Genomic DNA, 55,305 nt, shown 5'->3' with positions numbered 1-55,305 from the left:
CTGAATCCTGCCTGTGCACCGACGTGGGGCGGCAAGGCGGGCGACAAGGCGGCTGCTGTTGAGGGGCGGCGATATAAGGGGGCTGCAAGCCAGTGCGGCCTTCAATCAGTTGAAGGCCGCACCGTTCGTTGGGTTAGAAGAAGCCCAATGGGTTGATGTCGTAGCTCACCAGCAGGTTTTTGGTCTGTTGGTAGTGATCAAGCATCATTTTGTGGGTTTCACGGCCCACGCCCGACTTCTTGTAGCCACCGAAGGCTGCGTGCGCCGGGTAGAGGTGGTAGCAGTTGGTCCACACACGGCCCGCCTTGATTCCACGGCCCATGCGGTATGCACGGTTGATGTCGCGGGTCCATACACCTGCGCCCAGCCCGAACTCGGTGTCGTTGGCGATGGCCAGGGCTTCCGCCTCGTCCTTGAAGGTGGTGACGCTTACCACTGGGCCGAAGATCTCTTCCTGGAAGACCCGCATCTGATTGGTGCCTTTGAGCAGGGTCGGTTGGATGTAGTAACCGGTGGCCAGGCTGCCTTCGAGTTTTTCCACCTTGCCGCCGGTCAGCAGTTCGGCACCTTCCTTCTCGGCGATGTCCAGGTAGGACAGGATTTTCTCGAATTGCTGTTCAGAGGCCTGGGCACCGACCATGGTGTCGGTGTCCAGTGGGTCGCCACGTTTGATCTGCTTGATCTTCTTCATCACCTCTTGCATGAACGCCGGGTAGATCGATTCCTGTACCAGCGCACGCGATGGGCAGGTGCAGACTTCGCCCTGGTTGAAGAACGCCAGCACCAGGCCCTCGGCGGCCTTCTCGATGAAGGCAGGCTCAGCTTGCATGATGTCTTCGAAGAAGATGTTCGGCGATTTGCCGCCCAGCTCAACGGTAGAGGGAATGATGTTTTCGGCTGCACATTTCATGATGTGCGAGCCGACCGGGGTCGAGCCGGTGAAGGCAATCTTGGCAATGCGCTTGCTGGTGGCGAGTGCTTCGCCGGCTTCACGGCCGAAACCTTGCACCACGTTGAGGACGCCAGGTGGCAGCAGGTCACCGATGACTTCCATCAGCACCGTAATGCCCAGTGGGGTTTGCTCGGCTGGTTTGAGCACGATGCAGTTACCGGCAGCCAGTGCCGGGGCCAGTTTCCAGGCGGCCATCAGGATCGGGAAGTTCCACGGGATGATTTGTCCGACCACGCCCAGCGGCTCGTGGATGTGGTACGCCACCGTGTTGCCGTCGATCTCGGCGGCGCTGCCTTCCTGGGCGCGCAGGCAGCCAGCGAAGTAGCGGAAATGGTCGGCGGCCAGCGGAATATCAGCGTTCAGTGTTTCACGGACAGCTTTACCGTTGTCCCAGGTTTCAGTGATGGCCAGCAGTTCAAGGTTCTGTTCGATACGGTCGGCGATCTTCAACAGGATCAGCGAGCGGGCTTGTACCGAAGTGCTGCCCCACGCATCAGCGGCGGCATGGGCGGCATCCAGGGCCTTCTCGATGTCTTCGGCAGTGGAGCGCGGGAATTCTGCGATCGGCTGGCCATTCACTGGCGAGGTGTTGGTGAAGTACTGGCTTTTGACCGGAGTGACGAACTCGCCATTGATGTAGTTCCCGTAACGGCTCTTGAAGGAAACGATTGCGCCTTCGGTACCGGGGTGTGCGTAACGCATGGTGTGTCTCCTGGCTTTTGTGCTTGTTGGGGAGGATATAGAGCGTAGAGCAAAGCTCGGGCCACTGCTGGCAGGTCTATGTAAATCAAGGGGTTGATAGTGTTCTGTGGCGGCGCGCTAGCGTGTTTGTGGCATTTTCGGGACAGCGGGGGTGACACTTTGTGCCAGATACGAGACAGCCTGTGACGCAGTGATCGCCGTGACATTGCAAAGCGTCAGCGGCTGGAGGATGCTGGGTTGAACCGCTTCCGGGGAGAACAATAAAAAGTGCAGAGCAATCATTTGAGCCGGCACGCTCGGCAAGTGCTTACAGTGACTCAGGGCAAGGCCCACTTGCAGGGGCCGGGTAGCGATCCATCAATTGCTCGTTCCTGGCTGCGTTGCCTGGAGGACTATCACCTCGATCCGGCCATGGCGATGGCGCCGACCGTGCTGGAGCATGAGCGTCTGCTGGAAAGCCGTGAGCGTCTGCAGCAGGTGCTGCACATTGCCGGCAACGAGATGAACAGTCTGCATCAGCAGCTTTCCGGCGCGGGCCACGCGGTGCTGCTGACCGATGCGCGTGGGGTGATCCTTAACTGTGTAACGGCGCCAACCGAGCGCAAGATCTTCGAGCGTGCCGGGCTCTGGCTCGGCGCTGACTGGAGTGAAGCCAGCGAAGGCACCAACGGGATTGGTACCTGTCTGGTCGAACGCCAAGCCGTCACGATTCATCAGGATGAGCATTTCCGTGGCCGTCATACCGGCCTGACCTGCTCGGCCAGCCCGGTGTTCGATCCCCATGGCGAGCTGCTTGCAGTGCTAGACGTATCGTCGGCACGCCCCGAGGTCTCGCGGCAGAGTCAGTTTCACACCATGGCCTTGGTAAACCTCTCGGCGAAGATGATCGAGAGCTGCTACTTCCTGCGCCATTTCGAAAAGCAGTGGCTGTTGCGCTTTCATCTGCAGGCTGAGTCGGTGGGCCTGTTCAGCGAAGGGCTGCTGGCGTTTGAGGGGGATGGGCGTATCTGCGCGGCCAACCAGAGCGCTTTGAACCTGCTTGGGCATGTGCGTGGCGGCCTGCTGGAAAAGCCTGTGGAGATGTTCTTCGAGTGCTCACTGGATGAGCTGCTGGGGCGTGCTACTGCTCAGGCCAATGCCAGTTGGCCATTGCGTACACGTGATGGTCGCCAGTTGTTTGCCAGTGTGCGCGGTCAGGTTCGGGCGCCACAACCGTCATCATTGGCCGCGGTGGCGTTGCCGCCACCGGCACCGATTACAGGTTCGATCTGTCTGGTCGACCCTGCATTGCAGAACGATTTTCGCCGTGCCGTGCGGGTGTTCGAACGCGATGTGCCCTTGCTGCTCAATGGCGAGACAGGGTGTGGCAAGGAGGCCTTTGCCAAGGCGGTGCACCAGGCCAGTCAGCGGGCGGCGAAGCCGTTTGTCGCCCTGAACTGTGCCTCGATTCCCGAGAGCTTGATCGAGAGTGAGTTGTTTGGTTATCGCGGCGGCACGTTCACCGGCGCTCGCAAGGAAGGGATGCGTGGGAAGCTGCAACAGGCCGATGGCGGCACCCTGTTGCTGGACGAAATCGGCGACATGCCGCTGGCGCTGCAAACCCGGCTGCTGCGTGTGCTTGAAGAGCGCATGGTGGTACCTATTGGTGGCGAACCTCAGGCGGTCGATGTCCGTATCATCAGTGCCACCCACCGCAATCTGTTGGAGCGGGTCGAGGACGGCAGCTTTCGCGAAGACCTCTATTATCGGTTGAATGGTTTGGAAGTGGCCTTGCCGGCCCTGCGCGAGCGCAGTGACAAAGCCCAGTTGCTTGATTTTCTACTGGCCGAGGAAGCGGCGGGGCAGGTTATCCGTCTGGAGGCCAAGGCACGAGGTGCCTTGCTCGATTTTGCCTGGCCCGGCAACGTCCGCCAGTTGCGCAATGTCCTGCGCACATTGGTTGCACTGGCCGAAGGCGAGGACATTACGTTCAATGACCTGCCGCCGTTGATCCGTCGCCCAGCCGCTTCCGCGAAGGCCACGGTTTCCTGCGAGGCGCCTGAACATCCACTTGACGATGCGGAGCGTAGCGCCTTGCTGGCGGTGCTTGAGCAGCAGCGCTGGCATATGAGCCATGTGGCTGCGCATCTGGGCGTTAGCCGCAATACCTTGTACCGAAAGCTTCGCAAGCATGGTATTGCCCGGGACGCCTGAACGAAAGGATGCGATTTTCCCCGCCCTGGGCTACCCTGCCTCGATGTTTTGCGAGGTTGACCATGCACATTCACATTCTCGGTATTTGCGGCACTTTCATGGGTTCGCTGGCGGTGTTGGCCAAGGAACTTGGCCACCGCGTCACGGGCTCCGACGCCAACGTCTATCCACCGATGAGCACTCAGCTTCAGGCCCAGGGGATTGAACTGACCCAAGGCTATGATGCCAGCCAGCTGGACCCGGCACCGGATCTGGTGGTTATCGGCAATGCCCTGTCGCGCGGTAATCCCGCGGTAGAGTATGTGCTGAACAAGGGCCTGCCTTATGTGTCCGGCCCGCAGTGGCTGGCCGATCATGTGCTGCAAGGACGTTGGGTTCTGGCCGTGGCCGGAACCCATGGCAAAACCACCACCAGCAGCATGCTGGCCTGGGTGTTGGAGCATGCCGGGATGAGCCCTGGCTTCCTGATCGGCGGTGTGCCACAGAACTTCTCGGTGTCGGCACGCTTGGGCGGGACGCCGTTCTTCGTGGTTGAGGCCGATGAATATGACAGCGCCTTTTTCGACAAGCGTTCGAAATTCGTCCACTACCGTCCACGTACGGCCATCCTGAACAATCTTGAATTCGATCATGCGGATATTTTCCCTGATCTGGCGGCCATCGAGCGGCAGTTCCACCATCTGGTGCGCACGATTCCGAGTGAAGGCCTGATCATCCACCCCACTACCGAGCCCGCCTTGCAGCGCGTGATCGAGATGGGCTGCTGGACCCCGGTCCAGACGACTGGGGTTGGTGGTCAGTGGCAGGTCAAGCTGCTCAGTGCCGATGGTTCGCGTTTTGAAGTCAGCTTTGAAGGCGAGTCGCACGGGGTTGTCGAGTGGGAGCTGACGGGTCAGCACAACGTCGCCAACGCCTTGGCTACGTTGGCGGCTGCGCGTCATGTTGGTGTGGTGCCGTCGATGGGTATCGCCGCGCTGAGCGCCTTCAAAAGCGTGAAGCGGCGCATGGAGAAAGTCGCTGAAGTACAGGGCGTGACGATTTATGACGACTTTGCCCACCATCCGACCGCCATTGCCACCACGCTGGATGGTCTGCGCAAACGGATCGGTGATGCACCCCTGATCGCCGTGATCGAGCCGCGCTCGAACTCAATGAAGCTGGGCGCGCACCGCGATGGTCTGCCGGAAAGCGTGCGCCAGGCCGATCAGGTGATCTGGTATGCGCCGCCTAACCTGGGCTGGGATCTGGCAGCCACGGCGGCCCAGTGCCCGGTGCCAGCGGTGGTGGCTGATAGCCTGGAGGCGATCATTGCCCGGGTGAAAAGCCAGGCCAAACCCGGTACCCAGGTTGTGATCATGAGTAACGGTGGTTTTGGTGGCTTGCACGGGAAGTTGGCCGAGGCCCTGCGATGAGCGGGCCGGAGCGCATCACGCTGGCCATGACCGGCGCCTCGGGGGCGCAGTACGGTCTGCGCCTGCTTGATTGCCTGGTGCGCGAAGACCGGGAGGTGCATTTCCTGATCTCCAAGGCTGCGCAGTTGGTGATGGCGACGGAAACCGATGTGCTGCTACCGGCCAAGCCACAGGCAATGCAGGCCTTTCTGACCGAGTACACCGGCGCAGCCGCAGGGCAGATTCGTGTGTACGGCAAGGAAGACTGGATGTCGCCAGTCGCTTCAGGCTCCGGTGCACCGGCAGCGATGGTGGTCGTGCCGTGTTCCACGGGCACGCTTTCGGCCATTGCGACCGGTGCCTGTAACAACCTGATCGAGCGGGCGGCAGATGTCACCCTGAAGGAGCGTCGGCAGTTGATCCTGGTGCCACGTGAGGCGCCGTTCTCCACCATTCACCTGGAGAACATGCTCAAGCTGTCGAGCATGGGTGCGGTGATTCTGCCGGCGGCGCCAGGTTTCTATCATCAGCCCCAGACGATCGACGACCTGATCGATTTTGTCGTTGCGCGCATTCTCAATGTGCTGAACATTCCTCAGGACATGTTGCCGCGTTGGGGCGAGCACCATGTCGGCGGTGAGGATTGAAACGGCCGGTTGTACTGGTGATGGTGCTGGCGCTGCTCAGTGGTTGCGCCAGTGTGCGCACCCTGGACGCGGCCAAGCCGGGCGCGCCGATTGTCTACTCGGGGACGCGCCTGGACCTGTATGCCATGCAGGGCGGGTGCTGTCCCATGGACCGTTTTGGTGCTGAGGCGCCGGCTTACCCTGGGCTCGATCTACCCGCGAGTGCGCTGCTCGACACGCTGCTGTTGCCGTTGTCACTGCTGACCGTGCTGGGTGTCAGCTTCCAGGCCACAGGCGGCTTGTAAGCGCCGACTGCCAGCCGGATCGAAGGCAGTGACTCTGGGCTTACTTCTTGCCGAGTCTGCGCAGTTCGTCGGACTCCACCACGCGTATTCCATCTTGCTCCTCCAGCGCCAGGCGCCATAGCGCCCGGGCCAGTTCGCAGGCTTCAATCCCGTGGTACTTGCCTGGCAGTAGCCGTGCCAGTGGTGCCGCCAAGCGTTCTGCGGGACGGGGTTCGACGCGTTCGCCAAGTAGCAGGGAGGGGCGGGCGATGGTCAGTTGTGGCCAGTTCTGCGCCTTGAGTGCTTCCTCCATTTCCCCCTTCACCCGGTTGTAGAACACCGAGGATTTCGGGTCTGCGCCGAGTGCGCTGACGACCAGCAGGTGCCGTGCGCCCATCTCGCGGGCGCGCTTGCCGAAGGCAACGACCATGTCCAGGTCTACCGCGCGGAAGGCGGGCTCCGAGCCGGCTTGCTTGATGGTCGTGCCCAGGCAGCAGAAGGCGATATCGACGCGCCCATTGAGTTGGGGCAGAAAAACCGCAGGATCACCCACCGGGTTTTCCAGGTGCGGGTGTTTGGCCAGTGGTCGACGGGTTGGGGCAAGGACACGGCTGACGGTCGGTTCGTTGAGCAGCCGATCCAGTAAGTGTTCACCGGTCAGTCCGGTGGCTCCGGCAAGCAGGATGTGCTGAGGCGTCAAGTACATGATGTCTCTCCCTTGTTACAGTCAGCTTAGTGGCTGCTGGCACTCTTTGCTTGTTCCGTCGTTTTTTCGTCACTCTGCAGGGCTTTACGGGCCTGCTGTTGACGCAGGCGCTGCCAGTGCGCAAGCACGCCTTTGGGCGCCCAGATCTGTGGCTCCGAGGGCTCGAAGCCTTCGTTGTTCTCGCGCAAGGCGACTTGGGTGCGGGCCAGCGCGAAGGCGTTTTGCAGGTCATCGGTCTGGTTCAGTGCCTGGGCAAACAGGGCGTCACCGAAATAGGTGAAGTCGGCTTCCTCGGAGCAGCCAAACGAGACTCTGTCCGCCCGTGCGGCGGTCATGATCAGGGTCTTATCGTCCTTGAGCGAATCGATATAGCCTCCGGAGTAGCAGGCGGAGATGACAATGATTTTGTCTCGTCCTTTCAGCGGGGCAAGCGCTGTGGCCAGTTCGTTGGCCGGCAGGTCGGCCAGTTGCAGGCGCGGTTGATCGAGCACCAGTTCATGGGTCTCGCTGCCATGGCTGGTCAGGTAGATGAATATCAGGTCTTCCGGGCCGGTGCGTTCGGCCAGGGTGCTGGCGGCCCGAGTCAGGTTTTCCCGGGTGGCCATCGTACGGTCGGCGATGTGATCCCGGTGATTGGCCAGGGTGATTTGGCCAACGGCGCCAAACCGGCTTTTAAGCATGCTGCTGACGTAGTCGGCCTCACGCAGGAATACACTCTGTTTACCGTCGCCAGCCAGGACCAGGCTGTAGAGCTCGACTGCTGCGGTGGAGTGAGGGACCTGCTTCAGGGCCTGTTCGAGCAGGCTCCCCTGGTTGAGCAGGGCCAGCTCGAGCGGGTCGGAAAGCGGCCGTCCCTGATCGTCTCGAACCCGTTGGCCATTGATCCAGTGCCCACTTTCGACCTGGCCGTCGGGCAGGGTCAAGCGACCTTTGCCCTGGTAGGTGTCGTTCTCGAAGCCGCCAACATAAACGCTGCCGTCTGCCAGTTGCAGGCGACCGTATCCTGAAAAGCGCCAGTCGCGGAAATCGCCCTTGTAATGGCTGCCATCGCTGGCAAACAGTTCGCCTTTGCCGCTGAGCGAGCCGTCTTCAAAGTGACCGATCCAGACATCGCCATCGGCGTTTTCGTAGCGTCCCCGTCCTTCCAGGCGATTGTCATGGAACTCACCGATGTACTGATCGCCTTCGGCACTGTTGAATGTGCCGCTGCCCTCCAGTTGGCCGTTTACGAAACGCCCGCTGAACTGGTTGCCACTGGCATCGCTGCGCACGCCTTCGCCGTTTGGCTTGCCGTGGGCGAACAGGCCCTGATATTGGCTGCCGTCTTCCAGTTCCAGGTGGCCGGCGCCGCTGTACTGGTCGGCTTTGAACTGGCCGCGGTAGGACTGCCCGGCTTCTTTGAGCGTGCCTTCACCTTCGCGACGTCCGAGTTTGAAACCACCCTGGTAGGTACTGTCTGCTGTTTTGAGGCGACCTTGGCCTTCGAACAGGCCTTGCTCAAATTGGCCGACATAGACTTCGCCGTTGCTGCCGTGCCATTCGCCCTGGCCGTGCCATTGGCCGTTCAGAAAACCTCCGGCATACCAACTGCCATTGGGGTAGTCGATGCGTCCAGCACCCTGTAGCAGGCCATTCACCACCTCTCCGCGATAGCGACCGCCATCGGGCAGGCGGGCATCGGGCGGTGAAAGCGGTTCGCCGTCACCGCAGGCGGTGAGCAGCAGGGTCAGGGCGAGTGGGGCAAGTGGGCGCATAACGGGGTCCGGGCGGGTGAGCCGCCGAGTATGCCGCAGAATGCGCCGGTGGAAACAGCCGCGCTGACTGTTTCACCGGCAATGTTCGTCAGACGAAGCAGAGCGAAAGCGGTTCGGCGACGTACGCAGGTTTTTCTTCACCTTCGATTTCCAGGGTGACGGTAGCCTTCAGCAACCATTGACCCGGTTTCTTTTCGGTGGCGTCGGTGAGGTCAACCTTGAGCCTTACCTGGCTGTTGACCTTTACCGGCTGGATGAAGCGGACGCTGTCCAGGCCGTAATTGACCACCATTTTCACGCCTTCCGGCAGCACCAGAATGTCCAGCATCAACTTGGGGATCAGTGACAGGGTCAGAAAACCATGAGCAATGGTCGTACCGAACGGCGTTTTTGCCGCCTTGTCTGGATCAACATGAATGAACTGGAAGTCGCCAGTGGCTTCGGCGAACAGGTTGATGCGTTCTTGATCGATCTTTAGCCATGCGGAACGTCCCAGTTCCTTGCCGACATAGTCCTTGAGCGCTGTAACGGGTACATAGGGCATCGAGACTCTCCTGATTGTCTTTGGTTTTCTTATGACTACGGCAGATTCAAGCGTTTAAGATCAGCACGCCAGGCGGCACCGGTCAAGTCAGCATGACTTGAACGAATATCTCGGTATAGGCATACCGATAGGGTGCTTATAATGGCCGGCGGGCCTGAGGGAGATTCCTATGCTGTTGCGTGGTTTGACGTGGCTGGTGTTGTTTCAGTTATTGGGGACGGCGATCAATCATTTGTTCCTGTCCATATTGCCAGGGCCGATTATCGGGCTCTTGCTCCTGCTGACGTACCTGATAGTCCGGGGTGAGGTCGGTGCGCCGCTGAGCGAAGCTGCCAGCACCCTGTTGCGCTACCTACCATTGTTGCTGGTTCCGCCGGCAGTAGGGGTGATGGTTTATGCCGCCGATATTGCGGCGGACTTCTGGGCGATTGCCGGTGCTCTGGTGCTGTCGTTACTTATTTCCATGGTCTTCGCCGGTGTCTTGATGCAGAAACTCATCGCCCGTCAGGCGCGGCATGAGGAGCGGCCATGAACCTGGATTGGCACGGCGCCGTCGATGCGGTCATTCATCACCCTTTGTTCGGTATCGGCATCACGTTGGGGGCCTATCAACTGGTGCTTGCGGCCTACGAGAAGACTCGCTGGATCTTCCTGCAGCCAGTGCTGATGTCGATGCTGGTGGTCATCAGCGTACTGTTGTTGTGCGGCTTGACCTACAGCGAATACCGAAAAAGTACCGAAATTCTCAATATCCTTCTGGGGCCGGCAACCGTCGCGCTGGCAGTGCCGCTGTACCTGAATCTGCGGCGTATTCGCCAGCTGTTTTGGCCGACCTTTACTACGCTGGTATTCGGAGGCGTGGTGGCAACGGGGGTCTGCCTGCTGTTGGGGTGGTGGTTTGGCGCCGAGCATATGATTCTGATGACCCTGGCGCCGAAGTCGGTAACTTCGCCGATTGCCATGCTGGTGGCTGAGCAAATTGGCGGTGTTGCGGCGTTGGCGGCCGTATTTGTATTGATCACCGGGGTAATCGGGGCCATCTTTGGTCCGGCACTGTTGTCCCGTTGCGGTGTCCATAGCCCGGAGGCTCGTGGCATGGCGCTGGGTTTGACGGCACACGCGGTCGGCACTTCAGTGGCATTGCAGGAAAGTGAGGAGTGCGGGGCCTTTGCGGCCCTGGCCATGAGCCTGATGGGCGTTGCCACGGCGGTGTTCCTGCCGTTGGCAGTCAGCCTGGTTGCATGAGGAGTCGCAATGACGTTACCGCTGTTTCCGCTTAATACGGTGTTGTTTCCCGGCTGCTACCTGGACCTGCAGATCTTTGAGGCACGTTACCTGGACATGATTGGCCGTTGCATGAAACAGGGCGGTGGCTTTGGTGTGGTCTGCATTCTTGACGGGGCTGAAGTCGGTAGCGCTGCCCAAGGGTATGCCTCGATCGGCTGTGAGGCCCTGATTCGCGATTTTCAGCAACAGGACAACGGCTTGCTCGGGATTCGTGTCGAGGGCATGCGACGTTTTCGCGTGACCCAGACCGAGGTGCAGAAAGACCAGTTGTTGCTGGCGCAGGTGCAGTGGCTGGCCGAACAGCCGGATCGCCCGTTGCGGGATCAGGACGAAGACCTGCGAGCACTGCTCGTTGCATTGGCTGAGCATCCGATGGTCGAAGCGCTGAACATGCCGAGGGCCATTATCGGGCAGCAGAGCCTGGCGAACCAATTGGCCTATCTGTTGCCATTTGTCGAAGAGGACAAGCTCGACCTGTTGGCGATCGATGCGCCACAGCAGCGTCTGGATGCTATCCAGGCGCTGCTTGATCGCTTACAGGGTGAGTTGTTCGCCTGACTGCTCAGTACTGGTAGCGCGCCAGTGCCTGCGGCAATGCATGCAGGGCAAAAAAGGCAAGCAGTGCGGTGCAGCTTGGCAGCACCAGCCACCAGACCCGTCGTGGCAAGGCGTTCAGCGGCGCACGATCCTGAATCAGTGTCAGGCTGCTCGCACACACAAAGCAGGCCAACATGGCTCCGGCGAGGATGTCGGTAGGCCAGTGTGCGCCGAGGTAGACACGTGAGCAGGCGATGGCCAGGGCCGGTAGGCAGCCCAGCATGACCCAGGTCAGGCGCATCCGCGGTGGTTGTTCGCGACCCGCCAGCACGGCCAGCACCAGAAAGAGCGCGAACGACGCAGAGCTATGTCCGCTGGGCATGCTGTAGGTGCCCAAGGGGTCTGTCAGTACATCCGGACGGGCGCGGGCGAAGAACCATTTCAGGGTGCCATTGAGCAGTGCGGTACCGATCAGGGTGGTTGCGGCGAAGAGGGCGTGGCGCCATTGCCGGGCCAGCAGCAATAGGCCAGTCAGCAGGCCGCCAGCCACGAGCTGCGTTCGGAAGTCGCCCAGTCGGGTGATCATCACGGCGATATCATCGACCCCTTGGCTACGGCTTTCCTGAACCACGGCCATCAACCCTTGGTCCAGTTGGGTCAGGTACGGCCAGCCGAAAAACAGGGCAATCAGCACTGTCAGGCTCAGTGCGGCCATCAGCCGAGTGCCCCGACGCTGGCTGCGCAGGCTGCAATTGATGCTCAGCGCGATCAGTACCGCCAGGCCGCCAGCTACGATGCCCGCCTGTGGCCAGAAGCCGTCCGGCAGCGGCAGGCGCATGGCTGCGCCGGTCGCCCAGCCTGGCAGCAGGTAGGCGATTGACCAGCCAGCGCCCGCAATCAGGCTGACCATGATAAAACGCGGTAGCGGCATGTCGAACATGCCTGCAACCATCGGCAGCATCGGGCGTAGCGGGCCGATAAAGCGTCCGACCAGCAGGCTGGCGATACCGTAGCGCTGGAAGTAGGTTTCCGCGCTGCCGATCCATTGCGGGTGCGTGCGCAGTAGTGGCAAGCGTCGGATGTTCTGATGGAAGTGTCGGCCAAGTGTGTAGGAGATCGCATCGCCGAGCAGGCCGCCCGCGTAGCCCAGCAACAGCGTTTCGCCCAGCGACAGAGCGCCGCTGCCGGCCAGTACGGCAATGGCGAACAGCAGCACGGTACCCGGGACGATGATCCCGGCTATCGCCAGGCACTCGATGCATGCCACCACAAAAATCGCCAGGCCAAGCCATTGCGGGTGGGTGGTCAGCCAGCCGGTAAGGCTGTCGAGCCATGCGCCCATAGGTTCAAATTCCTTGTGTCAGTAGAAAGTAGTCTTGCCCCTCGACCTGCCCTCGGCGCAACGGGTTGCGGGTGCAGTAACGGGCGAATTCGGCATCAACGAAACGATACAGCAGATGTTCATCGCGGCCGCGGGGAATGCCTAGACGGGTGGTCTGGATAATGTGTTTCACGATGATGCTGCAATCGTCGACAAACAGCCGTTCGGGGTCGAAGCGCTGGGCGTCCCAGTCGGGCACTTTCAGCCCAAGCGCCTTGCACAGCAAGGTTTGCCCGGCGCAAAGGCGCTCAGGTTGGCGTGGCTGGCCACGGGTGTCGGGATTGTTCGCTTGCATGTGCGCCAGGCTGTCGGCATTCGAGCAGGCGTCCAGCCACGGGTACCCGGATTTGATCAGCACCGCATTGCCGGGGTCTTGGGCGCTGAAGTTCAGTGAGTCGCCACCACGGGCGTAGTACATATAGATATGCCCGCCCTCAAGAAACAGGGCTTTGCGCTTTTCCGTGTAGCCCAGTGAGGCGTGGCTGCCTTTCTCGGCGCAGTAATAGGCTTCGGTTTCGATGATGCGTGCCGACAGCCAGTAGGGGCCTTGTCGGTGGCGGATGACTTTACCGAGCAAGGCTTTGGCCAGGGTTTGCGCATCACGGTCGAAAAAGGTATCGGGCAGTGGCCGGCAAGTGTTCGGCGTAGGCATCTTCGGGCATCGTTGAAGGCTGGCGGCGATAATAGCAATTTATCGTCGGCAAAGCCGGCGTGTACAAGGGGCGCGAGTCTCGGCAGGGGTGTTTTAGGTGGCTGATTTCGACCATCCGCCAGCCACCGCTGGGCGTTCACCTGCATGACAGTTATAATCAGCCGATTTCCCCTCCGCCAAGACACTGAGCCCCATGACTGAGTCCGTTCTTGACTACATGACCCGCCTGGGTCGCGCCGCCCGTGAAGCGGCCCGCGTCATTGGTCGTGCCAGCACTGCGCAGAAGAACCGCGCGCTGCAGGCTGCTGCCAATGCGCTGGACGCCGCCCGCGCCGAACTGTCCGCTGCCAATGAGCTGGATCTGGCTGCTGGCCGGGCCAACGGCCTTGAGCCGGCCATGCTCGAGCGCCTGGCACTGACGCCGGCACGTATCGACAGCATGATCGTCGGCTTGCGCCAGGTCGCCAGCCTGCCAGACCCGGTCGGAGCGATTCGCGACATGAGCTACCGCCCTTCGGGCATTCAGGTTGGCAAGATGCGTGTACCGCTGGGTGTGGTCGGGATCATTTATGAGTCGCGGCCTAACGTGACCATCGATGCGGCCAGTCTGTGCCTGAAGTCCGGCAACGCCACCATCTTGCGTGGAGGCTCGGAGGCCATTCATTCCAATCGCGCGATTGCCGCCTGCATCCAGCGTGGCCTGGCTGAAGCCGGCTTGCCTGCGGCGGTGGTGCAAGTGGTTGAGGTCACTGACCGTGCGGCGGTCGGCGCGCTGATCAGCATGCCTGAGTATGTCGATGTGATCGTGCCGCGTGGCGGCAAGGGTCTGATCGAGCGGGTCAGTCGCGAAGCCCGCGTGCCGGTGATCAAGCACCTCGACGGTATCTGCCATGTGTATGTGGCCGAGCATGCCGACCTGGAGAAGGCCCGGCGCATTGCCTTCAATGCCAAGACCTATCGCTATGGCATCTGCGGCGCGATGGAAACCTTGCTGGTCGATCAGTGTGTTGCGGCGGAGTTCCTGCCGGCAATGGCGACCCTGTTCAAGGAAAAAGGCGTTGAGTTGCGTGGTTGCGAACGCACCCGCCAGTACATTGAGGCGCTGCCAGCGACGGAAGAAGACTGGCACACTGAGTACCTGGACGCGATTCTGTCGATCCGTGTGGTCGATGGCCTGGATCAGGCGATCGAACACATCAACCACTACGGCTCGCACCATACGGACGCCATTGTGACCGAACATCAGGGCCTGGCCCGGCGTTTCATCGCCGAGGTCGACTCGGCGTCGGTCATGCTCAATACCCCGACCTGCTTTGCCGACGGGTTCGAGTACGGCCTGGGTGCCGAGATCGGTATTTCTACCGACAAGCTGCATGCCCGTGGTCCGGTTGGCCTGGAAGGGTTGACCTGCGAGAAATATGTTGTGATCGGCGACGGCCAGTTACGCGGCCAGGAGTCGCTCTGACTTGGTTGAGCATGCCCCTCTCGCCGCTGCTGTCAGCGTGCCGCCTCGGCGGCGCATTGGCGTGCTCGGCGGAACCTTCGATCCCGTGCATATCGGTCACCTGCGCAGTGCGCTGGAGGTTGCCGAAGTGTTGGCGCTGGATGAGTTGCGGCTGATGCCCAATGCTCGACCGCCACACCGCGATACCCCGCAGGTGTCGGCGCTCGACCGTCTGGCAATGGTCGAACAGGCGGTGCGGGGCGTGCCGCTGCTGACGGTCGATGCCCGGGAGTTGTCCCGTGATAAACCGTCGTACACCATTGAAACGCTGGAACTGATGCGGGCCGAGCTGGCTGCTGAAGACCAGTTGTTCCTGTTGGTGGGCTGGGATGCCTTTTGTGGCTTGCCCAGTTGGCACCGTTGGGATGAGTTGCTGAAACACTGTCATATCCTGGTGCTGCAACGCCCGGATGCCGACGTTGAACCGCCGGATGCGTTGCGCAACCTGCTGGCCGCACGCTCGGTCAGCGACCCTCAGGCCCTGGTTGGGCCTGCCGGGCAAATTGCATTCGTCTGGCAAACGCCGCTGGCGGTCTCCGCCACGCAAATCCGACAGCTGCTGGCCAATGGCAAGTCGGTGCGTTTTCTGGTTCCAGACGCAGTACTGGCCTATATCGAGGCGCACGGCTTGTACCGTACGCCGAACTGAAGGGCACGCCGCGAGGCGGCCCCTACTTACGAGCTGAATGAGTTTTATATGAAGAACCAAGCAATCAACGCCGAAACACTGGTCGAACTGGCCCAAGCGGCACTGGCTGACGTCAAGGCCCAGGACATCCTGGTTATCGACGTACGCGACAAGCACAGCATCACCGACTACATGATCATCGCTACCGGTACCTCCAATCGCCAGATCAACGCGATGCTGGAGAAGGTTCGCGAGAACGTGAAGAAGCAGGGCGCTCAGCCGCTGGGCGAAGAAGGCAAGGGCGACAGTGACTGGGTGCTTCTGGACCTGGGTGATGTCATCGTTCACATGATGACGGCCGCCGCACGTCAGTTCTACGACCTGGAGCGTCTGTGGCAGGGCGCTGAGCAGAGCCGTGCTGCCGATGGCAAGCACCACTCGCCTGAGCATTCGCACGAGCACTTCGACAAGCTCCGCGACAAGGAATAAGGAAGCGTCGTGCGTCTGCGTCTGATCGCGGTTGGCTCGCGCATGCCCAAGTGGGTCGAAGACGGCTGGCATGAATATGCCAAGCGTCTGCCTTCTGAGCTGTCGCTGGAGCTGGTGGAGATTCCACTCAATACCCGAGGCAAGAATGCCGATGTCGCCCGCCTGATCCGTCAGGAGGGCGAAGCCATGCTGGCCAAAGTCCAGCCGGGGGAACGTATCGTCACGCTGGAGGTCCATGGCAAGCCCTGGAGCACTGAACAGCTGGCGGTCGAGTTGGACCGCTGGCGGCTGGATTCGCGTACGGTCAACTTCATGGTCGGCGGCCCCGAGGGGTTGGCACCGGAAGTCTGTGCGCGCAGTGAACAGCGCTGGTCGCTGTCACCCTTGACCCTGCCGCACCCGCTTGTACGGATACTCATCGGCGAACAGCTGTATCGCGCCTGGACGGTTCTGTCCGGGCACCCTTACCACAAATAAGCCGTAAGCCTCCGTAATGTCGCAGCCGATTCGCCTCAAGGATCACGAGAAAGACGCCCGTCTAGTGCGTAGCCGCGTTGTGGTCGGTGCAGTGGCGGTCGTCTTGCTGGTGTGCGTGCTGATTGTTCGTCTCTATTACCTGCAGGTCATACAGTACGACTATCACTCCACGCTATCGGAAAACAATCGGGTGCATGTACAGCCGATTCCGCCGACCCGCGGGCTGATTTTCGACCGAAATGGCGTCATCGTCGCCGATAACCGGCCCAGTTTCAGTCTGAGCATGACGCGTGAGCGGGCCGGGGACTGGCATCAGGTGCTTGATGCCATTGTCGAAGTGCTGCAACTGACTCCCGACGACCGAGCGTTGTTTGAGAAACGCATGAAGCAAGGGCGCCGTCCCTTCGAACCGGTGCCGATCCTGTTCGAGCTGACGGAGGAGCAGATTGCCCGCATTGCGGTGAATCAGTTCCGTCTGCCGGGTGTCGAAGTGGTTGCGCAACTGGTCCGGCACTACCCGCAAGGGCCGCATTTCGCCCATTCGGTGGGTTACGTCGGGCGGATCAACGAGAAAGAGCTCAAGACCCTAGACCCGGTCAACTACAGCGGTACCCATCACATTGGCAAAACCGGTATCGAGCGATTCTACGAGCCGGAATTGCACGGTCAGGTGGGTTACGAGGAAGTCGAGACCAATGCCCGTGGCCGCGTACTGCGTGTACTCAAACGCACCGACCCGGTGCCGGGCAAAGATATCGTCCTGAGCCTCGACATCAAACTGCAGGAGGCCGCAGAAGCCGCGCTGGGCGGGCGCCGAGGAGCCATTGTGGCCCTGGATCCGCGTACCGGTGAGGTGTTGGCGATGGTTAGCCAGCCGAGCTTCGACCCGAACCTGTTCGTGACCGGCATCAGTTTCAAGGCCTATGCCGAGTTGCGCGACTCGATTGACCGGCCTCTGTTCAACCGTGTACTGCGTGGCCTTTATCCGCCGGGGTCGACGATCAAGCCCGCCGTGGCGATTGCCGGTCTTGACACGGGTGTGGTGACTGCCGGCACGCGGGTGTTTGACCCCGGCTATTACCAGTTGCCCAACTATGACCACAAGTACCGTAACTGGAACCGTACCGGTGACGGCTGGGTCGATCTGGACACGGCCATCATGCGCTCCAACGACACTTATTTTTACGATCTGGCGCACAAGATGGGCATCGATCGGTTGGCCAACTACATGAACCGCTTTGGTATTGGCCAGAAAGTGGCGCTGGACATGTTTGAAGAGTCACCGGGGTTGATGCCGTCCCGTGAATGGAAACGGGCGACCCGTCGTCAGGCCTGGTTCCCGGGTGAGACGCTGATCCTCGGTATTGGCCAAGGCTATATGCAGGCGACGCCGTTGCAGTTGGCGCAGGCCACCGCGTTGATTGCCAACAAGGGCAAGTGGAACCGTCCGCACCTGGCCAAGACCATCGAAGGTCTGCCGCCGGTGGATGAAAACCCGATGGAAGACATCGTGTTGCGGGACAAATCCGATTGGAACAAGGTTACCCACGGCATGGAGCAGGTGATGCAAGGTGCTCGAGGGACCGCGCGCAAGGCCTCGATTGGTGCCCAGTACCGGATTGCCGGCAAGAGTGGTACCGCCCAGGTAGTCGCGATCAAGCAGGGCGAGAAGTACGACCGTAACAAGCTGCAGGAACGCCACCGTGACCATGCGCTGTTTGTCGGCTTTGCGCCGGCCGATGATCCGAAGATTGTCGTGTCGGTGATGGTCGAGAACGGCGAGTCCGGTTCGGGCGTTGCCGCGCCAGTCGTGCGGCAGGTGATGGATGCCTGGTTGCTTGACGAACATGGGCGCCTCAAACCGGAGTACGCCACACCTTCTGTCGCTCAGGAACCTGCCCAGTGAAAAGCAATTTCGATCGCATGCTCTCCAGTGAGGACGTCATGCGCCGTCGGGCGACGTTCCTTCAGCGTATCCACGTTGATGGTCCGTTGCTCGTTCTCCTGTTGACGCTGGCGGCGGGCAGCCTGTTCGTGCTGTATTCGGCCAGCGGGAAGGACTGGGATCTGCTGCTGAAGCAAGCCAGTTCATTTGGTATTGGCCTGGTCTCGATGTTCATCATTGCGCAGTTCGAGCCCCGGTTCATGGCGCGTTGGGTGCCACTGGCCTACGTCTTCGGCGTGATCTTGCTGGTCGTGGTGGATGTCATGGGGCACAACGCCATGGGGGCCACGCGCTGGATCAACATTCCGGGGGTGATTCGCTTCCAGCCTTCGGAATTCATGAAGATCATCATGCCCGCCACCATTGCCTGGTACCTGGCCAAGCGCACGCTACCGCCGCATTTGAAGCATGTGGTGATCAGCCTGGTGATGATCGGTGTGCCATTCATTTTGATCGTCCGTCAACCGGACCTGGGCACCGCGCTGCTGATTCTGGCTTCGGGGGCCTTCGTGCTGTTCATGGGCGGGCTGAAGTGGCGCTGGATCATCAGTGTGGTCGCTGCTGCAGTACCTGTGGCGGTAGCGATGTGGTTTTTCGTCATGCACGACTACCAGAAACAGCGGGTGCTGACGTTCCTTGATCCGGAAAGCGATCCGTTGGGCACGGGCTGGAACATTATCCAGTCCAAGGCCGCCATTGGGTCGGGCGGTGTGTTCGGCAAGGGCTGGCTGCTGGGAACGCAGTCGCACCTGGACTTCCTTCCGGAAAGCCATACGGACTTCATTATCGCCGTCATGGGCGAGGAGTTCGGGTTGGTGGGTATCTGTGCACTGCTGTTGATTTACATGTTGTTGATCGGGCGCGGCCTGGTGATTACTGCCCAGGCGCAAACGCTGTTCGGCAAATTGTTGGCGGGCAGCCTGACCATGACCTTCTTTGTGTATGTCTTCGTCAACATCGGCATGGTCAGTGGGCTGCTCCCGGTGGTGGGGGTGCCGCTGCCCTTCATCAGTTATGGTGGCACTTCGTTGGTGACGCTGCTTTCAGCGTTTGGGGTTTTAATGTCGGTCCATACGCACCGTAAATGGATTGCACAAGCTTGAATAAGGTGAAGAATTTAATGCAAGCAATGCGTAGCTGGGCGGCTCGTTGCGCGCCTTGGGTTGGCCTGCTCGGCCTGCTCGGCTCGGCGCAACAGGTTGTGGCTGGCGACTATGACGGCTCGCCTCAGGTGGCCGAGTTTGTCGGCGAAATGACCCGCGACTACGGTTTTGCTGGTGAGCAGTTGATCGGCGTGTTTCGTGAGGTCGAGCGCAAACAATCGATTCTCGATGCCATTTCCCGACCTGCTGAGCGGGTAAAACCCTGGAAGGAATATCGCCCGATGTTCCTGACCGATGCGCGTGTCGCCCGTGGCGTGGATTTCTGGCGTCAACACGAGGTCGCTCTGGCCCGTGCCGAGCAGGAGTACGGTGTACCTGCCCAGGTGATCGTGGCGATTATTGGTGTCGAGACCTTCTTTGGCCGCAATACAGGCAACTATCGGGTCATTGATGCCTTGTCGACGCTAGCCTTCGATTACCCGCCGCGTGCCGAGTTTTTCCGTAAGGAGCTGCGCGAGTTCCTGTTGCTGGCCCGTGAGGAGCAGGTCGATCCGCTGACCCTCAAGGGTTCCTACGCCGGCGCCATGGGGCTGCCGCAGTTCATGCCGAGCAGCTTTAGGGCGTATGCCGTGGATTTCGACGGCGACGGTCATATCAATATCTGGAACGATCCGGACGATGCCATCGGCAGTGTCGCCAGTTACTTCAAGCGCCACGGTTGGGTGGCCGGCGAGGGCGTGGTCAGCCGCGCCATGGTTCGCGGCGAGCGCGTGGACGAAGGGCTGACGCCCGGAATCGAGCCTGTGCGAACGGTTGGAGAGTTGCGGGCACTGGGCTGGTCAAGCCATGATGTACTGCGCGATGATCTGCCAGTCACCGCTTTTCGGCTTGAAGGCGACAACGGTCCTGAGTACTGGATGGGCCTCAAGAACTTCTATGCGATCACGCGCTACAACCGCAGCGTGATGTACGCCATGGCGGTACATCAACTTTCGGACCTGCTGGTTCAAGCACGAGGCGCCAAATAATGCGCGTATCGCTCACAACTTCCTTGCAACTGCTTGGCGTGGCCACTCTGGGGCTGGTGCTGGTCAGTTGTTCCACGGGTCGTTCACCCCAGCAACAGGGTGGTGTTCGTTCACAGCCCGGCCTGGACATCAACCGTGCCCACAAGGACGGTGCGCCTTGGTGGGACGTCGATGTCTCGAAGATCCCCGATGCGACCCCTACGGTGCACAATGGCCCGTACAAGGCCAACCCCTATACGGTGCTGGGCAAGACGTACTACCCGATGGGTGAGTCGCGCAACTACGTGGCCCAGGGCACTGCGTCCTGGTACGGCACCAAGTTTCACGGCCAGAACACGGCCAACGGGGAAGTCTACGACCTGTATGGCATGAGCGCGGCGCACAAGACCTTGCCGCTGCCGAGCTACGTACGGGTTACCAATCTGGACAACAACCGCAGTGTGATTTTGCGGGTCAACGACCGTGGTCCGTTCTACTCCGACCGGATCATCGACCTGTCGTACGCGGCAGCGAAAAAGCTCGGCTACGCTGAGACCGGCACGGCGCGTGTGCGTGTTGAAGGTATCGATCCCCAGCAATGGTGGGCCCAGCGCGGTCGCCCTGCACCGCTGGTGCTGGAGCAGCCGCAGGTCGCCCAGGCCAAGCCGTTGTCGAGCAATACCGGGGCGGTCGAGCAGTGGACGCCGCCGCCGCAGCAGCATGCCGCAGCGGTGGTGCCGGTCCAGGTGGCCAGTAATGCAAGCTCGGCCAGTTCCGGCATGTACTTGCAGGTCGGCGCATTTGCCAACCCGGATGCTGCGGAATTGCTGCGCTCCAAGCTCAGCACCATGGTCAATGCCCCGGTGTTCATCAGTTCGATCGTGCGTAACCAGCAGACCCTGCACCGGGTTCGCATGGGCCCGATCAGCAGCCAGGGCGAAGCCCAACAAATGCAGGACAGTGTACGTCTGGCCAATCTGGGCCAGCCGAAAGTTGTCACGGCAGACTGACTCAGGGGGCCTGATCAGTCTGTTGTGAAATACGCCGGTCGGTGTGCTCCAGTGTGAACGACCGGCGTGGCAAAACAGTCTGTACAATGCCTGTTTTGCTCATCAGGCCACGCGCCTGGAAACGTTTTGCCCTTGCGGGCATGAGCCCATTAGCCATTTCGAGAGACGGATGAACATCACCACCTTTGCCAAACGCCTTTGCCTGCTTGTCCCGCTGATGATCACCCCTGCCGCGTTCGCGGCAGAGCAGATGATGCCGTCGCCGCCGCAACTGGCAGCCAAGTCCTACGTGCTCATGGAAGCCTCCAGCGGCAACATCCTGGTTGAGAACAATGGCGACGAGCGTCTGCCACCGGCCAGCCTGACCAAGCTGATGACCGCCTACATCGCGACCCTGGATATCCGTCGCGGGCAGATCGGCGAGAACGATCCTGTGACTGTCAGCGAAAACGCCTGGCGTACCGGCGGTTCGCGGATGTTCATCAAGGTGGGTACGCAGGTTAGCGTCAGCGACCTGCTGCACGGCATCATCATCCAGTCGGGTAACGACGCCAGCGTTGCGCTGGCCGAGCACATCGCGGGTAGCGAAGATGCGTTCGCCGACATGATGAACAAGACGGCTGGCGATCTGGGCATGAGCAACAGCCACTTCATGAACCCGACCGGCTTGCCGAACCCTGAGCATTACTCGTCGGCGCACGACATGGCCCTGCTGGCTCGTGCGATCATCCATGAAGACCCTGCTCACTATGCGATTTACTCGCAGAAAGAGTTCTTCTGGAACAACATCAAGCAGCCTAACCGCAACCTGCTGCTGTGGCGTGACAAGACCGTCGATGGCCTGAAAACCGGCCATACCGACGAAGCCGGCTACTGCATGGTGTCTTCGGCTGTGCGTGACGGCATGCGCCTGATCGCCGTGGTCTTCGGTACGAACAGCGAGCAGGCGCGTGCCGCCGAAACGCAAAAGCTGCTGACCTATGGCTTCCGTTTCTTCGAAACCCAGACCTTCTACCAGAAGGGAACCGAGTTGGCCCAGGCGCCGGTTTGGAAGGGTGCCACCAGTCAGGTCAAGGCCGGTTTGGCCGAAGACCTGAGCATGACTTTGCCTAAAGGCCAATTGAAGAAGCTGGCTGCCAGCATGACCATGAACCCACAACTGACCGCGCCTATCGCCAAAGGTGACGTGATTGGTAAAGTGGAAGTCAAACTGGATGATAATGTGGTGCACAGCGCCGACCTGATCGCCTTGGACGGCGTGGAGGAGGGTGGTTTCTTCCGTCGTGTGTGGGATAGCATTCGGCTATTCTTCTACGGGTTGTTCAACTGATATCGTGACCTGCACGCCCTCGCCACAGGTTGGTGAGGGCGTTGTTGTTGCCACGGCTTACGAGGCCGTTACTGCCATGAGCGTACCTGACGTCAAGTCGCACACTATTGAGTTTCCCTGCCTTGATTACCCGATCAAGGTCATCGGCGATACCGTGGTCAATTTCAAGGACACGGTGATCGAGATCCTGAGCAAATATGCCAAGATCGACCTGCAGACACTGGCCGAGCGCCAGAGCAGCAATGGCAAGTACACCACGGTGCAACTGCACATCGAAGCGACCGGTGAAGATCAATTGCGAGATATCAATAGCGCCCTGCGTGCTACTGGCATCGTGCATATGGTGCTTTGATGCCGGGAAGCCTGGGCTTTCGCGAACTAGGCCTGTTGCCTTATGAACCTGTCTGGGAGGCCATGCGTCGTTTTACCGATACGCGTGGGCCTCAGACGGGCGATGAAGTCTGGTTGGTTGAACACCCGCCGGTGTTCACTCAGGGGCAGGCTGGCAAGGCTGAGCACGTGCTGCTGCCGGGCAATATTCCGGTGGTGCAGGTCGATCGCGGAGGCCAGGTCACCTACCATGGCCCAGGTCAGTTGGTCGCGTATCTGCTGTTGGATGTACGCCGGCTTGGTTTTGGCGTGCGGGATCTGGTCAGCCGTATCGAGCGCTGCCTGATCGATCTGCTGGCCGGTTATGGCATTGAAGCCGCTGCCAAGCCTGACGCTCCGGGTGTCTATGTCGATGGAGCGAAAATCGCCTCCCTTGGCTTGCGAATTCGTAATGGCTGCTCCTTCCATGGGCTTGCCTTGAACGTGGATATGGACCTTGCGCCATTCCGTCGTATTAATCCCTGTGGGTATGCGGGGCTGGCAATGACCCAGCTGCGCGACCAAACAGGCCCGATCGAACTCTCCGAGGTAAGGGCAAGGCTGCGTGCGCAGCTGGTCAAGCACCTCGACTATGCTGAGCAGACGACCCTTACGGGCGGAATCGACTGATTATGACTACTGTTGTGCAAGAACCGCTGGAGAGCAGCGCGCCGAACGTGACCGCTGCGGTGGATGCGTCGGCCACGTCGGCCCCCCGGGCAAAAGTTGAAGCCGGTGTAAAACTGCGTGGCGCCGAAAAGGTTGCGCGCATTCCGGTAAAGATCATTCCTACCGAAGAGCTGCCGAAGAAACCTGACTGGATTCGCGTGCGCATCCCGGTTTCGCCGGAAGTCGACCGTATCAAGCAACTGCTGCGCAAGCACAAGCTGCACAGCGTGTGTGAAGAGGCCTCCTGCCCGAACCTGGGTGAGTGCTTCTCTGGCGGCACCGCCACCTTCATGATCATGGGTGATATCTGTACCCGCCGTTGCCCATTCTGCGACGTTGGTCATGGCCGACCCAAACCGTTGGACGTCGATGAGCCGAAGAACCTGGCGGTTGCCATCGCCGACTTGCGCTTGAAGTACGTGGTCATCACTTCGGTGGACCGTGACGACCTGCGTGACGGTGGCGCTCAGCACTTCGCCGACTGCCTTCGCGAGATCCGCGCACTGTCCCCGGGCGTGCAGCTGGAGACGCTGGTTCCAGACTACCGTGGTCGTATGGACGTGGCCTTGGCCATCACCGCGCAAGAGCCGCCAGATGTGTTCAACCACAACCTGGAAACCGTACCGCGCCTCTACAAGGCTGCGCGTCCGGGGTCTGATTTCGAGTGGTCGCTGGACCTGCTGCAAAAGTTCAAGCAACTGGTACCGCATGTTCCGACCAAGTCCGGCCTGATGCTGGGCCTGGGCGAGACCGACGAGGAAGTCATCGAAGTCATGCAGCGCATGCGTGAGCACGACATCGACATGCTGACCCTCGGCCAGTACCTGCAGCCGTCGCGCAGCCACCTGCCGGTACAGCGCTTTGTTCACCCGGATACCTTTGCCTGGTTCGCTGAGGAAGGGTATCGCATGGGCTTCAAGAACGTTGCGTCCGGCCCGTTGGTGCGTTCGTCCTATCATGCCGATCAGCAGGCCCATGAGGCCAAGATCAAGCTCTGATCCGACATGAATAAAAATGCCGACACCCGTCTTCACGAGGGTGTCGGCATTTTTGTTTGCGCTACAGGCTACAGGAAGGTCTGCCGCTGGCAGTCTGAACCTCCCTGTCGGGCGCTCTAGCGTGCTTGCTGGTTGCGCAGGCTGTCCAGCAGCTTATGGGTCGGATAGCCATCTGCCGGCCAGCCCAGCGCTTGCTGTGCGCTACGGATGGCCTTGCGGGTATTGGCCCCGATGATGCCATCGGCACTGCCTGCGTCGTAGTTACGGGCACTGAGCAGGTTCTGCAGTTCCATGCGCTCACTGCGGCTCAGCGGCAGATCATCTTTTGGCCAGTCGCCGCGGATAAAGCCAGAGCCGTCGAATCGCTCGGCCAGCATGCTGACGGCCAGGGCATATGATGACGAGTTGTTGTACTTGAGGATGGCCCGGAAGTTGTCCAGTACCAGGAATGCCGGGCCGCGAGCGCCGGCGGGCAGCAGCAGGGCTGCAGACAGTTGTTCGCTACCTGCGGGTACCTGCACCCCTGGCGGGAGTTGCAGGCCCAGTTTCAGCCATTCAGCGACGGTCTTGCGCTGAGAACCGTCTGCTAGCCAGTAGTCGAAGCCAGGTTTCAGAGCGACTTCAAAACCCCAGGGTTCACCCCGTTTCCAGCCTGAGCTCTGCAGGTAATGGGCGGTTGAGGCCAGGGCATCGGCAGTACTGTTCCAGATGTCACGGCGACCATCACCGTCGAAGTCAACGGCGTGGGTGTTGTAGGTCGTCGGGATGAACTGGGTCTGGCCCATGGCGCCGGCCCATGACCCCAGCATGGCCTCAGGCTGGATATCGCCGTTCTGCAGGATCTGCAGGGCCGCGAGCAGTTGGGCCTGTGCAAAGGCCGGGCGACGGCCTTCGTAGGCCAGGGTGGCGAGCGAGCGGATCACCGATTTGCTGCCTTGGAACTGGCCGAAGTTACTTTCCATGCCCCAGACGGACACCAGTGCGGTGCGGTCGACGCCATAGCGTTGCTCGATGCGTGTCAGCAACTCGGCATTCTGGTTGAGCAGTGCCTGGCCCTTGCGAACACGTACAGGTGAAACGGCGCCGTCGAGGTACTCCCAGACGGGGCGGGTGAATTCGGGTTGGCTGCGGTCGGCCTTGATCACACTCATGTCAGGGGTGATATCAAAAAAGGCGCGGTCAAAGGTTGCCGGATTGATACCGGCCTGCAGGGCTTGCTGGCGGAAGCTGGCTTGCCATTGGGCGAAGGTCTGCAGCGGTTGCACATCGTCGATCGGATCGGTGACGGCAGTTGGCTGGGTTGCAACAGGAGCAGGTTGTGTCGGTGCTAGCGGCAGCGCATCGGCGGCGGTCGGTTTTTCCGCGCAGGCGACAAGCAGGATGAGGCTGGAGGCAGCGATCAGTTGGCGGGGTTGCCAACGGCGGGAAAGGCAAAAAGGCATGCACAGGTCCAGTAATTCAAGTCAGGTGTTGACCATACCATGCTTGCCGGATTCCTGCCTTCATGCGGCCCAAAAGTAAGAAGCCTCCCAATCTCTCGATTGGAAGGCTTCGCGGCGGTAGCTGCCTTTGCCCTTGCCTGAGCGTTCCTGGCGACTACGGAACAGGGGCTGGGCGATGATGGACTTGGCTTTGTTGGGGCCGGGTTTGACCGGTTTCTTGCTCATGGCAGGCGATCCTGTGATGTGGGGGGTGTTGGCGCGCACTATAGGCCCTTGTATTCATGTGGGCAATATGCGCGGATTACCGGTGATCTGCTGGTTGCGGTATCAGTTGGCACGCGGTGTTGAGTATCGCTGGCAGGGTGCTCGATACGGGGTTCGCCGCCTATTACTCAGCGGGTAATGCCAGGCGCTGACCGGCCATCAGCAGCGACAGGCGTGCCAGGCTGGTCCAGGGTGATCCTTGCGCCTGCCCCTTGATCTGGGCATCGATACGTTGCGCATCCTGCAGCAACTGGCTCCAGCGTTGCGCGGAGTGACGTTGCAAGGCTTTGCTCATCAGTGGCCTGCGTTTATCCCAGACCGGCGGCTTGGCCTGGCTAAATGCCTTGTCCAGAGGCACGCCTTGGCTGAATTGCTGGGACAGGCCAGCCAGCAGGCGTAGCTCGCGGGCCAGAGCCCAGAGAATTACCGGTGGTTCAACACCTTCGCCACGCAAGCCTTCAAGCATACGCAGGGCATGGGCGGCTTCGCCGTTGAGAATGGCGTCGACCAGGCCAAAGACATCGAACCGGGCACTGTCGGCCACTGCGGCCTGTACCGTCTCGACGGTGACCTGATTGCCATCGGCCAGCAACTTGAGCTTTTCAATTTCCTGGGCGGCTGCCAGCAGGTTGCCTTCCACGCGCGCTGCAATCAGCTCCACCGCATCGCGTTGGGCCGCGAGGCCAGCCTGGGACAGGCGCTGGCTGATCCATTGCGGTAGTTGATTGTTGTCCACCGGCCAGATCTGAATGAACTGGACATGCTGACCGTCAACCAGTGCCTTGCCCCATTTGGTTTTTTGCGCACTGCCGTCGAGTTTCGGCAGGCTGATCAGCAGCAGGGTGTCTTCGGCCGGGTTGGAGCAATACTCAATCAGTGCGGCTGCACCTTTGTCACCGGGCTTGCCAGAGGGCAAACGCAGTTCCAGCAGGCGTCGCTGTGCGAACAGCGACAAGCTGGCGCCGGCCTGGAGCAGCGTACCCCAGTCGAAGTTGGCATCTGCGCTGAACACCTGGCGTTCGTCAAAGCCCTGCTGGCGAGCAGCCGCGCGAATGGCGTCGGCGGCTTCCTGGCACAGCAGCGGATCATCGCCGCTGACCACGTAGACCGGGGCTAGCGAACCTTGCAGGTGCTTGTTGAGTTGGGCAGGTGTGAGTTTCATCGCGGTGGGCGGGGCACCTGAGTGCCCCGTTCAGGCTCAGTTGGCTGGGATTTCCAGCGGGGATTGCTGCGGCGTTTCGTCCTGGGCGCGACGGGCGGCTTCGAGGGCATCAGCCTCGGCCTTGGCGCGCGCCTCGGCTTCCATTTGCAGGGTTTCAAGTTGAGCCGGAGTGATCAGCTGCAAGCGCAGGACCATCTTCTGGATCATCTCGCGGCGCATTTCATCGCGAACCTGGCTGGCTTCCTGGTCGGAGCCCGCGAGGTTGTTGCTGTCATGCACATAGATCTTTTGTACTTCCAGCTTGTCGGCAAGGAGGCTGGCATTGTTCTGGCCACGGATCTCGAAGTTCAGGGTGTCCGTGAGCTCGTACTCGACCGAGCGAGCAGAACCGGCATAGCTGGCGGCGCGTTGAGTATTGCTTTCACGGGCCAGGAACAGCTTGTATGGCGCGCCGGCATGCACGTTGACACCGCTGCTTTTCAGAACCTGACGCAGTTGAGTCACGGTATCGCCATAGGCGTCGCGAGCACTGACATCCAGCTCCTTGAGTGCCAGCTCGTTGGTGCCGGTGCCACGCAGTTGGAAGCCGCAGGCGCTGAGCAGTACCGCCAGGCCCATCACCAGCAGGTTGCGTTTGATCATGTTGTTGCTCCCTTGAAACCTTGTAAGCCGATTCTGTGCAGGCGCCCTGAGATGAGCAGGGCGCCAGATTCCATCAGCTGGCGACAATATTGACCAGCTTGCCCGGTACAACGATGACCTTGCGGATGGTCAGGCCCTCGGTGAAACGCAGCACGTTTTCATTGCTGCGGGCCGCGGCTTCAACGTCTTCACGGCTGGCGCCAACCGGCATTTCGATTTGGCCGCGCAGTTTACCGTTGACCTGGATTACCAGTTGCAGGCTGTCCTGTACCAGCGCGCTTTCATCCACTGCTGGCCAGCCCGCGTCGATGACCGCGCCTTGATGGCCCAACTGCTTCCACAGTTCGTGGCTGATGTGCGGTGTGATCGGTGCCAGCAACAGGGTCACGGTCTCCAGGCCTTCCTGAATCAGCGCGCGGTCTTGTGCGGTGGCCTGAGGTGCCTTTTCCAGAACGTTCATCAAGGTCATTACTTGCGCAATGGCGGTGTTGAACTTGTGGTGCTGGCCCACATCCTGACTGGCCTGCTTGATGGCCGAGTGGATCGAACGGCGCACGGCTTTCTGTGCATCGTCCAGCGCAGCGAGATCCAGAGTACCTGGCAGCCCTTGTGCGACGTGGCTTTGCGCCAGGCGCCAGACACGGCGCAGGAAGCGGTTCGAGCCTTCTACGCCGGAGTCGGACCATTCCAGGCTCATGTCGGGCGGCGAGGCGAACATCATGAACAGGCGGCAGGTGTCAGCACCGTAGGCTTCGATCATGGCCTGTGGGTCGACGCCGTTGTTCTTCGACTTGGACATCTTCTCGGTGCCGCCGATCTCGACGGGCAGGCCGTCGGTTTTCAAGCGGGCGCCAATGATCTTGGCCTTGGCATCGCGTTCGACTTCAACGTCGGCCGGGTTGAACCAGTCTTTACCGCCGTTGCTGGCAGTGCGGTAGTACGTCTCGGCAACGACCATGCCCTGGGTCAGCAGGTTCTTGAACGGCTCGTTGGAGCTGACCAGGCCTTCGTCACGCATCAGCTTGTGGAAGAAGCGCGCATAGAGCAGGTGAAGAATCGCGTGTTCGATGCCACCAATGTACTGGTCAACGGGCAGCCAGTGGTTGGCGGCCTGTTTGTCGACCATGCCACCTTCGTAGTTCGGCGAAGCGTAGCGCGCGAAATACCAGGACGACTCGACGAAGGTGTCCATGGTGTCGGTTTCACGCTTGGCTGCAGTGCCGCATTTCGGGCAGCTGCAGTTGTAGAACTCAGGCATGCGCGCCAGCGGGGAGCCCGCGCCATCCGGCACCACGTTCTCCGGCAGCACGACCGGCAATTGGTCTTCTGGCACCGGTACGTCGCCGCAGGATGGGCAGTGAATGATCGGAATCGGGCAGCCCCAGTAGCGCTGACGGCTGATGCCCCAGTCGCGCAGGCGGAACTGGGTGCGCGACTTGCCGAGGTCTTTCTTGATCAGGGCAGCTTCGATGGCATCGAACGCACCGGCGAAGTCCAGGCCGTCGAATTCAGCCGAATTGATCAGTTGGCCGTGCTCGCCATAGGCGGCGTCCCACTCGCTACCCACCTGGTCACCGGCACGGGTGCGAACCACGGCCTTGACTGGCAGGTTGTACTTGCGGGCGAACTCGAAATCGCGCTCGTCATGGGCAGGAACAGCCATGACCGCGCCGTCGCCGTAGTGCATCAGCACGTAGTTGGCGACCCACACTGGCAGTTTTTCGCCGGTCAGTGGATGCTCGACGAACAGCGACGTCGGCATGCCTTTCTTTTCCTGGGTGGCAACGTCGGCTTCGGCAACACTGCCGCTTTTGCATTCGTCGATGAAGGCTTGCAGCGCCGGGTTACCCTGGGCGGCCTGAGTCGCCAGTGGGTGCTCGGCGGCAACCGCGACGTAGGTCGCGCCCATCAGGGTATCAGGACGGGTGGTGAAGACTTTCAGTGCACCGGCGTGGCCGATCGAGGCCTGGTCGAACGGGAACTGGACTTCCATGCCGCGCGACTTGCCAATCCAGTTACGCTGCATGGTCTTGACCTGTTCAGGCCAGCCTGGCAGTTCGTCGAGGCTTTCCAGCAGCTCGTCGGCGTAATCGGTGATCTTGAAGTAGTACATCGGGATTTCGCGCTTCTCGATCAGCGCGCCCGAACGCCAGCCACGGCCGTCGATGACCTGCTCGTTGGCCAGTACGGTCTGGTCAGCCGGGTCCCAGTTGACGGTGCCGTTCTTGCGGTAGATGACGCCTTTCTCGAACAGGCGGGTGAACAGCCACTGCTCCCAACGGTAGTAGTCCGGCTTGCAGGTGGTGACTTCACGCGACCAGTCGAAGGCCAGGCCCAGGCTCTTGAGCTGGGTCTTCATGTACTCGATGTTTTCGTAGGTCCACTTGGCCGGGGCGACGTTGTTCTTCATCGCGGCGTTTTCGGCCGGCATACCAAAGGCATCCCACCCCATCGGCTGCAGGACATTCTTGCCTTGCATGCGCTGATAGCGGGCGATGACGTCGCCTATGGTGTAGTTGCGCACGTGGCCCATGTGTAGCTTGCCGCTCGGGTACGGGAACATCGACAGGCAGTAGAAGGTGTCCTTGCCTGGCTGTTCACTGACTTCAAAAGACTTTTGCTCATCCCAGAACGACTGGGCGGCGGCTTCGATTTCGCGGGGCTGATAGAGTTCGTGCATGGCTACTTTGCGCTGAGAAATGGGAGACCTTATCCAGGCAGAACCGCTGCGCCCGGCAATCCGGTGTCAATATAATGAACGCAGTAGCATACATGACCCGTCTCTATCGAGGGAAACCCTGATTGCATCGTCAGACTGGCTGCGGGCCGTTGGTCGTGGCGCCTCGCTGCTTTTGTGAGTACCGCTAAGCTCATCTTTGGGGGCGGTATTTCTATCTCAAATGAGGTGAACGGATGGGTGAGTCGCCGCTACAAGCATTAGAGCCAGAGCTTTACGAGCGTTTGATCGATCGGTTGGGGCTGGCACTGGATGTCGCCAGAGCCTCTGTTCGGCTGCGTGATGAGATGCCTGCCGAATTGGAATTGCGTGGGTTGAGCCACGCCGAGTTTGAAGTGATCAAGGCCTACCTGGCATCGCGTCCAGAGCGCAACAGCGCACATATCGATACGCTTCAGCAGCCTGAAGCACCTGTTGGCAGAGTGGTCTGGCTTAAAGACAAGGCGCGTTCTGCAACCATGACAAAGTCCAGAGCGTTGCATTTCAAGTAACCGAGCAGGCCTTTCAGGCAATCCGACCTGGCCATTGAATCTTCTCATGATCGGCACTTGGCTATTGTTGTCAGGTGCCGATTTTCTTAGGCTTCGCGCATCCATGGAGGTGCCGATGCCGTTTCGTTATTTCATCAAGCAATTAGTCATGCCGCCGGGCGCGTTGTTTCTACTGTTGATCGCGGCCTGGTGGTTGCGTAACACCTGGCCTCGTACGGCCTGTCTATGCTTCGCGTTGGGCTTGGGTGGGCTGTGGCTGATGAGTCTGCCGATCGTCGTGCAACAGGCCGCACGCGTGCTGGAGAGTGAGCCCACATTGGCTTACGGCCAGTGGGGGAGCCTCGCAGAGCGTGCCGATGCCATCGTCGTGCTTGGGGCTGGCCGCGAGCGTGATGATCCCGCATGGGGCGCTGAGGATCAGCCAAGTGCCCTCGCCCTGGAGCGCATGCGTTATGCGGCGCAATTAGCCAAGGCCTCCGGTTTGCCTTTGCTCATTAGCGGAGGCTTGCATTACGGCACGCCGCCCAGTGAGGCGCAGTTGATGGCGGATTCGCTCGCGCGCGATTTCGGTGTGTCGGTGCGCTGGAAGGAAGAGCGTAGCCGTACAACCTGGGAGAACGCTCAAATGAGCGCCGAGCTACTGCTGCCGGAAGGCTACAAGCGGGTAGTGCTGGTAACCCAGGCGTGGCACATGCAGCGTGCACGCTGGAGTTTTGAGCAGGCTGGTTTCAGCGTAGTGCCGGCACCCGTGGGCTACTTGGGGCGCAATCACGCGCGCCCGTTCGGTGGCTGGATGCCGGAAAACAAATCGCTCTGGCAGAGCAGCCAACTGCTCAATGAAGCCGTTGGTCTGCTCGCGTATCGCTTGCTTAATTAGACGGTCCTGGCAATCCGACCGGCCAGCAATGCCCAGCCCAGTAATAGCGTGCTGAGCATTGCCAGCGGCCAGGAGCGCCATTTCAGGTACGGCGTGAGCTTCTGCATGGGAACCACTTCTCCGTACAGGATGCCACGCTCGAACTGCGGGATTTGCGCGGTGATCCGGCCGAAGGGGTCGATCAGGCCGGTGACGCCATTGTTGGTTGCACGGATCATCCAGCGACCTGCTTCAAGGGCGCGCATTTGTGCCATTTGCAGGTGTTGCAGCGGGCCGATCGAGGTGCCGAACCAGGTGTCGTTACTGATGGTCAGCAGCAGGTCGCTTCGGGCCGCAAGGCTGGCAGCGAACTCCGGGTACACCACTTCGTAGCAAATGTAAGGCGCAATCTGGTAGCCCTTTGCCTGCAGTAGTGTCTGGTCTGCGGGGCCACGAGCGAAGTCTGACATCGGCAGATCGAAGAAGGTGATCAACCCGCGCAGCATATCCTGTAGTGGCACGTATTCACCGAAAGGCACCAGTTTCTGTTTCAGGTAGGTGCCGTCGCCCTCGCCGGTAACGGTAATGCCGTTGTAGTAGCGCCGTTGATTGTGCGTCACCTCTCGAACGGGCACGCCGGTAATCAGCGCCGAACGACGGTCGCTGGCGAAGCTGCCCATCATGTCCAGGTAGCCTTGGGCAGATTCTTTGAGTACGGGTACTGCGGTTTCCGGCCAGACAATCAAGTCGGCCTGTTTGCTACTGAAGGTCATGTCACGGTACAGCGCCAACTGGGCGTTGAGCTGGGCCGGATCCCATTTCAAGGACTGCTCGATATTGCCCTGGATCGCTGCCACTTTCAGTGGCTCACCCGCCGGGCGGGTCCAGGTATGGCCTTTGAGTGCGATGCCGATGATCCAGGGTGCCAGCAGCACGGCCAGCGCGGTGACCAGGAAGCCCTTGCGCTCACGCAGGCGATTCAGGTTGCACAGCAAGGCGGCGCTCAGGGCCAGGCTGAAGGAGATCAGCCACATCCCACCCAGCGGTGCCAGGCCGGCCAAGGGGCCGTCAAGCTGGCTGTAGCCGGCGTAGAGCCAGGGGAAGCCCGTCAGGAACCAACCACGGAAGGCTTCCTGGGCCAGCCAGAGGGCGGCGAACGCCAGGGCATCGGCCAGTGGTGCTTCATTGCGTCGAATCCAGCGCGCCCAGAGCCAGGCAGGCAGGGCGAAGAACAAGGCAATGGCAGCGATGAAGGCAAGCATCAGCAGGCCTGCCAGCAGCGCTGAGGCGCCGCCGTAGGTATGGATGCTGACATAGATCCAGCTGGTGCCCGCGCCGAACACGCCAAAACCGTAGCACCAGCCGCGGGCCAGTGCCTGACGCGGACCAAGGTCGCGCAGGCCAAGGTAGAACAAGGCCAGGGTTACCAGTGCCAGTGGCCAGATGTTGAATGGCGCGAGTGCCAGGGTAGTGATGGCGCCGGCCGCCACGGCCAGCAGGTTACCGGGCCAGCCGGGGCGGGTGATCCAACGCATGGTTGTCCTTAGCGGGTGATGGGGGTCAGTCGCAGCAAGTGTATCCGGCGGCTGTCGGCGTTGAGAACCCGGAAGCGGTAGGGGCCGATTTCGGTTGTCTCGTTACGCTTGGGCAGGTGCCCGAATGCGCTCATCACCAAGCCACCGACGGTATCGAACTCGTCGTTGGAAAACTCGCTGTCGAAGAACTCGTTGAAGTTCTCGATGGGGGTCAGGGCCTTGATCAGGAAGTCGCCACTCGGCAACGGCTTGATGTAGCTGTCTTCCTCGACGTCATGCTCATCCTCGATGTCGCCGACGATCTGTTCGAGCACATCTTCGATGGTCACCAGGCCAGCGACGCCGCCATACTCGTCGATGACGATGGCCATGTGGTTGTGGTTGGCGCGGAATTCACGCAACAGCACGTTCAGACGCTTGGATTCGGGTACAAATGTGGCCGGGCGCAGCAGGTCCTTGATGTTGAAACGGTCGCCGTTCTCCTTGAGGATCAGCGGCAACAGGTCCTTGGCGAGCAACACGCCAAGCACATCATCGTGGCTTTCGCCCACGACCGGGTAGCGCGAGTGCGCAGCGTCGATCACCGCTGGCAGGAACTCGCGGGGTGTTTGGGTCGCCTTGATGCTGCTCATCTGCGAGCGCGGGACCATGATGTCACGCACCTGCAGGTCAGCGACTTGGATTGCGCCTTCGACGATGGTCAGTGCTTCGCTGTCGAGCAGCTTGTTCTGATGGGCTTCGCGCAGCAGTTCCAGGAGTTCCTGGCGGTTTTTCGGCTCATGGGCAAAAGCCTGGGTCAGCTTGCCCAGCCAGGACTTTTGCCCATTGCTCGATCGATCTTCGCTCATGGCGGTTACTCGTGATCCTTACAGGTATCGGTGTCGGGGAAATCGTGTTCGTCGTCGGCATACGGGTCAGGGTGACCCAATTCGGCAAGCAACGTTCGTTCCAGTGCTTCCATTTCTTCGGCCTCATCGTCTTCGATGTGGTCGTAGCCCAGCAGGTGGAGGCAGCCGTGGATGACCAGATGCGCCCAGTGGGCGTCGAGTGACTTGCCTTGCTCGGCGGCCTCGCGCTCGACCACGGCGACGCAGATCACCAGGTCGCCGAGCAGCGGAATGTCGAGCATGTCATCGGGTACATCGGCCGGGAAGGACAAGACGTTGGTGGCGTAGTCCTTGTGCCGATAGGTGTTGTTCAGCTCGCGGCCTTCGGCTTCGTCGACCAGGCGAATGGTCAGTTCGGAGTCGGCGCTGCGCTGGCGCAGGGCGAGCTCACACCAGCGACGGAAGGCGGCTTCATCGGGGGCCAAGGCATCGGTAGCCAGTTGCAGGTCGAGTTCAACCATTGTGACGGTTGCCTTCGTGCTTGTCCTGCTGCTTGCTGTCGAATCGCTCGTAGGCTTCGACGATGCGTTGCACCAGCGGATGGCGTACAACGTCTTTGGGCTTGAAGTGCGTAAAGCTGATGCCGGGTACCCCGTCCAGAACCTCGATGACGTGCGCCAGCCCTGATTTGGTGCCGCGTGGCAGGTCGACCTGGGTGATATCCCCGGTAATCACTGCCGTCGAGCCGAAGCCGATGCGGGTCAGGAACATTTTCATCTGCTCGACGGTGGTGTTCTGGCTTTCGTCGAGAATGATGAAGCTGTTGTTCAGGGTGCGGCCGCGCATATAGGCCAGTGGCGCGATCTCGATAACCTGGCGCTCAATCAGCTTGGCGACGTGTTCGAACCCCAGCATTTCATAGAGGGCGTCGTACAGCGGTCGCAGGTACGGGTCGATTTTCTGAGCCAGGTCGCCGGGCAGGAAGCCGAGCTTTTCGCCCGCTTCGACCGCCGGGCGAACCAGCAGAATGCGGCGCACCTGTTCACGTTCCAGCGCATCGACGGCACAAGCCACAGCCAGGTAGGTCTTGCCCGTACCTGCCGGGCCAATGCCGAAGTTGATGTCGTTCGCCAGGATTTCCTTGACGTAGCGCTGCTGGTTAAGCCCGCGCGGGCGAATATTGCCCTTGCGCGTGCGCAGGGTCACGCTCGGTTCGGCGGCCGCCGGGTTTTCCATGGCTTCCAGCGACGACTCCTGAAGGAACAGGTGAACCATGTCCGGCGAAAGCTCGGTGGCTTTGGTTTCGCGGTACAGGCGTCGAAGCAGTTGCTCGGCGGAAGACGTGAGTTGGGGTTCGCCGATCAATTCGAATTGATTGCCGCGGTTGCGGATTTCGATGGCCATGCGCTGTTCGATGAGGCGCAGATGCTCGTCGAACTGCCCGCACAGATTGGCGAAGCGGCGAGCCTCAAAGGGCTCGAGGATGAAACGATGAGGTTCTATGGGTGCGTTCAAGGTTGTTTTTTAGCCGCCCAACGGCAATGAGAGTGAATTCAAGGATAACCCCAGTGGCTCACGCGCGAAAGCGCTGAAACGTTCAAGGGTGACCGGGCCCGATGTACAGGACCCGGTCATGCCTTTACGGTAGCAGCGAGCCGAACAGCGAGTGAGGTCGCGCATCGTCGATCTGCACGTCGACGAACTGGCCGATCAATTTCGGATTGTCGCAGCGAAAGTTGACGATACGGTTATTTTCGGTGCGCCCTTGCAGTTGTCCGGGGTCTCGGCGCGAGTAATCCGTCACCAGAATGCGCTGAACGGTCCCGACCATGCGTCGGCTGATTTCAAAGCCTTGATGGTCGAGGCGATGCTGCAGTGTTTGCAGGCGTTCCTTCTTGAGTTCTTCCGGGGTGTCGTCTGGCAGGTCGGCGGCCGGGGTGCCCGGGCGCTGGCTATAGACGAACGAGTAGGAGAAGTCGAAGCCGACATCGGTGACCAGTTTCAGGGTCTGCTCGAAGTCTTTTTCAGTTTCGCCAGGGAAGCCGACAATGAAGTCGGAGCTGATGCAGATATCCGGAACCGCCGCTTTGAGTTTGCGCAGCTTGGACTTGTACTCAAGAACGGTGTGGTTGCGCTTCATGGCAGCCAATACGCGGTCCGAGCCCGATTGAACCGGCAGGTGCAGGTGCTTGACCAGTTGCGGCACTTCAGCGTGCGCCTGGATCAGGCTGTCGGAGAATTCCAGGGGGTGCGAGGTGGTGTAGCGGATGCGACCGATACCGTCCACCGCTGCAACCACGCGGATCAATTCGGCCAGGTCGGCCAGGCGCCCGTCGTGGGTCAGGCCACGGTAACCGTTGACGTTCTGCCCCAGCAGGGTGATTTCACGCACGCCGTTTTCGGCCAGGTGAATGACCTCGGCCAACACGTCATCGAATGGACGGCTGACTTCTTCGCCGCGGGTGTAAGGCACGACGCAGAACGTGCAGTACTTGCTGCAACCCTCCATGACGGACACGTAGGCGGTAGGGCCGTCGATACGGGGTTCCGGCAGGTGGTCGAACTTTTCGATTTCCGGGAACGAGATATCGACCTGCGGCAGCTTGGTTGCGCGTGCAGCGTCGATCATCTCGGGCAGTCGGTGCAGGGTCTGCGGGCCGAACACCACGTCGACGTAGGGTGCCCGCTTGCGGATCGATTCACCTTCCTGGCTGGCAACACAGCCGCCGACGGCGATGACCATCTCAGGGTTCTGTTCTTTCAGTTCACGCCAGCGGCCAAGCTGGGAGTAGACCCTGTCCTGCGCGCGCTCGCGGATTGAGCAGGTGTTGAGCAGGATCACATCGGCGTCTTCAGCCCGGGCCGTGACCTCCAGGGCTTGATGTTCACCCAGCAGATCGACCATGCGCGAGCTGTCATACTCGTTCATCTGGCAACCGTGGGTTTCGATATAAAGCTTCTTGGCCATGGGAGATCATCAGGTAATTCAAAGAACCGCGCATTATAAGGGGCGTGGTCGACGGTTCCTAGCATTGTCGATCAGGTGGGTATGTTATAGTTTGCGTCCTCTTTACCACCTGTCTTCGTTCCCGCCGAAAATGACCAAACGCGCCGATCCGATCTACAAAGTGATTTTTCTAAACCAGGGCCAGGTATTCGAGATGTATGCCAAGCAGATCTATCAAAGTGATCTGTGGGGCTTTCTCGAGGTGGAGGAGTTTGTCTTCGGTGAGCGCACCCAGGTGGTGGTCGATCCGAGTGAAGAGAAGCTCAAGGCACAGTTTGAAGGTGTGGTTCGCAGCTTCGTGCCGATGCATTCGATCGTGCGTATCGATGAGGTCGAGCGGCTGGGTACGCCCAAGATCAGCGAGGCGCGTGGTGTCAGTAACGTAATGCCGTTCCCAATGCCGATGCCCGAGAAGTAAGCGGGCGTCACTTCCGCTTCAGGGGAGTGGCGAGAAGGGCGTGCGCCCTTCGGCGCTCTGCAGTTCCAGCAGGTACTTGCGGAAGATCTGCCCCAGTACTTGAGTGGCAACCTCCAGCTCGTCGCGCGGCATTTGTGCCGACACCTCGTCAGCCATGTCCAGCGCATCTTCGGCGCCATTCACTGCAGCCATCTTCAGCACAATGTAGGCCTGCACGTTGTTGGCGGCCACGCCTTCCCCGCGGAAAAACATGGTGCCCAAGCGGTACTGTGCTTCGGCATGCCCTTGCAGTGACGCCTGCTCGAAGTAGCTCAGTGCCTTGCTCAGGTCGCGCGGTGCGCTTTTGCCGACGTAGTAGAACTCACCCAACTCATATTGCGCCTGGGCATCCCCATCCTTTGCCGCTTGTTGGCAGTCTGCTAGCGCTTGTGCCAGGTCTTCGGGCTGGGAATCGAGGGTGCAGCGGCCGGTTGCTGGAATCAGCAACGAGTTACCGCCTGCTGTAGCCAGCAGGGGTTGAAGAAGCAACAGGCAGCCCAGGGCAAGGGCGCGGCCGGTGCGGTTCATGGGGATCGACTTACCTCTGCAAAGCTGCGGCCAATGTGTCTGGTGGCACATTATGGGATAACCTGCGCCAACCTTACAAAGTCTTTACTCGATTTTCTGCTTGAAGGGTCTTTCCGGCGCTTGCCATTTGCAATCGTCGGCCTTGCGGGCACTGGCTGAAACGCGTGCTCACAGGCATCGCATCGGGCACAGCGCCGGCAAGACCGGCGGCTACAGGCAGCTACTTACAGCTTGGCGAATGCTCGCTCGGCCGCATCCAGGGTGATCTTCAGCTCGGCTTCGCCATGGGCGATAGAGGTGAAGCCAGCCTCGAACGCGCTTGGCGCCAGGTACACGCCACCTTCAAGCATCAGGTGGAAGAAACGCTTGAAGCGCTCGGCATCGCTGGACATGACGTCGTCGAAGGTCACGATGTCATCGGCAGCGCTGAAGTACAGGCCGAACATACCGCCGGCTTGGGTGGTGACGAACGGTACGCCTGCCGCATCGGCACGTTCCTGCAGCCCTTGGAGCAGGCGGCTGGTGAAGTCGCTCAGTTCGTCGTGGAATCCAGGCCGGCTGATCAGCTTCAGTGTGGTCAAGCCAGCGGCCATGGCCAGTGGGTTGCCCGACAATGTGCCTGCTTGATACACAGGGCCCAGCGGGGCGATCTGCGACATGATTTCGCGCTTGCCACCGAAGCAGCCGACAGGCATGCCGCCGCCGACGATCTTGCCGAAGGTCGACAGGTCCGGGGTAACGCCGTAATAGGCTTGCGCACCGCCCAGGGCAACACGGAAGCCGGTCATCACTTCGTCGAAAATCAGCACCACGCCGTGCTTGTCGCACTGTGTGCGCAGGCCTTCCAGGAAACCGGGGGCCGGCGGCACGCAGTTCATGTTGCCGGCGACAGGCTCGACAATGATGCAGGCGACTTCTTTGCCCACTTCATTGAGCATCTTCTCGACGGCGGCAAGGTCGTTGAACGGCAGTGTCAGCGTATGTTTGGCGAAAGCAGCGGGTACACCGGCAGAGCTGGGTACGCCCTGGCTCAGCAGGCCGGAGCCGGCTTTTACCAACAGGCTGTCGGAGTGGCCGTGGTAGCAACCCTCGAACTTGATGATGCTGTCGCGGCCGGTGTAGCCACGGGCCAGACGGATGGCGCTCATGGTGGCCTCGGTGCCGGAGCTGACCATGCGGACCATTTCCATCGATGGCACGATCGAGCAGACCAGATCGGCCATTTCGGTTTCCATCGCGGTCGGAGCGCCATAGGACAGGCCGTGCTCCAGTTGCTTGCGTACCGAGTCAAGCACGTCCGGGTGGCTGTGGCCGAGGATCATCGGCCCCCAGGAACCGACGTAGTCGACATAGCGCTTGTCGTCTTCATCGGTAACGTAGGCGCCTTCGGCGTGCTTGAAGAACAGCGGTGTGCCGCCAACGCTGCGGAACGCGCGGACAGGCGAGTTCACGCCACCAGGGATGTGCTTCTGGGCATTGGCGAACAGGGCTTCGGAACGGGACATGACGGTCTCTCTCAATCAAACAGATTCGAACAGGGCGTTGAAGGCGCGGGCGCGGCGGGTGACTTCCTGCGCGCAGTCGGCACCAAACAGCCCGTGGATGACGGCCAGCAGGTCGGCGCCATGGGCGACCAACGGTGCGGCATTGTCCAGGGTAATGCCACCGATCACGGCGATCGGCAGTTTGATCCGGCTGCGAGCCTGTTCCAGCAGTTCGACGCTGGCGGCTGGCGCACCGGGTTTGGTTACGGAGTTGAAGAAACGACCAAAGGCCACATAGCTGGCGCCTTCGCGTGCCGCCTGCTCAGCCAACTCAAGCTGGGCGTGGCAGGTGGAGCCAATGATTGCCTGGCGCCCCAGCAGTGTGCGGGCCGGGGTCAGCGGGCCGTCGGTCTGGCCCAGATGCACGCCGACACCCAGGCGTGCGGCCAACTCGGCATCATCATTGATGATCAGTCGGGTTGTGTAGCGCTCGCAGAGTCTGGCCAGCGCTTCTGCCTCGCGCAGCCGTTGCGCAGCGTCGTCACTCTTGTCGCGGTACTGCAACAAGGTCACCCCGCCATCCAGCGCGGCTTCTACATGAGACAAGAGCCGGCCGGCCAGTAACTGGCTGTCCGTAATGGCGTACAAACCGCGTAACTTCATTGCTTGAGCCTCGTGGCCGTGACCGGAAACCAGTCGTCAGGAACAGAAATCCAGGGGCAGGCGGCGCGGTACATACTGGCCTTTGCCCAATTGTTCTGCATCGCGCAGTGTCCGCCAGGTGTAGTCCAGCGCGGATCGCACGGCGCTCTCCAGTTGCTCGCCCAAGGCCAGGCGGCCCGCCAGGGCACTGGCCAGGGTGCAGCCGGAGCCATGATAGCTGCCGGGCAGGCGCTGGCAGGTCCAGGTGTGGCGCTGGCCGTCACGGCTGTACAGGCGGTTGTGGATCTCGTGCTCGTCACCGTGACCGCCGGTAATCAGCAGGTGCTTGCAGAAGGGCAGGAGTTTTTCCGCACACTCATCGGCAGTCCCTTCCGGAAGTTCAGCCAGAATGCGCGCTTCCGGCAGGTTCGGTGTCGCGATGGTTGCGATGGGCAGCAGGCGTTCGCGCATGGCGTAGCCCACTTCATCCTTGCCCAGCCGTCCGCCGCCGCCGGCGCGCAGCACGGGGTCACAGACCATCGGCAAGTGCGGGTGGGCGGCCAGCAGCTCGACCACGGTATCAACCATTTCCAGCGAGCCGAGCATGCCAAGCTTGACGGCAGCTACCGGCGAGTCGTTGAACACGGCATTGGCCTGTGCCATGACCCACTTGCGGTCGAGGACACGGAAGTCGCTTACATTGACGGTATCCTGCACGGTCAGAGCGGTCACGGTGGGTGCAGCGTGACAGCCTTGAGCGATCAGGGCTTCGATATCTGCCTGCAGGCCGGCGCCGCCACTGGGGTCGTGGCCGGAGAGACAGAGGACAACGGGGCGGGAGCTGTAGGTATTCATGGTGCGCGAGCTTAACACCAAACGCATTTTACGGGTCTTCCCCTGCTCGGTTGAATTTTTGGCACGGGGGTCAGGTATTGTCTGTTGTTTTGGCTGTAATGCCTGAGATAGAGCCTTTTCTTTGAAATTTAAAGTGGCGTCTAATAAGCCCGGGCAGCTATGCTAGAGTGCTCTCAATACTGATAACAGGCACTGCCGGATTTCGTCGTCTCAAAAGGAAAGGAGGCGAACACGACGCAACCGGGGCAGACCATGCTGGGGCTGTATGCGCTATTTGCTGATTTTTTTGCTGGGCTGCCTGTCAACGCTGGCTGGCGCGGTCGATTTCAATGACACCACCCGCAGCCTGCCACTCGGGCGCCTGATGCAGGTCTATGAAGACCGTGAAGGCCATGCCGATATTGCTCAGGTCAGTGCCGCTGCCTTCAGCGATCGATTCAGTGCCCATACTGCTGACGTGCTCAACGCGGGCTATTCGAGATCGGTATTCTGGCTCAAGCTGGATCTGCATTATGCCGCCATGCCCCAAGCCGGCGCTCGCAGCTGGTTGCTGGAGCTTGCCTACCCGCCGCTCGATCATCTGGAACTTTATCTCCCTGACGACAGCGGCACCTATCGCCTGGCTCAGCGAACAGGCGATGCGCTGCCTTATGACAGTCGTCAGATCAAGCAGAACAACTACCTGTTCGAGATTCCGTTCAAGCCCGATCAATCAATGACGGTCTACCTGCGCCTGCACAGCGAAGGTTCGGTGCAGGCACCGTTGACCTTGTGGGCTACCGACGCCTACCTGGAAGCGCAGCCGACACGGTTGTATGTGCTGGGCCTGATCTACGGCGTGCTTCTGGGGATGCTGGTGTACAACCTGTTCATCTACGTCAGTGTGCGCGACACCAGTTACCTCTATTACATTCTCTACATTGCCTCGTTCGGCTTGTACCAGGTTTCGGTAAACGGTGCCGGGGTGGCTTACTTCTGGCCTGACAATCCCTGGTGGGCCAATGCGGCAACCCCGTTCTTCATCGGCGCGGCGGGCTTGTTCGGTTGTCAGTTCGCCCGAAGTTTTCTGCAGATGGCGCAACACAGTCGGCTGCTTGATCACCTGTTGCTCGCCTTGATGGCCTGCGCAGCAGTGGTCGTTCTGATGTCGTTGACCTTGAGCTACGGCGTTGCCTTGCGCCTGGCTACCCTGTTGGCGTTGATGTTTACCCTCAGTATTTTCACCGCCGGTGTGTTTGCCTGGTGGCGCGGATTGAGGGTTGCGCGCTACTTCATCATCGCCTGGTCGGCGTTTCTGCTCGGCGGCTTGGTCAACACCTTGATGGTGTTGGGTTACCTGCCGAATGTCTTTTTGACGATGTATGCCAGCCAGATCGGTTCTGCGCTGGAGGTCGGTCTGCTGTCGTTGGCGCTGGCTGACCGGATCAACAGCATGCGCGACATGCAGGCGCGAACCTTGCGCGAAACCGGGCAAAGCCTTGAACGGCTCAATCAGCAATTGGCCAAGAGCAATCGGCTCAAGGATGAGTTCCTCGCCACGGTGACCCATGAGCTGCGGACGCCGATGAACGGTGTTATTGGCTGCCTGGAACTGATGCAAACCCTGCCAATGGAACCGGAGATGGCGCAGTACCAGCAAACGGCCAGCAGCTCGGCGCGTGACATGATGCGGATGGTCGATGACATCTTGATCCTGACCGAGTTGCAGGCCGGTCGACTGCAGCAGCACAGTGAACCCTTCAGTCTGCGCAGTGTGTTGCATGAGTTGCGGGGGCAGTTCGCCGCGCCGGCGTTGCACAAGGGCTTGTTCCTGCGCCTTGAAAGCGCTGCCGGCTTGCCGGATAGCGTGCTCGGCGATCGGCAGAAGCTGGCTTCGTGCCTGGGTTACTTGCTCGATAACGCGATCAAGTTCACTCACCGTGGTGGTGTGACCGTGCATATCAATGGCGTACCGCACCACACTGGGCAGTTGAACCTGAGCATCAGTGTTCGTGACAGTGGAATAGGGTTCACCTGCCTGGACCAAGCGACCCTGTACCAGCGCTTCTTCCAGCTTGATGGTTCGATGACCCGTGCATACGGTGGTTTAGGGATTGGTTTGGCGATCTGTCGGCAATTGGCCGAACTGATCGGGGCCTGTTTGACGCATGAGTCGCAACCGGGAGAAGGCAGCTGCTTCAGGTTGTCCCTGTGCGTCGCGGCCAATCCCGTGCAGATTGCCGACATGAGCCTTGATAGGGGCCAACGCCCACTAAGTTAGGCACTTTTGTCACGTTGACAGGGGGGCGGCGCGTGATTCACTGAGCTCAGTGACGTTTGGATCTGTCAGGAGCCTCCGATGAACCTGCACCAGTATGCTGAAACCCACGAGGTCACCAACCAGCCGCCCTCACTGGATGGTGCCAATCTGTACCGCATCGATCTGCCGTTGCAGCAGTGGTCGCAGCGCTATGGGGCCGGTTGGGCACAATCACGGATCGACGCCTACGGCGCACTTGCCGGTGGGCCACTGATGGCTGCCGGGTTTCTGGCCAATCAGAACAAACCCCAATTCAGCAGCCATGATCGCTACGGTAACCGGATTGATCTGGTGGAGTTCCATCCGGCGTATCACGAGCTGATGCGTACGGCCATCGAACAGGGTTTGCCTTCGCTGCCTTGGACCTCTCCGGGCGCGGGGGCTCATGTCGCACGCGCTTCGATGACTTACCTGCACAGCCAGGCCGAAGCGGGTAGTGGTTGCCCGTTGACCATGACCTTTGCCGCCGTGCCAACGCTTAAATTGCAGCCGGACCTGGCCCAGTACTGGTTGCCCAAGGTCCTTGCCACCGAGTATGACCCGCGTAACGTCGGGGATCGGCACAAGGTGGGCGTTACGCTGGGCATGGCCATGACCGAGAAGCAGGGCGGCACCGATGTGCGGGCCAACACCACACGGGCTTACCCCGTCGGTGCGGCGGGGCCGGGCCAGGCCTATGAGCTGGTCGGGCACAAGTGGTTCTGCTCCGCACCGATGTGCGATGCCTTCCTGACCCTGGCGCAGACCCGTAAAGGGCTGAGTTGTTTCCTCCTGCCACGCCACCGACCCGACGACAGCCGCAATCAGTTCTATATCCAGCGCCTGAAAAACAAGCTGGGGAACTGCTCGAACGCTTCCAGTGAGGTGGAGTTTCGTGGTGCCCTCGCCTGGATGGTTGGCGAGGAGGGGCGCGGTGTGCCGACCATCATCGAGATGGTGGGTATGACCCGATTCGACTGCATGGTGGGTTCCAGTGCGTTGATGCGCCAAGCCTTGACCCAGGCTGCGCATCACTGCGCCCATCGACAGGTGGGCGGTCGCCTGCTTGCCGAGCAGCCGCTGATGCAGAACGTCATCGCCGACCTGGCCTTGGAAAGCGAGGCCGCCTTGGCCCTGAGCTTGCGCATGGGGCATGCGTTGGACCAGCCGGATGATCCCCAGCAGGTGCGATTTGCCCGCCTGGTCACAGCCGTGGGCAAGTACTGGATCTGCAAGCGTGCCCCGGCAATGATCAACGAAGCGGCCGAATGCATGGGCGGTGCCGGTTATGTCGAAGACAGTATCCTGCCGCGGCTGTACCGCGAGGCGCCAGTCAACTCGACGTGGGAAGGCTCCGGTAACGTGCAGTGCCTGGACGTGCTGCGCGCACTGTCAAAGGAGCCAGGGGTACTGGATAGCTTGTTTGCCGAACTCGGTGATGGCCATGGCGATGCGCGTCTGGCTGGGCACATCGCCGCACTCAAGCGCGCCTTCAGCGATACCCATGACATTCAGTACCGTGCCCGCCAACTCACCGAGGCGATTGCCTTGGGGCTACAGGCCAAGCTGCTGCTGGAGGCGGGTAACGCTGCTGTCAGCGATGCGTTCATCGCCAGTCGTCTGGGAGGCGATGGCCGCGTGTACGGGACCTTGCCGCGTGGTCTGGACGTCGCGGCATTGGTCCAGCGTTCGACGCCGCATTGGCCGCTCTAAACAGGCGTGCCTTTAGTCGCGGATATAGGCAAGATGGAATCCTGCACGTCAGACAGGAAGTACATTGTGAACCGCACTGCTGAAGCCTTTGTTGTCGTAGAAACCGCCGATGAGGCGGTCGATCGTCTGGCCGCCCTGCACGAGCAGGCTACCGGGGCCTTGAGTCAGGCGCTCAAGCGCTATCTCAAGGATCGTACCGAGCCGAGCCCCGCCGAACGCGCACAGTTCCGTTATCCTGAATTGCGTCTGACCTATCAGTATCAAGGTGAAGTACCGGCCATTACGCGGGCGTACGCCAAGGTCCAGTTACCCGGTACCTACAGCATTACCGTGACCCACCCGTCCGCGTTTCGCAGCTATCTGCTGGAGCAACTGCGCCCGCTGATGCGAGATTTCACCGTGACGGTGGAAGTGGGCGTCAGCGAGCAGAACATTCCTTACCCTTACGTCGTTGAACAGGGTGATGAGTTGGCGGGCAGTGGTATTACCGCCGCCGTGCTGGCGCGGGTCTTCCCCAGTACTGATCTGTCGGCAGCCACAGATGGTATTGCCGACGGCTTGTATGACTGGGCCAACGTCGACCCGCTGCCGCTGGCACTGTTCGATGCCGCGCGGGTGGATTTCTCGTTGCGCCGCCTGGTGCATTACACCGGGAGTGACTGGCGCCATGTGCAGCCGTGGATCCTGCTGACCAACTACCACCGTTACGTGGACCAGTTCATCAGCCATGGCCTGGAACGCCTGCGCGACGATCCACGTTTTGTACGCATGATCCTGCCGGGCAACGTCATCATCGAGAAGGCCATGGATAACGGTGAGGCTCAGGCGCTGGTGGCGGGTGTGGTCTGGCACCGTTACCAGATGCCGGCCTATCACCTGATCGCTGCCGACGGGCATGGTATTACCTTGGTCAACATCGGTGTAGGCCCGTCCAACGCCAAGAACATCACCGACCACCTCGCGGTGCTGCGCCCGCATTGCTGGTTGATGATTGGCCACTGTGGTGGCCTGCGCCAGTCGCAGACCATCGGTGACTATGTTCTGGCTCACGCCTACATGCGCCGCGATGGCATTCTTGATCGTGTGGTACCGCCTAACATTCCGATTCCGGCGTTGGCTGAAGTTCAGCTGGCGCTGCAGGAAGCTGCCGCACAGGTGACCGGTGAGCGTGGCGATGAGCTGAAAAAACGCCTGCGGACCGGTACGGTACTGACTTACGACGACCGCAACTGGGAGCTGCGTTGGGCTCAGGAGCGACCGCTGATCAACCTCTCGCGCGCCGTGGCGGTCGATATGGAAAGCGGCACGATCGCAGCCCAGGGATATCGTTTGCGGGTGCCCTATGGCACGTTGCTGTGTGTCTCGGACAAACCGTTGCACAGTGAGATCAAACTCCCAGGCTCGGCCAACGCGTTCTACAATCGAGCGGTCAGCCAGCATTTGAAGATCGGTATCGCGGCACTGGACCTGTTGCGTAATCAACTGAACTCGCTGCACTCGCGTAAACTGCGCAGTTTCGATGAGCCGCCGTTCCGCTGAGGCCCCATGCCGTTACCCCCTCGTACCAAGCCGCGCCGCCCTGCGGCCAAACCGTTCGCCCCGCGTCGCCCAGCCAAGGCGCCGCCGGCCGAACCGCGGCTGATCCTGTTCAACAAGCCTTTCGACGTCCTGACCCAGTTCAGTGACGGCGAAGGGCGGGCGACGCTCAAGGACTATATCGACATCCCCGGGATCTATCCGGCGGGGCGCCTGGACCGTGACAGTGAAGGGCTGTTGTTGTTGACCAATGACGGTCAATTGCAGGCACGCATTGCCGACCCCAAGCACAAGCTGGCAAAGACCTACTGGGTGCAGGTTGAAGGTGAGCCGAGCGATGAGCAATTGCAGCGCTTGCGTGATGGCGTTGAGCTGAACGATGGCATGACGTTGCCTGCGCAGGCGCGGGCACTGGATGAGCCTGATCTATGGCCGCGCAATCCGCCGGTGCGTTTTCGCAAGAGCGTGCCCACTCATTGGCTGGAGCTGGTGATCAAGGAGGGGCGTAACCGTCAGGTGCGGCGCATGACGGCAGCAGTAGGCTTGCCGACCCTGCGCCTGGTAAGGGTCAGGATCGGCGACTGGACGCTCGAAGGGCTTGATCAGGGCTGCTGGCGGGAAGTTCCGGCCAGGCTCTAGACCCCTTCGATGTAGCCGATCACCACGCTCTTGATGACGAAGGCAAGGATGCCCAGGCCCAAGACGAAGAACAGGATGAAGGTGCCGAATTTGCCAGCGTTGGATTTTTTCGCCAGATCCCAGACGATAAAACCCATGAAGCCAATCAAAATGGTGACCAGGCCGGTCATCATCCACTCTTCAAATACCGCAGGATCCATCGATCTTCTCCAGGCAGGCTGAGGCGCGGCATTATACGCCTGTACGAATGGCCTGACTAACGCAGGTGCGTCAACGGTAGTTCGGTGCTGGCCAGCACCTGGTTGAGCACGAAGCTCGAGCGTACGCTGGTCACCCCCTCGATGCGCGTCAGGTGGCCGAGCAGCAGCTTCTGGTAGTGGTCCATGTCCGGGACCACGACTTTGAGCTGGTAGTCCGCGTCCATCCCGGTGACCAGGCTGCATTCAAGCACTTGCGGCAGGTTGCGGATGGCGGCCTCGAAGGTTTCAAAACGCTCAGGTGTGTGCCGGTCCATGCCGATCAGGACGTAAGCCGTCAGGCTTAAACCGAGCATTTTTCGGTCAAGCAGCGCAACCTGGCGGGCGATGTAACCGTCATCTTCGAGTTGCTTGACCCGCCGCGAGCAGGGCGACGGTGACAAGCCGATACGCTCGGCCAGCTCCTGGTTGGAGATGCGTGCATCGCGCTGCAATTCGGCAAGAATACTCAGGTCATAGCGGTCAAGCTTGCTCATGGATCAGGCCTTTTCTGTTTCAATTGCGCTGAATTATCTATCTTGAGTTAAAAATTGCGCAACTGGTGTTTTATTCAGCAATCTTCGCAATCCCCTGCTGCACCGGCCGCCGTATTCTTTATTCCAGAATCACTGCCCGGACATCAGTCCACGGCGGCTGACCCAATCAGGACAGCCGCGGCCAGCAATCCCACAGGGTTGTGCTCGGCCCCCGGGCTACACACTGTCCAGAAGACGGCGTGAGGTGAGCCGGCGTCAAAAGCGTCGAGCACGGACAAAATTATCAAGGGGAGGCCTCAGGGCCTCCCTTTTTTATGCCTGGAATTTTTCATTTGCGGGTCGATTACCCAGCCAGACAGGCCTGATACAGTGATGGCAGAACACGCCTGTGGCGCCTGTTGTCTTAGCTATAGGCCCTTCTTGAGCCCGTGAGGTACAGCATGAAGTCGAGCATCTGGCGTCTGGCCGGTGTTGGTTTGCTTTGTTTGAGCATGAACGCCCTGGCGCAGGGCGAGCGGTATGGCCAGCAACACTCGAATGGCGAGGAGCAGCCCGCCGCATCGCTACCGATTCAGTCTCGTCCGGATGAAGTGCGCCAGACGCAGCAGCCGCGACCCGGCTACTACCAAGACATTCCACGGCGCAACGATTACAACCACCACTGGCAGGCCGGTGGTGCCGGGCAGCGACCGCATGAGGATTGGCCAGGGCGTCCTGATGGGCATGGCAATGGCTGGGGTGAGGGGCCGCAGTATCGGCCGGGGCATGTGATTGATCGCTTTCCCGAGCAGTCCTGGAAAATCCCCTATCGAGGCCACGACTATTTTTACTCGGGTGGTTACTGGTATCGACCACATGGGCCGCGCTATGTCGTCGTGGCGCCACCCTACGGCGTGAGGGTGAGCTACTTGCCGGCTTATGCGCGCGAGATCTGGGTTGGCAATGCGCTGTTCTTCCTGGCTGCGGGGGCGTACTACCAGTACCTCAACGACAGCCGGGAGTATGTGGTGGTTAACCCGCCGCAGGCCAATACGGCGCCGCAGGCTGAGCCGGGTAACGGTTATGACGTGATGGCCTACCCGGCTGAGGGGCAGACCCCGCAGCAGGTCCAGCAGGACCGCTACGAGTGTCACCGCTGGGCTGTGGAACAGAGTGGTTTTGACCCGGCGGCAGCCAGCTACGCGCCGGCTGCCTATGTGGCTGACAACTACCGGCGTGCGCTGGGCGCGTGTCTGAGTGGGCGTGGCTACAGCGTGAACTGATTCCTGTACTCAGTGGGGCGCCGGGTCGGCGTGTACCAGCACTTCGGCCCGAGGGAAGCGTTCGTTGATCGCCGCGGCCGCTTCTTCGCAGAGTGAATGGGCGTCGCGCAACGGCAAGTCGCCCGGCAACTCAAGGTGCAACTGAACGAACCAGTGCTGTCCGGAGATGCGCGTACGCAGGTCGTGTGCGCCTACGACGCCTTTGACTGAGCAGGCCAGCGCCAGCATCTCCTCGCTGACGTCCTCTGGTAACGACGAGTCCATCAGGATCGCCGTGCTTTCGCGAGCGATCTGCAGTGCGCTCCAAAGAATGTACAGCGCGATCCCCAGGCCAAAGTAGGCATCCAGTTGCGGCCAGCCGAACATGGCCAGGACCAGCGCCAGCAAAATACTGCCATTGAGCAGCATGTCGGAGCGGTAATGCAGCGAGTCGACACGAATGGCCGTAGAGCCGGTGATACGGATGACACGTGCCTGGAGCATCAGCAACGCGGCGGTCAGTACCAACGACAACACCATGACGCCGATACCGACGCTGGTGTTGCCGAGTGGCTCGGGGGCTTCCAGCCGGTGGTAGGCCTGGATTCCGATCAATACGGCACTGACCCCGATGAACAGTGCTTGAGCCATGCCCGCCAACGTTTCGGCCTTGCCGTGACCGTAACGGTGATTGTCATCGGCGGGGCGCAGGGCGTAATGCACTGCCAGCAGGTTGAGAAAGGACGACACGCTGTCGAGCAGCGAGTCGGTCAAGCCTGCCAGCAGGCTTACTGATCCACTCAGCCACCAGCCGATGGCCTTGGCCAGCACCAGGGTGCAAGCAACGGCAAGCGACGCGCGGGTGGCCAGACGCAACAGCCGTTCATGTTCAGCAGCTTCACTCATGGGGTATCTATGTCCGTGGAGGGTTGTTTCAGGCCGCAGGCTTGAGGCCGTACATTGCCAGTTGCTCGACACTGCCTTGGTACTGGATCAGGCGCGGGTCGTTGAGTGGCAGGTTCTGGTTCAGTTCCTGTTGCAGGATGGCTTGCAGTTTTACCGGGTTTACTTTGCCGTCAGGTCCCAGGGCCGGTTGCAGCTTTTCCGGAGAGATCTGGGCGTGTCGGCCACCGGGCATGTAGATCGCGCCGGTGGCAAAGTCGATGCCGAAGGCGATCAGGCCGGGGATGACGAAGAACAGGATACCGATGGCATCCATGGCGGCGATCACCGGGTCGATCTTGCCGGAGATCTGGCCGCGCCGATCCGGGTAGAACAGGGTGCCGCAGGCCGTCAGTTGGGTCAGCAGGCAGGTGATCAGGGCACCGCCAATGAGGCGGGAAGGCATACGCATAGAAATCTCCGCAATTGAGGTTACAAAGTAGCAGGCAGTGCACCTGCAACGGCTGATCAGACCATGATAAGGCATCCTCGGTTCGCCGTTATACTCGGCCGATTGCTTGAGGGCCACTATGATTTCATTACCGATCGACAACGTACTTCCCGCTTTGCGCCAGGCGCTGGGCCAGCGCCATGAAGTGGTGCTGGAGGCGCCACCCGGTGCAGGCAAGACAACGCGGGTGCCACTGGCCTTGCTGGACGAGCCCTGGCTGGACGGGCAGCGGATCCTGATGCTTGAGCCGCGCCGCCTGGCTGCGCGTGCCGCCGCAGAACGCTTGGCCAGCGAGTTGGGTGAGCCCGTCGGCGAAACCGTGGGGTATCGCATTCGCCTGGACAGCAAGGTCGGCCCGTGTACGCGTATCGAAGTCGTGACAGAGGGCATCCTTACCCGGCGCCTTCAAGAAGACCCTGCACTCGATGGCGTGGGCTTGTTGATCTTCGATGAATTCCACGAGCGCAGCCTTGATGCGGATCTGGCCTTGGCCCTCAGTCTCAATGGGCGTGACCTGCTGCGCGACGAGCCGCCGCTGAAGATCATGCTGATGTCCGCGACGCTGGAAGGTGAGCGTCTGTCGGCGTTGCTCGGTGACGCGCCAGTGGTCAGTAGCGAAGGGCGCATGTACCCGGTTGACGTGCGCTGGGGCCGGCCGTTTCAGCCGGGCGAGTTTATCGAGCCGCGTGTTGTCGATACGGTTCACCAGGCCTTGGCCGACGAGTCGGGCAGCCTGCTGGTGTTCCTGCCAGGTCAGGCAGAAATTCGCCGTGTGCATGAGTCGTTGCAGGCGTCGCTAGGTGAACGACAGGACATCCTGCTCTGCCCGCTGCACGGTGAGCTGGACCTGAGCGCCCAGCGTGCAGCCATCGATGCGCCTGCACCGGGCGTGCGCAAGGTGGTGCTGGCCACCAATATCGCCGAGACCAGCCTGACCATTGACGGCGTTCGGGTCGTCATTGATGCAGGGCTGGCCCGTGTGCCGCGGTTCGACCCGGGCAGTGGCATGACGCGTCTGGACACCCAACGAATTTCCCGTGCCAGTGCGACTCAGCGCGCCGGGCGGGCCGGTCGTCTTGAGCCTGGCGTGTGCTATCGGCTTTGGTCCGAAGCGCAACATGATCAACTGGCGGCCTATGCCAGTGCGGAAATACTCCAGGCCGATCTGGCCGGTCTGGCCTTGCAGTTGACCCGCTGGGGTGTGGCGCCCGGGCAATTGAGCTGGCTTGATCAACCGCCAGCGGCGGCTTATGCGCAAGCCCAGGACCTGCTACTGCGGCTGGGCGCGCTCAAGCCCGGGCAACTGCTCAGTCTGACGGCCCATGGCCAGGCGATGGCTGAGTTGCCCGCGCACCCACGCATCGCGCATTTGCTGCTGCGCGGCCAGGATCTTGGATTGACTGAAATGGCCTGTGATGTTGCGGCCCTGCTGGGGGAGCGTGACATTCTGCGCGGTGCGGGCGCCGATCTGCACAGCCGTTTGACCCTGCTCAGCGGCGAAACCCGTGCTTCCCGTGCTGGACAGGGGGGCGTTCAGCGGGCGCGGCAACTGGCCCGGCAGTACCGTGGTTATTTGCGAGGAAAGGCATCGAGCGCGGTGTCAGATCCCGAGCATCCTCGCTGGCTGGGTGCCTTGCTGGCCTTGGCCTATCCAGACCGCGTTGCACAGCAGCGCCGTGCCGGGGGCGCTGAATACCGGCTGGCCAATGGGCGGGCGGCCTTGTTCGGTGAAGTCGATGCACTGATGAAGGCGCCGTGGTTGGTGATTGCCGACCTCGGCAGCCGTCAGGGCCAACGTGAAGAGCGAATCTATCTGGCGGCTGAATTCGATCCGGCGTTGTTCGACGGCGTCCTTGCCGAACAGGTCGAGCGCCTTGATGTACTCGATTGGGATGAGCGTGAAGGCGTGCTGCGTGCCGAGCGCCAGCGTAAGGTTGGTGAGCTGATTTTGGCGCGTGAGCCGCTGACCGGTCTGGATGAGGACGCCCGCGCCCGTGCATTGCTGGAGCTGGTTCGACGCAAGGGGCTGGAGTTGCTGCCGTGGACGCCTGAGCTGCGTCAATGGCAGGCGCGGGTGGCGTTGCTGCGTCAGTTGGACCTGGCCACAGGCGGCGACAGTGAATGGCCGGACCTGAGTGATGCGGCATTGCTGGCAGGCCTGGGCGACTGGTTGCAGCCCTATCTGGGCAAGGTCACGCGCCTGAGCCATTTCGCCCAGCTTGACCTCTCTTCAATGATCCGAAACCTGTTGCCATGGCCGTTACCGCAGCGCCTTGACGAGTGGGCACCGATGCACCTGAGTGTGCCGTCGGGTTCCAGCATTCGCCTGGATTACAGCGAGCATCCGCCGATCCTTGCCGTTCGCCTGCAGGAATTGTTCGGCCTGGCGGAAACCCCGCGTATTGCTCAGGGACGTCTGCAGGTCAAACTGCACCTGCTGTCGCCTGCGCGCCGACCGGTGCAGGTGACCCAGGATCTGGCCAACTTTTGGCGCAGCACCTACAGCGAGGTCAAAAAAGACCTGAAGGGCCGTTACCCCAAGCACTATTGGCCAGATGACCCACTGGTGGCCGAAGCCACGGCGCGAGCGAAACCGCGCAAATAGCTAAGGCGCTATCGGCAGCAGCAGGCGAGCGCTCACGGGGAGGTGGTCGGAGATTTCCAGCGTGTCCTGTTGCAGCACCTGCGCGCTGACGCGCTTGAGTTTGGGGCTGTGGAGCAGGTAGTCGAGGGTTCGGTCCGGAGCGCTCACGCTGGGGTCGTTGGGATAATGGGTGAGCCAGCGGGCGCGATCGGCACCGCTGGCCTCGGCATTGCTGGGGATCATCGGGTATGTGTCCCAGAGCAGGTGCAGGTCGCTGTCAGCAGCGTACAACCCGCGCTGCTGGGGTGTGAGGCGGCGGTACTGCCCGAGTGGCAGCATGTTGAGATCCCCTCCGATCAACCATGCTGTGCCTTGGCGTTCCAGGCGGCCAAGGTGTTGAACCAGCGCCTGAACCTGTTGGCGCTGAATATCACTCTGTGTCTCATAGTGCGCCAGGCGGGTGTTGAGTACCGCCAACTGGCCGCCGTCACGCAGCGGCAGGTAACTGGTCAGCACCGCGTGCTGGGGCTGGAGCAGGCGACTCAGTGCGTTGCTCGCGGTTGTTGGCAGTTGCTGGCGTTGAGCCTTGCTGATCGGGTAGCGGCTCAAGGTTGCCAGGCTGCGGCCAACACTGCCGAAAATATGCCAGTCCGGGACAAACTCCGCTTTCCAGTCGTAGGCCTGTACCGCACACGGATAGAGGTCGACCAGGCGTTCACGCAGCAACGCCAGTTGATCGTCATAGCCTGTGGCCTTGGCATTGTTGTCCAGTTCCTGGAGCAGGACGATATCGGGCTGTTCGGCACGAATCACGCGGGCCACCTCGTCGAGGTTGTGCGCGAGGTCTTCGGCGGTGGGCCGTGTATCGCTGCCGCGTCCTTCGTCGTACCAGAAGACGTAGCGCTTGCCGGCCAGGTACTGCACGTTCCAGGTCATGACCTTGAGTGCCTGGCCAGGCACCAGTGGCGCGCTGCTGGTCGTGCAACTGACTGGCAGGTCTTCGCGGGGCTCGGGTTGCCAGCTCAGGTGTGAGGCCAGGGCCCAGAGCAGGGCAACGGTCAGTAACAGCGTCAGCAGGGTATTGCGCAGTAATCGGATCATCGGCGCGGCTTGGCGGGTTCCAGGTGATGCCCGAGCATACCCTAGCTACGGGGTCTCTACCGTTGGTCAGAAAGAAATAGCGTGCAGTGAAACGAACGCGGGGTAGATTCTTCAGTCCATATTGCTTCGGTGATGGCCGTTGACCTGAAAAAAGTTTCATCCTTTGGGTGTATTGAATCACTGGCCGTGCGCCCCATTATCAGTGAGTCTGTTTCTCCAGTTATCCAATGAGGTTGTTCATGAACAGCGAAGAGCAAGCCCTGATCGATGGCCTGTTTGCCAAGCTCAAGCAGGCCGAGGCCGCGTCTGCACCACGAGACGCCCAGGCTCAAGCGCGGATCGCCGAGCATCTGCAACAGCAGAGCGCGGCCCCGTACTACATGACTCAGGCAATTCTGGTCCAGGAGGCTGCCATCAAGCGCCTCGACGAACAGAACAAGCAACTGCAGGCTGAACTCACCCAGGCGAAGGCCCAGGTCGCGGCGACGACTCAAAGCAGCGGTGGGTTTCTGTCCGGCATCTTCGGCAGCGGCACCCGACAGCCTCAACCTCAAGCGGCCGCCAGTCAGCCAGCCTCGCCACCGCCCGCCAGCACTGGCGGTTGGCGCGAGCCGGCGCCG

Annotated in this window: 54 protein-coding genes (1 of these 54 running past the window's edge); 29 read left to right on the top strand and 25 right to left on the bottom strand. The window is 60.8% G+C overall.

Going from position 1 to position 55,305, the window contains the following annotated elements; genetic code table 11:
* Positions 1-133: 133 nt before the first annotated feature.
* A complete protein-coding gene (exaC, locus tag IE038_RS07360) occupies positions 134-1,654 on the bottom strand; it encodes an acetaldehyde dehydrogenase ExaC (protein ID WP_163938797.1) in 1,521 nt (506 codons plus the stop codon).
* A gap of 267 nt (positions 1,655-1,921) precedes the next feature.
* On the opposite strand from exaC, the gene IE038_RS07355 reads away from it, so the two are divergent.
* The 4 genes from IE038_RS07355 to IE038_RS07340 all read left to right on the top strand — a co-directional run bounded on the left by IE038_RS07355 (position 1,922) and on the right by IE038_RS07340 (position 6,169).
* Positions 1,922-3,847 (top strand): sigma-54-dependent Fis family transcriptional regulator, encoded by a 1,926-nt coding sequence (locus tag IE038_RS07355; RefSeq protein WP_163938800.1) that lies wholly within the window; start codon positions 1,922-1,924, stop codon positions 3,845-3,847.
* Positions 3,848-3,909: 62 nt separating this feature from the next.
* Entirely contained in the window at positions 3,910-5,259 is a 1,350-nt protein-coding gene (gene mpl / locus IE038_RS07350; protein WP_163938803.1) for a UDP-N-acetylmuramate:L-alanyl-gamma-D-glutamyl-meso-diaminopimelate ligase, read from the top strand.
* A complete protein-coding gene (gene ubiX / locus IE038_RS07345) occupies positions 5,256-5,885 on the top strand; it encodes a flavin prenyltransferase UbiX (RefSeq protein WP_163938806.1) in 630 nt (209 codons plus the stop codon). The genes mpl and ubiX overlap by 4 nt, the downstream gene beginning before the upstream one ends.
* Before the next feature lie 20 nt (positions 5,886-5,905).
* On the top strand, positions 5,906-6,169 hold the full coding sequence (locus IE038_RS07340; protein ID WP_189395415.1) for a YceK/YidQ family lipoprotein: 264 nt from the start codon (positions 5,906-5,908) through the stop codon (positions 6,167-6,169).
* 40 nt (positions 6,170-6,209) lie between these two features.
* Here IE038_RS07340 and IE038_RS07335 read toward each other — a convergent pair whose 3' ends face one another.
* The 3 genes from IE038_RS07335 to IE038_RS07325 all read right to left on the bottom strand — a co-directional run bounded on the left by IE038_RS07335 (position 6,210) and on the right by IE038_RS07325 (position 9,152).
* Positions 6,210-6,854, bottom strand: a complete 645-nt coding sequence (locus tag IE038_RS07335) for an oxidoreductase (protein WP_163938809.1) — start codon at positions 6,852-6,854, stop codon at positions 6,210-6,212.
* Between the two features lie 26 nt (positions 6,855-6,880).
* Positions 6,881-8,608 carry a C13 family peptidase gene (locus IE038_RS07330; protein WP_189395396.1) on the bottom strand — a complete coding sequence of 576 codons (1,728 nt, stop codon included), beginning with the start codon at positions 8,606-8,608 and terminating at the stop codon, positions 6,881-6,883.
* A gap of 88 nt (positions 8,609-8,696) precedes the next feature.
* Positions 8,697-9,152: a MaoC family dehydratase gene (locus IE038_RS07325; protein ID WP_189395395.1), complete on the bottom strand. Its 456-nt coding sequence runs from the start codon at positions 9,150-9,152 to the stop codon at positions 8,697-8,699.
* 169 nt (positions 9,153-9,321) lie between these two features.
* Between IE038_RS07325 and IE038_RS07320 the strand changes: the two genes are divergently transcribed.
* The 3 genes from IE038_RS07320 to IE038_RS07310 are packed head-to-tail and all read left to right on the top strand — an operon-like array spanning position 9,322 to position 10,997.
* Complete coding sequence (locus tag IE038_RS07320; protein WP_163936383.1) at positions 9,322-9,684, top strand: CidA/LrgA family protein; 363 nt, start codon at positions 9,322-9,324, stop codon at positions 9,682-9,684.
* 2 nt (positions 9,685-9,686) lie between these two features.
* Positions 9,687-10,397 carry an LrgB family protein gene (locus IE038_RS07315; protein WP_189395414.1) on the top strand — a complete coding sequence of 237 codons (711 nt, stop codon included), beginning with the start codon at positions 9,687-9,689 and terminating at the stop codon, positions 10,395-10,397.
* Positions 10,398-10,406: 9 nt separating this feature from the next.
* A complete protein-coding gene (locus IE038_RS07310; RefSeq protein WP_163936389.1) occupies positions 10,407-10,997 on the top strand; it encodes an LON peptidase substrate-binding domain-containing protein in 591 nt (196 codons plus the stop codon).
* A 4-nt stretch (positions 10,998-11,001) separates the two neighbouring features.
* Here the strand turns inward: IE038_RS07310 and IE038_RS07305 are convergent, their stop codons facing one another.
* Both IE038_RS07305 and IE038_RS07300 read right to left on the bottom strand, forming a co-directional pair.
* Positions 11,002-12,318, bottom strand: coding sequence for a bifunctional DedA family/phosphatase PAP2 family protein (locus tag IE038_RS07305; RefSeq protein WP_189395394.1), 1,317 nt, complete (start codon positions 12,316-12,318; stop codon positions 11,002-11,004).
* A gap of 4 nt (positions 12,319-12,322) precedes the next feature.
* Positions 12,323-13,009 carry a DNA-3-methyladenine glycosylase gene (locus IE038_RS07300; RefSeq protein WP_163936391.1) on the bottom strand — a complete coding sequence of 229 codons (687 nt, stop codon included), beginning with the start codon at positions 13,007-13,009 and terminating at the stop codon, positions 12,323-12,325.
* A 193-nt stretch (positions 13,010-13,202) separates the two neighbouring features.
* Here IE038_RS07300 and IE038_RS07295 point away from each other — a divergent pair, with 193 nt between their 5' ends.
* From IE038_RS07295 to lipA, 12 genes are all read left to right on the top strand, one after another.
* Positions 13,203-14,474, top strand: coding sequence for a glutamate-5-semialdehyde dehydrogenase (locus IE038_RS07295; protein WP_163936394.1), 1,272 nt, complete (start codon positions 13,203-13,205; stop codon positions 14,472-14,474).
* Between the two features lies 1 nt (position 14,475).
* The gene (nadD, locus tag IE038_RS07290; protein ID WP_163936397.1) at positions 14,476-15,162 is read left to right on the top strand and encodes a nicotinate-nucleotide adenylyltransferase; all 687 of its coding nucleotides are present in this window, start codon (positions 14,476-14,478) and stop codon (positions 15,160-15,162) included.
* 48 nt (positions 15,163-15,210) lie between these two features.
* Positions 15,211-15,630 carry a ribosome silencing factor gene (gene rsfS, locus IE038_RS07285; protein ID WP_163936400.1) on the top strand — a complete coding sequence of 140 codons (420 nt, stop codon included), beginning with the start codon at positions 15,211-15,213 and terminating at the stop codon, positions 15,628-15,630.
* Between the two features lie 9 nt (positions 15,631-15,639).
* On the top strand, positions 15,640-16,107 hold the full coding sequence (gene rlmH, locus IE038_RS07280) for a 23S rRNA (pseudouridine(1915)-N(3))-methyltransferase RlmH (protein WP_065760351.1): 468 nt from the start codon (positions 15,640-15,642) through the stop codon (positions 16,105-16,107).
* Positions 16,108-16,123: 16 nt separating this feature from the next.
* Positions 16,124-18,013 carry a penicillin-binding protein 2 gene (gene mrdA / locus IE038_RS07275; protein ID WP_163936403.1) on the top strand — a complete coding sequence of 630 codons (1,890 nt, stop codon included), beginning with the start codon at positions 16,124-16,126 and terminating at the stop codon, positions 18,011-18,013.
* Between the two features lie 38 nt (positions 18,014-18,051).
* On the top strand, positions 18,052-19,155 hold the full coding sequence (gene rodA / locus IE038_RS07270) for a rod shape-determining protein RodA (RefSeq protein ID WP_163936447.1): 1,104 nt from the start codon (positions 18,052-18,054) through the stop codon (positions 19,153-19,155).
* Between the two features lie 17 nt (positions 19,156-19,172).
* The gene (gene mltB, locus IE038_RS07265; RefSeq protein WP_163936406.1) at positions 19,173-20,183 is read left to right on the top strand and encodes a lytic murein transglycosylase B; all 1,011 of its coding nucleotides are present in this window, start codon (positions 19,173-19,175) and stop codon (positions 20,181-20,183) included.
* Positions 20,183-21,172, top strand: coding sequence for a septal ring lytic transglycosylase RlpA family protein (locus IE038_RS07260; protein ID WP_163936409.1), 990 nt, complete (start codon positions 20,183-20,185; stop codon positions 21,170-21,172). Before mltB ends, IE038_RS07260 begins: the two co-directional genes overlap by 1 nt.
* A 169-nt stretch (positions 21,173-21,341) precedes the next feature.
* Entirely contained in the window at positions 21,342-22,502 is a 1,161-nt protein-coding gene (locus tag IE038_RS07255) for a D-alanyl-D-alanine carboxypeptidase family protein (RefSeq protein ID WP_065760355.1), read from the top strand.
* Positions 22,503-22,578: 76 nt separating this feature from the next.
* A complete protein-coding gene (locus IE038_RS07250) occupies positions 22,579-22,854 on the top strand; it encodes a DUF493 domain-containing protein (protein WP_065760356.1) in 276 nt (91 codons plus the stop codon).
* A complete protein-coding gene (gene lipB, locus IE038_RS07245) occupies positions 22,854-23,501 on the top strand; it encodes a lipoyl(octanoyl) transferase LipB (RefSeq protein WP_163936412.1) in 648 nt (215 codons plus the stop codon). The genes IE038_RS07250 and lipB overlap by 1 nt, the downstream gene beginning before the upstream one ends.
* A 2-nt stretch (positions 23,502-23,503) precedes the next feature.
* Positions 23,504-24,538 carry a lipoyl synthase gene (gene lipA / locus IE038_RS07240; protein ID WP_229775639.1) on the top strand — a complete coding sequence of 345 codons (1,035 nt, stop codon included), beginning with the start codon at positions 23,504-23,506 and terminating at the stop codon, positions 24,536-24,538.
* A 116-nt stretch (positions 24,539-24,654) separates the two neighbouring features.
* Here lipA and IE038_RS07235 read toward each other — a convergent pair whose 3' ends face one another.
* The 5 genes from IE038_RS07235 to leuS form a co-directional block, all read right to left on the bottom strand.
* Entirely contained in the window at positions 24,655-25,980 is a 1,326-nt protein-coding gene (locus IE038_RS07235; RefSeq protein WP_163936415.1) for a lytic murein transglycosylase, read from the bottom strand.
* 60 nt (positions 25,981-26,040) lie between these two features.
* Entirely contained in the window at positions 26,041-26,205 is a 165-nt protein-coding gene (arfA, locus tag IE038_RS07230) for an alternative ribosome rescue factor ArfA (RefSeq protein ID WP_163936418.1), read from the bottom strand.
* Positions 26,206-26,368: 163 nt separating this feature from the next.
* Entirely contained in the window at positions 26,369-27,406 is a 1,038-nt protein-coding gene (gene holA, locus IE038_RS07225) for a DNA polymerase III subunit delta (RefSeq protein ID WP_163936422.1), read from the bottom strand.
* A gap of 36 nt (positions 27,407-27,442) precedes the next feature.
* Positions 27,443-28,048 (bottom strand): LPS-assembly lipoprotein LptE, encoded by a 606-nt coding sequence (locus IE038_RS07220; RefSeq protein ID WP_163936425.1) that lies wholly within the window; start codon positions 28,046-28,048, stop codon positions 27,443-27,445.
* A gap of 73 nt (positions 28,049-28,121) precedes the next feature.
* Complete coding sequence (leuS, locus tag IE038_RS07215) at positions 28,122-30,728, bottom strand: leucine--tRNA ligase (protein ID WP_163936428.1); 2,607 nt, start codon at positions 30,726-30,728, stop codon at positions 28,122-28,124.
* Between the two features lie 233 nt (positions 30,729-30,961).
* Here leuS and IE038_RS07210 point away from each other — a divergent pair, with 233 nt between their 5' ends.
* Positions 30,962-31,276 (top strand): hypothetical protein, encoded by a 315-nt coding sequence (locus tag IE038_RS07210; protein WP_163936431.1) that lies wholly within the window; start codon positions 30,962-30,964, stop codon positions 31,274-31,276.
* Between the two features lie 115 nt (positions 31,277-31,391).
* The gene (locus IE038_RS07205) at positions 31,392-32,153 is read left to right on the top strand and encodes a YdcF family protein (protein WP_163936434.1); all 762 of its coding nucleotides are present in this window, start codon (positions 31,392-31,394) and stop codon (positions 32,151-32,153) included.
* Here the strand turns inward: IE038_RS07205 and lnt are convergent.
* The 5 genes from lnt to miaB all read right to left on the bottom strand — a co-directional run bounded on the left by lnt (position 32,150) and on the right by miaB (position 37,462).
* Entirely contained in the window at positions 32,150-33,667 is a 1,518-nt protein-coding gene (gene lnt, locus IE038_RS07200; protein WP_163936437.1) for an apolipoprotein N-acyltransferase, read from the bottom strand. The two genes, IE038_RS07205 and lnt, sit on opposite strands and share 4 nt — an antisense overlap.
* An 8-nt stretch (positions 33,668-33,675) precedes the next feature.
* The gene (locus IE038_RS07195) at positions 33,676-34,515 is read right to left on the bottom strand and encodes a CorC family transporter (protein ID WP_163936440.1); all 840 of its coding nucleotides are present in this window, start codon (positions 34,513-34,515) and stop codon (positions 33,676-33,678) included.
* Positions 34,516-34,520: 5 nt separating this feature from the next.
* Positions 34,521-35,015, bottom strand: a complete 495-nt coding sequence (gene ybeY, locus IE038_RS07190) for an rRNA maturation RNase YbeY (protein ID WP_163936444.1) — start codon at positions 35,013-35,015, stop codon at positions 34,521-34,523.
* Positions 35,008-36,009, bottom strand: a complete 1,002-nt coding sequence (locus tag IE038_RS07185; protein ID WP_189395393.1) for a PhoH family protein — start codon at positions 36,007-36,009, stop codon at positions 35,008-35,010. The genes ybeY and IE038_RS07185 overlap by 8 nt, the downstream gene beginning before the upstream one ends.
* Positions 36,010-36,133: 124 nt before the next feature.
* Positions 36,134-37,462, bottom strand: a complete 1,329-nt coding sequence (gene miaB / locus IE038_RS07180) for a tRNA (N6-isopentenyl adenosine(37)-C2)-methylthiotransferase MiaB (protein WP_189395392.1) — start codon at positions 37,460-37,462, stop codon at positions 36,134-36,136.
* Between the two features lie 130 nt (positions 37,463-37,592).
* Between miaB and IE038_RS07175 the strand changes: the two genes are divergently transcribed.
* Complete coding sequence (locus tag IE038_RS07175; protein WP_163933108.1) at positions 37,593-37,919, top strand: DUF1820 family protein; 327 nt, start codon at positions 37,593-37,595, stop codon at positions 37,917-37,919.
* An 18-nt stretch (positions 37,920-37,937) separates the two neighbouring features.
* Here the strand turns inward: IE038_RS07175 and IE038_RS07170 are convergent, their stop codons facing one another.
* The 4 genes from IE038_RS07170 to IE038_RS07155 all read right to left on the bottom strand — a co-directional run bounded on the left by IE038_RS07170 (position 37,938) and on the right by IE038_RS07155 (position 41,467).
* Positions 37,938-38,486 carry a tetratricopeptide repeat protein gene (locus tag IE038_RS07170; protein ID WP_163933066.1) on the bottom strand — a complete coding sequence of 183 codons (549 nt, stop codon included), beginning with the start codon at positions 38,484-38,486 and terminating at the stop codon, positions 37,938-37,940.
* Between the two features lie 224 nt (positions 38,487-38,710).
* Positions 38,711-39,991, bottom strand: coding sequence for a glutamate-1-semialdehyde 2,1-aminomutase (gene hemL, locus IE038_RS07165; RefSeq protein ID WP_189395391.1), 1,281 nt, complete (start codon positions 39,989-39,991; stop codon positions 38,711-38,713).
* 15 nt (positions 39,992-40,006) lie between these two features.
* The gene (thiE, locus tag IE038_RS07160; RefSeq protein WP_163933069.1) at positions 40,007-40,633 is read right to left on the bottom strand and encodes a thiamine phosphate synthase; all 627 of its coding nucleotides are present in this window, start codon (positions 40,631-40,633) and stop codon (positions 40,007-40,009) included.
* Positions 40,634-40,669: 36 nt separating this feature from the next.
* On the bottom strand, positions 40,670-41,467 hold the full coding sequence (locus tag IE038_RS07155) for a hydroxymethylpyrimidine/phosphomethylpyrimidine kinase (RefSeq protein ID WP_163933072.1): 798 nt from the start codon (positions 41,465-41,467) through the stop codon (positions 40,670-40,672).
* 265 nt (positions 41,468-41,732) lie between these two features.
* Here IE038_RS07155 and IE038_RS07150 point away from each other — a divergent pair, with 265 nt between their 5' ends.
* The 4 genes from IE038_RS07150 to IE038_RS07135 all read left to right on the top strand — a co-directional run bounded on the left by IE038_RS07150 (position 41,733) and on the right by IE038_RS07135 (position 47,633).
* Positions 41,733-43,727, top strand: a complete 1,995-nt coding sequence (locus tag IE038_RS07150; protein WP_163933075.1) for a sensor histidine kinase — start codon at positions 41,733-41,735, stop codon at positions 43,725-43,727.
* Between the two features lie 78 nt (positions 43,728-43,805).
* Positions 43,806-45,458, top strand: a complete 1,653-nt coding sequence (locus IE038_RS07145; RefSeq protein ID WP_189395390.1) for an acyl-CoA dehydrogenase family protein — start codon at positions 43,806-43,808, stop codon at positions 45,456-45,458.
* A 66-nt stretch (positions 45,459-45,524) separates the two neighbouring features.
* Positions 45,525-46,997, top strand: coding sequence for an AMP nucleosidase (amn, locus tag IE038_RS07140; RefSeq protein ID WP_407682207.1), 1,473 nt, complete (start codon positions 45,525-45,527; stop codon positions 46,995-46,997).
* A 6-nt stretch (positions 46,998-47,003) separates the two neighbouring features.
* A complete protein-coding gene (locus IE038_RS07135; protein ID WP_229775638.1) occupies positions 47,004-47,633 on the top strand; it encodes a pseudouridine synthase in 630 nt (209 codons plus the stop codon).
* Here the strand turns inward: IE038_RS07135 and IE038_RS07130 are convergent.
* Together IE038_RS07130 and IE038_RS07125 are read right to left on the bottom strand one after the other, a co-directional pair.
* Entirely contained in the window at positions 47,630-47,833 is a 204-nt protein-coding gene (locus IE038_RS07130; RefSeq protein WP_163933080.1) for a DUF2788 domain-containing protein, read from the bottom strand. The genes IE038_RS07135 and IE038_RS07130 overlap by 4 nt on opposite strands.
* Positions 47,834-47,889: 56 nt before the next feature.
* The gene (locus IE038_RS07125) at positions 47,890-48,366 is read right to left on the bottom strand and encodes an Lrp/AsnC family transcriptional regulator (RefSeq protein ID WP_065761248.1); all 477 of its coding nucleotides are present in this window, start codon (positions 48,364-48,366) and stop codon (positions 47,890-47,892) included.
* Between the two features lie 440 nt (positions 48,367-48,806).
* Between IE038_RS07125 and IE038_RS07120 the strand changes: the two genes are divergently transcribed.
* A complete protein-coding gene (locus tag IE038_RS07120; protein WP_163933083.1) occupies positions 48,807-49,628 on the top strand; it encodes a DUF6515 family protein in 822 nt (273 codons plus the stop codon).
* Positions 49,629-49,637: 9 nt separating this feature from the next.
* On the opposite strand, the gene IE038_RS07115 is transcribed toward IE038_RS07120, so the two are convergent.
* Together IE038_RS07115 and pmcY are read right to left on the bottom strand one after the other, a co-directional pair.
* Positions 49,638-50,513, bottom strand: coding sequence for a cation diffusion facilitator family transporter (locus tag IE038_RS07115; RefSeq protein ID WP_163933085.1), 876 nt, complete (start codon positions 50,511-50,513; stop codon positions 49,638-49,640).
* Positions 50,514-50,541: 28 nt separating this feature from the next.
* Positions 50,542-50,961 carry a periplasmic Zn2+ metallochaperone PmcY gene (gene pmcY / locus IE038_RS07110; RefSeq protein WP_163933089.1) on the bottom strand — a complete coding sequence of 140 codons (420 nt, stop codon included), beginning with the start codon at positions 50,959-50,961 and terminating at the stop codon, positions 50,542-50,544.
* Positions 50,962-51,079: 118 nt separating this feature from the next.
* Between pmcY and hrpB the strand changes: the two genes are divergently transcribed.
* On the top strand, positions 51,080-53,605 hold the full coding sequence (gene hrpB, locus IE038_RS07105) for an ATP-dependent helicase HrpB (protein WP_163933092.1): 2,526 nt from the start codon (positions 51,080-51,082) through the stop codon (positions 53,603-53,605).
* Here the strand turns inward: hrpB and IE038_RS07100 are convergent, their stop codons facing one another.
* Positions 53,606-54,685: an endonuclease/exonuclease/phosphatase family protein gene (locus IE038_RS07100; protein WP_189395388.1), complete on the bottom strand. Its 1,080-nt coding sequence runs from the start codon at positions 54,683-54,685 to the stop codon at positions 53,606-53,608.
* Positions 54,686-54,924: 239 nt separating this feature from the next.
* Between IE038_RS07100 and IE038_RS07095 the strand changes: the two genes are divergently transcribed.
* Positions 54,925-55,305: the 5' portion of a DUF2076 domain-containing protein gene (locus tag IE038_RS07095; protein WP_189395387.1), read on the top strand. Its footprint extends 369 nt past the window's final position; 381 of the gene's 750 nt are visible here — the first part of the coding sequence; the start codon lies at positions 54,925-54,927; its stop codon lies off the right edge, out of view.

This window comes from Pseudomonas laurentiana, from assembly GCF_014648275.1.
Classification (GTDB): domain Bacteria; phylum Pseudomonadota; class Gammaproteobacteria; order Pseudomonadales; family Pseudomonadaceae; genus Aquipseudomonas; species Aquipseudomonas laurentiana.
The sequence above is the reverse complement of the archived record's forward strand: the minus strand, read 5'-3'. Positions and strand labels throughout refer to the sequence as shown.

What these genes read in the sequence shown, in the direction of transcription:
- exaC (WP_163938797.1), bottom strand. Translation starts at nt 1,654, where the DNA reads ATGCGTTACGCACACCCCGGTACCGAAGGCGCAATCGTTTCCTTCAAG.
- mpl (WP_163938803.1), top strand. Translation starts at nt 3,910, where the DNA reads ATGCACATTCACATTCTCGGTATTTGCGGCACTTTCATGGGTTCGCTG.
- ubiX (WP_163938806.1), top strand. Translation starts at nt 5,256, where the DNA reads ATGAGCGGGCCGGAGCGCATCACGCTGGCCATGACCGGCGCCTCGGGG.
- IE038_RS07340 (WP_189395415.1), top strand. Translation starts at nt 5,906, where the DNA reads ATGGTGCTGGCGCTGCTCAGTGGTTGCGCCAGTGTGCGCACCCTGGAC.
- IE038_RS07335 (WP_163938809.1), bottom strand. Translation starts at nt 6,854, where the DNA reads ATGTACTTGACGCCTCAGCACATCCTGCTTGCCGGAGCCACCGGACTG.
- IE038_RS07330 (WP_189395396.1), bottom strand. Translation starts at nt 8,608, where the DNA reads ATGCGCCCACTTGCCCCACTCGCCCTGACCCTGCTGCTCACCGCCTGC.
- IE038_RS07325 (WP_189395395.1), bottom strand. Translation starts at nt 9,152, where the DNA reads ATGCCCTATGTACCCGTTACAGCGCTCAAGGACTATGTCGGCAAGGAA.
- IE038_RS07320 (WP_163936383.1), top strand. Translation starts at nt 9,322, where the DNA reads ATGCTGTTGCGTGGTTTGACGTGGCTGGTGTTGTTTCAGTTATTGGGG.
- IE038_RS07310 (WP_163936389.1), top strand. Translation starts at nt 10,407, where the DNA reads ATGACGTTACCGCTGTTTCCGCTTAATACGGTGTTGTTTCCCGGCTGC.
- IE038_RS07305 (WP_189395394.1), bottom strand. Translation starts at nt 12,318, where the DNA reads ATGGGCGCATGGCTCGACAGCCTTACCGGCTGGCTGACCACCCACCCG.
- IE038_RS07300 (WP_163936391.1), bottom strand. Translation starts at nt 13,009, where the DNA reads ATGCCTACGCCGAACACTTGCCGGCCACTGCCCGATACCTTTTTCGAC.
- IE038_RS07295 (WP_163936394.1), top strand. Translation starts at nt 13,203, where the DNA reads ATGACTGAGTCCGTTCTTGACTACATGACCCGCCTGGGTCGCGCCGCC.
- rsfS (WP_163936400.1), top strand. Translation starts at nt 15,211, where the DNA reads ATGAAGAACCAAGCAATCAACGCCGAAACACTGGTCGAACTGGCCCAA.
- mrdA (WP_163936403.1), top strand. Translation starts at nt 16,124, where the DNA reads ATGTCGCAGCCGATTCGCCTCAAGGATCACGAGAAAGACGCCCGTCTA.
- rodA (WP_163936447.1), top strand. Translation starts at nt 18,052, where the DNA reads ATGCGCCGTCGGGCGACGTTCCTTCAGCGTATCCACGTTGATGGTCCG.
- mltB (WP_163936406.1), top strand. Translation starts at nt 19,173, where the DNA reads ATGCAAGCAATGCGTAGCTGGGCGGCTCGTTGCGCGCCTTGGGTTGGC.
- IE038_RS07260 (WP_163936409.1), top strand. Translation starts at nt 20,183, where the DNA reads ATGCGCGTATCGCTCACAACTTCCTTGCAACTGCTTGGCGTGGCCACT.
- IE038_RS07255 (WP_065760355.1), top strand. Translation starts at nt 21,342, where the DNA reads ATGAACATCACCACCTTTGCCAAACGCCTTTGCCTGCTTGTCCCGCTG.
- IE038_RS07250 (WP_065760356.1), top strand. Translation starts at nt 22,579, where the DNA reads ATGAGCGTACCTGACGTCAAGTCGCACACTATTGAGTTTCCCTGCCTT.
- lipB (WP_163936412.1), top strand. Translation starts at nt 22,854, where the DNA reads ATGCCGGGAAGCCTGGGCTTTCGCGAACTAGGCCTGTTGCCTTATGAA.
- lipA (WP_229775639.1), top strand. Translation starts at nt 23,504, where the DNA reads ATGACTACTGTTGTGCAAGAACCGCTGGAGAGCAGCGCGCCGAACGTG.
- IE038_RS07235 (WP_163936415.1), bottom strand. Translation starts at nt 25,980, where the DNA reads ATGCCTTTTTGCCTTTCCCGCCGTTGGCAACCCCGCCAACTGATCGCT.
- arfA (WP_163936418.1), bottom strand. Translation starts at nt 26,205, where the DNA reads ATGAGCAAGAAACCGGTCAAACCCGGCCCCAACAAAGCCAAGTCCATC.
- holA (WP_163936422.1), bottom strand. Translation starts at nt 27,406, where the DNA reads ATGAAACTCACACCTGCCCAACTCAACAAGCACCTGCAAGGTTCGCTA.
- IE038_RS07220 (WP_163936425.1), bottom strand. Translation starts at nt 28,048, where the DNA reads ATGATCAAACGCAACCTGCTGGTGATGGGCCTGGCGGTACTGCTCAGC.
- leuS (WP_163936428.1), bottom strand. Translation starts at nt 30,728, where the DNA reads ATGCACGAACTCTATCAGCCCCGCGAAATCGAAGCCGCCGCCCAGTCG.
- IE038_RS07210 (WP_163936431.1), top strand. Translation starts at nt 30,962, where the DNA reads ATGGGTGAGTCGCCGCTACAAGCATTAGAGCCAGAGCTTTACGAGCGT.
- IE038_RS07205 (WP_163936434.1), top strand. Translation starts at nt 31,392, where the DNA reads ATGCCGTTTCGTTATTTCATCAAGCAATTAGTCATGCCGCCGGGCGCG.
- lnt (WP_163936437.1), bottom strand. Translation starts at nt 33,667, where the DNA reads ATGCGTTGGATCACCCGCCCCGGCTGGCCCGGTAACCTGCTGGCCGTG.
- IE038_RS07195 (WP_163936440.1), bottom strand. Translation starts at nt 34,515, where the DNA reads ATGAGCGAAGATCGATCGAGCAATGGGCAAAAGTCCTGGCTGGGCAAG.
- ybeY (WP_163936444.1), bottom strand. Translation starts at nt 35,015, where the DNA reads ATGGTTGAACTCGACCTGCAACTGGCTACCGATGCCTTGGCCCCCGAT.
- miaB (WP_189395392.1), bottom strand. Translation starts at nt 37,462, where the DNA reads ATGGCCAAGAAGCTTTATATCGAAACCCACGGTTGCCAGATGAACGAG.
- IE038_RS07175 (WP_163933108.1), top strand. Translation starts at nt 37,593, where the DNA reads ATGACCAAACGCGCCGATCCGATCTACAAAGTGATTTTTCTAAACCAG.
- IE038_RS07170 (WP_163933066.1), bottom strand. Translation starts at nt 38,486, where the DNA reads ATGAACCGCACCGGCCGCGCCCTTGCCCTGGGCTGCCTGTTGCTTCTT.
- hemL (WP_189395391.1), bottom strand. Translation starts at nt 39,991, where the DNA reads ATGTCCCGTTCCGAAGCCCTGTTCGCCAATGCCCAGAAGCACATCCCT.
- thiE (WP_163933069.1), bottom strand. Translation starts at nt 40,633, where the DNA reads ATGAAGTTACGCGGTTTGTACGCCATTACGGACAGCCAGTTACTGGCC.
- IE038_RS07155 (WP_163933072.1), bottom strand. Translation starts at nt 41,467, where the DNA reads ATGAATACCTACAGCTCCCGCCCCGTTGTCCTCTGTCTCTCCGGCCAC.
- IE038_RS07150 (WP_163933075.1), top strand. Translation starts at nt 41,733, where the DNA reads ATGCGCTATTTGCTGATTTTTTTGCTGGGCTGCCTGTCAACGCTGGCT.
- IE038_RS07145 (WP_189395390.1), top strand. Translation starts at nt 43,806, where the DNA reads ATGAACCTGCACCAGTATGCTGAAACCCACGAGGTCACCAACCAGCCG.
- IE038_RS07135 (WP_229775638.1), top strand. Translation starts at nt 47,004, where the DNA reads ATGCCGTTACCCCCTCGTACCAAGCCGCGCCGCCCTGCGGCCAAACCG.
- IE038_RS07130 (WP_163933080.1), bottom strand. Translation starts at nt 47,833, where the DNA reads ATGGATCCTGCGGTATTTGAAGAGTGGATGATGACCGGCCTGGTCACC.
- IE038_RS07125 (WP_065761248.1), bottom strand. Translation starts at nt 48,366, where the DNA reads ATGAGCAAGCTTGACCGCTATGACCTGAGTATTCTTGCCGAATTGCAG.
- IE038_RS07120 (WP_163933083.1), top strand. Translation starts at nt 48,807, where the DNA reads ATGAAGTCGAGCATCTGGCGTCTGGCCGGTGTTGGTTTGCTTTGTTTG.
- IE038_RS07115 (WP_163933085.1), bottom strand. Translation starts at nt 50,513, where the DNA reads ATGAGTGAAGCTGCTGAACATGAACGGCTGTTGCGTCTGGCCACCCGC.
- pmcY (WP_163933089.1), bottom strand. Translation starts at nt 50,961, where the DNA reads ATGCGTATGCCTTCCCGCCTCATTGGCGGTGCCCTGATCACCTGCCTG.
- hrpB (WP_163933092.1), top strand. Translation starts at nt 51,080, where the DNA reads ATGATTTCATTACCGATCGACAACGTACTTCCCGCTTTGCGCCAGGCG.
- IE038_RS07100 (WP_189395388.1), bottom strand. Translation starts at nt 54,685, where the DNA reads ATGATCCGATTACTGCGCAATACCCTGCTGACGCTGTTACTGACCGTT.